General features: G+C 72.0%; 52 protein-coding genes, 1 pseudogene and 1 riboswitch. Of the genes and pseudogenes, 28 read left to right on the top strand and 25 right to left on the bottom strand.

Annotated elements, in window-relative coordinates:
- Window positions 1-72: 72 nt before the first annotated feature.
- The 3 genes from tyrS (at window position 73) to ITI46_RS04045 (ending at window position 2693) form a co-directional block, all read left to right on the top strand.
- Entirely contained in the window at window positions 73-1488 is a 1416-nt protein-coding gene (gene tyrS, locus ITI46_RS04055; RefSeq protein ID WP_209237973.1) for a tyrosine--tRNA ligase, read from the top strand.
- A 367-nt stretch (window positions 1489-1855) separates the two neighbouring features.
- Window positions 1856-2233, top strand: coding sequence for a DUF3099 domain-containing protein (locus ITI46_RS04050; protein WP_209237986.1), 378 nt, complete (start codon window positions 1856-1858; stop codon window positions 2231-2233).
- Between the two features lie 211 nt (window positions 2234-2444).
- Window positions 2445-2693, top strand: coding sequence for a hypothetical protein (locus ITI46_RS04045; RefSeq protein ID WP_209237972.1), 249 nt, complete (start codon window positions 2445-2447; stop codon window positions 2691-2693).
- A gap of 62 nt (window positions 2694-2755) precedes the next feature.
- Here ITI46_RS04045 and moaA read toward each other — a convergent pair whose 3' ends face one another.
- From moaA to ITI46_RS04030, 3 genes and pseudogenes are all read right to left on the bottom strand, one after another.
- Complete coding sequence (gene moaA / locus ITI46_RS04040; RefSeq protein ID WP_209237971.1) at window positions 2756-3745, bottom strand: GTP 3',8-cyclase MoaA; 990 nt, start codon at window positions 3743-3745, stop codon at window positions 2756-2758.
- A gap of 194 nt (window positions 3746-3939) precedes the next feature.
- On the bottom strand, window positions 3940-5586 hold the full coding sequence (locus ITI46_RS04035) for a monocarboxylic acid transporter (RefSeq protein ID WP_209237970.1): 1647 nt from the start codon (window positions 5584-5586) through the stop codon (window positions 3940-3942).
- A gap of 98 nt (window positions 5587-5684) precedes the next feature.
- Window positions 5685-6022 (bottom strand): annotated as a pseudogene (locus ITI46_RS04030) (DUF485 domain-containing protein); the annotation flags it as partial.
- 256 nt (window positions 6023-6278) lie between these two features.
- Between ITI46_RS04030 and ITI46_RS04025 the strand changes: the two are divergent.
- Window positions 6279-7823, top strand: a complete 1545-nt coding sequence (locus ITI46_RS04025; protein ID WP_209237968.1) for a S8 family peptidase — start codon at window positions 6279-6281, stop codon at window positions 7821-7823.
- A 54-nt stretch (window positions 7824-7877) separates the two neighbouring features.
- Here the strand turns inward: ITI46_RS04025 and ITI46_RS04020 are convergent, their stop codons facing one another.
- The 5 genes from ITI46_RS04020 to ITI46_RS04000 all read right to left on the bottom strand — a co-directional run bounded on the left by ITI46_RS04020 (window position 7878) and on the right by ITI46_RS04000 (window position 13114).
- A complete protein-coding gene (locus ITI46_RS04020; protein WP_209237967.1) occupies window positions 7878-8765 on the bottom strand; it encodes a sterol desaturase family protein in 888 nt (295 codons plus the stop codon).
- Window positions 8766-8833: 68 nt separating this feature from the next.
- Entirely contained in the window at window positions 8834-10099 is a 1266-nt protein-coding gene (locus tag ITI46_RS04015) for an amidohydrolase family protein (RefSeq protein ID WP_209237966.1), read from the bottom strand.
- Complete coding sequence (locus ITI46_RS04010) at window positions 10096-11385, bottom strand: amidohydrolase family protein (RefSeq protein ID WP_209237965.1); 1290 nt, start codon at window positions 11383-11385, stop codon at window positions 10096-10098. Before ITI46_RS04010 ends, ITI46_RS04015 begins: the two co-directional genes overlap by 4 nt.
- 14 nt (window positions 11386-11399) lie before the next feature.
- Complete coding sequence (locus tag ITI46_RS04005) at window positions 11400-12284, bottom strand: SDR family NAD(P)-dependent oxidoreductase (RefSeq protein ID WP_209237964.1); 885 nt, start codon at window positions 12282-12284, stop codon at window positions 11400-11402.
- Window positions 12284-13114, bottom strand: a complete 831-nt coding sequence (locus ITI46_RS04000; RefSeq protein WP_209237963.1) for an acetoacetate decarboxylase family protein — start codon at window positions 13112-13114, stop codon at window positions 12284-12286. Before ITI46_RS04000 ends, ITI46_RS04005 begins: the two co-directional genes overlap by 1 nt.
- 128 nt (window positions 13115-13242) lie before the next feature.
- On the opposite strand from ITI46_RS04000, the gene ITI46_RS03995 reads away from it, so the two are divergent.
- From ITI46_RS03995 to ITI46_RS03980, 4 genes are all read left to right on the top strand, one after another.
- Window positions 13243-13881 (top strand): TetR/AcrR family transcriptional regulator, encoded by a 639-nt coding sequence (locus ITI46_RS03995; protein ID WP_209237962.1) that lies wholly within the window; start codon window positions 13243-13245, stop codon window positions 13879-13881.
- Between the two features lie 58 nt (window positions 13882-13939).
- On the top strand, window positions 13940-14989 hold the full coding sequence (locus tag ITI46_RS03990; RefSeq protein WP_209237961.1) for a DEDDh family exonuclease: 1050 nt from the start codon (window positions 13940-13942) through the stop codon (window positions 14987-14989).
- A 25-nt stretch (window positions 14990-15014) separates the two neighbouring features.
- On the top strand, window positions 15015-15797 hold the full coding sequence (locus ITI46_RS03985) for an SURF1 family cytochrome oxidase biogenesis protein (RefSeq protein WP_209237960.1): 783 nt from the start codon (window positions 15015-15017) through the stop codon (window positions 15795-15797).
- Between the two features lie 96 nt (window positions 15798-15893).
- The gene (locus ITI46_RS03980; protein WP_209237959.1) at window positions 15894-16673 is read left to right on the top strand and encodes an SDR family oxidoreductase; all 780 of its coding nucleotides are present in this window, start codon (window positions 15894-15896) and stop codon (window positions 16671-16673) included.
- A 75-nt stretch (window positions 16674-16748) separates the two neighbouring features.
- On the opposite strand, the gene amaP is transcribed toward ITI46_RS03980, so the two are convergent.
- The 5 genes from amaP to ITI46_RS03955 all read right to left on the bottom strand — a co-directional run bounded on the left by amaP (window position 16749) and on the right by ITI46_RS03955 (window position 19364).
- Entirely contained in the window at window positions 16749-17345 is a 597-nt protein-coding gene (amaP, locus tag ITI46_RS03975; protein WP_209237958.1) for an alkaline shock response membrane anchor protein AmaP, read from the bottom strand.
- A gap of 29 nt (window positions 17346-17374) precedes the next feature.
- Window positions 17375-18133, bottom strand: a complete 759-nt coding sequence (locus tag ITI46_RS03970; RefSeq protein ID WP_307808050.1) for a DUF6286 domain-containing protein — start codon at window positions 18131-18133, stop codon at window positions 17375-17377.
- Window positions 18130-18543, bottom strand: a complete 414-nt coding sequence (locus tag ITI46_RS03965; RefSeq protein WP_209237957.1) for an Asp23/Gls24 family envelope stress response protein — start codon at window positions 18541-18543, stop codon at window positions 18130-18132. The genes ITI46_RS03970 and ITI46_RS03965 overlap by 4 nt, the downstream gene beginning before the upstream one ends.
- A gap of 4 nt (window positions 18544-18547) precedes the next feature.
- Window positions 18548-18736 (bottom strand): hypothetical protein, encoded by a 189-nt coding sequence (locus ITI46_RS03960; RefSeq protein WP_209237956.1) that lies wholly within the window; start codon window positions 18734-18736, stop codon window positions 18548-18550.
- Between the two features lie 118 nt (window positions 18737-18854).
- Window positions 18855-19364 carry an Asp23/Gls24 family envelope stress response protein gene (locus ITI46_RS03955; protein WP_209237955.1) on the bottom strand — a complete coding sequence of 170 codons (510 nt, stop codon included), beginning with the start codon at window positions 19362-19364 and terminating at the stop codon, window positions 18855-18857.
- A gap of 220 nt (window positions 19365-19584) precedes the next feature.
- On the opposite strand from ITI46_RS03955, the gene ITI46_RS03950 reads away from it, so the two are divergent.
- The gene (locus ITI46_RS03950; protein ID WP_209237954.1) at window positions 19585-20367 is read left to right on the top strand and encodes a hypothetical protein; all 783 of its coding nucleotides are present in this window, start codon (window positions 19585-19587) and stop codon (window positions 20365-20367) included.
- 241 nt (window positions 20368-20608) lie between these two features.
- Here ITI46_RS03950 and ITI46_RS03945 read toward each other — a convergent pair whose 3' ends face one another.
- From ITI46_RS03945 to ITI46_RS03925, 5 genes are all read right to left on the bottom strand, one after another.
- A complete protein-coding gene (locus ITI46_RS03945) occupies window positions 20609-21388 on the bottom strand; it encodes an enoyl-CoA hydratase/isomerase family protein (RefSeq protein WP_209237953.1) in 780 nt (259 codons plus the stop codon).
- 76 nt (window positions 21389-21464) lie between these two features.
- Complete coding sequence (locus ITI46_RS03940; RefSeq protein WP_019358282.1) at window positions 21465-21686, bottom strand: helix-turn-helix domain-containing protein; 222 nt, start codon at window positions 21684-21686, stop codon at window positions 21465-21467.
- A gap of 348 nt (window positions 21687-22034) precedes the next feature.
- The gene (locus ITI46_RS03935; RefSeq protein ID WP_209237952.1) at window positions 22035-23633 is read right to left on the bottom strand and encodes an ABC-F family ATP-binding cassette domain-containing protein; all 1599 of its coding nucleotides are present in this window, start codon (window positions 23631-23633) and stop codon (window positions 22035-22037) included.
- Window positions 23634-23837: 204 nt separating this feature from the next.
- Window positions 23838-25112, bottom strand: coding sequence for a hypothetical protein (locus tag ITI46_RS03930; protein WP_209237984.1), 1275 nt, complete (start codon window positions 25110-25112; stop codon window positions 23838-23840).
- Between the two features lie 240 nt (window positions 25113-25352).
- Window positions 25353-26510: an alpha/beta hydrolase family protein gene (locus ITI46_RS03925; RefSeq protein WP_209237951.1), complete on the bottom strand. Its 1158-nt coding sequence runs from the start codon at window positions 26508-26510 to the stop codon at window positions 25353-25355.
- 385 nt (window positions 26511-26895) lie between these two features.
- Here ITI46_RS03925 and ITI46_RS03920 point away from each other — a divergent pair, with 385 nt between their 5' ends.
- From ITI46_RS03920 to ITI46_RS03875, 10 genes are all read left to right on the top strand, one after another.
- Complete coding sequence (locus ITI46_RS03920) at window positions 26896-28260, top strand: inorganic phosphate transporter (protein ID WP_209237950.1); 1365 nt, start codon at window positions 26896-26898, stop codon at window positions 28258-28260.
- Window positions 28261-28276: 16 nt separating this feature from the next.
- Window positions 28277-28489 carry a hypothetical protein gene (locus ITI46_RS03915; protein ID WP_209237949.1) on the top strand — a complete coding sequence of 71 codons (213 nt, stop codon included), beginning with the start codon at window positions 28277-28279 and terminating at the stop codon, window positions 28487-28489.
- A gap of 274 nt (window positions 28490-28763) precedes the next feature.
- Window positions 28764-28886: riboswitch (cobalamin riboswitch) on the top strand.
- Window positions 28887-29019: 133 nt separating this feature from the next.
- Window positions 29020-30012, top strand: coding sequence for a cobalamin biosynthesis protein (locus tag ITI46_RS03910; RefSeq protein WP_209237948.1), 993 nt, complete (start codon window positions 29020-29022; stop codon window positions 30010-30012).
- Window positions 30009-31589 (top strand): cobyric acid synthase, encoded by a 1581-nt coding sequence (locus ITI46_RS03905; protein WP_209237947.1) that lies wholly within the window; start codon window positions 30009-30011, stop codon window positions 31587-31589. The genes ITI46_RS03910 and ITI46_RS03905 overlap by 4 nt, the downstream gene beginning before the upstream one ends.
- Window positions 31590-31642: 53 nt before the next feature.
- Complete coding sequence (locus ITI46_RS03900; protein ID WP_209237946.1) at window positions 31643-33787, top strand: putative cobaltochelatase; 2145 nt, start codon at window positions 31643-31645, stop codon at window positions 33785-33787.
- Complete coding sequence (gene cobO / locus ITI46_RS03895) at window positions 33787-34395, top strand: cob(I)yrinic acid a,c-diamide adenosyltransferase (protein WP_209237945.1); 609 nt, start codon at window positions 33787-33789, stop codon at window positions 34393-34395. Before ITI46_RS03900 ends, cobO begins: the two co-directional genes overlap by 1 nt.
- A gap of 97 nt (window positions 34396-34492) precedes the next feature.
- Window positions 34493-35863, top strand: coding sequence for a cobyrinic acid a,c-diamide synthase CobB (locus tag ITI46_RS03890; protein WP_209237944.1), 1371 nt, complete (start codon window positions 34493-34495; stop codon window positions 35861-35863).
- Window positions 35860-36336 (top strand): cobalamin biosynthesis protein, encoded by a 477-nt coding sequence (locus ITI46_RS03885; protein WP_209237943.1) that lies wholly within the window; start codon window positions 35860-35862, stop codon window positions 36334-36336. Before ITI46_RS03890 ends, ITI46_RS03885 begins: the two co-directional genes overlap by 4 nt.
- Window positions 36333-37472 carry an Rv2231c family histidinol phosphate aminotransferase CobC gene (gene cobC / locus ITI46_RS03880; RefSeq protein WP_209237942.1) on the top strand — a complete coding sequence of 380 codons (1140 nt, stop codon included), beginning with the start codon at window positions 36333-36335 and terminating at the stop codon, window positions 37470-37472. Before ITI46_RS03885 ends, cobC begins: the two co-directional genes overlap by 4 nt.
- 48 nt (window positions 37473-37520) lie before the next feature.
- Complete coding sequence (locus ITI46_RS03875) at window positions 37521-38834, top strand: alpha/beta fold hydrolase (protein ID WP_209237941.1); 1314 nt, start codon at window positions 37521-37523, stop codon at window positions 38832-38834.
- A 13-nt stretch (window positions 38835-38847) separates the two neighbouring features.
- Here the strand turns inward: ITI46_RS03875 and ITI46_RS03870 are convergent, their stop codons facing one another.
- The 4 genes from ITI46_RS03870 to ITI46_RS03855 all read right to left on the bottom strand — a co-directional run bounded on the left by ITI46_RS03870 (window position 38848) and on the right by ITI46_RS03855 (window position 42759).
- Complete coding sequence (locus ITI46_RS03870; protein WP_209237940.1) at window positions 38848-39252, bottom strand: DnaJ family domain-containing protein; 405 nt, start codon at window positions 39250-39252, stop codon at window positions 38848-38850.
- Window positions 39249-40007 carry a DsbA family oxidoreductase gene (locus ITI46_RS03865; RefSeq protein WP_209237939.1) on the bottom strand — a complete coding sequence of 253 codons (759 nt, stop codon included), beginning with the start codon at window positions 40005-40007 and terminating at the stop codon, window positions 39249-39251. Before ITI46_RS03865 ends, ITI46_RS03870 begins: the two co-directional genes overlap by 4 nt.
- A gap of 28 nt (window positions 40008-40035) precedes the next feature.
- Window positions 40036-41505 (bottom strand): carboxyl transferase domain-containing protein, encoded by a 1470-nt coding sequence (locus ITI46_RS03860; protein WP_209237938.1) that lies wholly within the window; start codon window positions 41503-41505, stop codon window positions 40036-40038.
- Window positions 41506-41658: 153 nt separating this feature from the next.
- Entirely contained in the window at window positions 41659-42759 is a 1101-nt protein-coding gene (locus tag ITI46_RS03855) for an amidohydrolase family protein (RefSeq protein WP_209237937.1), read from the bottom strand.
- Window positions 42760-43275: 516 nt separating this feature from the next.
- Between ITI46_RS03855 and ectA the strand changes: the two genes are divergently transcribed.
- The 4 genes from ectA (at window position 43276) to thpD (ending at window position 46788) form a co-directional block, all read left to right on the top strand.
- Complete coding sequence (ectA, locus tag ITI46_RS03850) at window positions 43276-43791, top strand: diaminobutyrate acetyltransferase (RefSeq protein WP_209237936.1); 516 nt, start codon at window positions 43276-43278, stop codon at window positions 43789-43791.
- 99 nt (window positions 43792-43890) lie between these two features.
- Complete coding sequence (ectB, locus tag ITI46_RS03845) at window positions 43891-45159, top strand: diaminobutyrate--2-oxoglutarate transaminase (protein WP_209237935.1); 1269 nt, start codon at window positions 43891-43893, stop codon at window positions 45157-45159.
- A 153-nt stretch (window positions 45160-45312) separates the two neighbouring features.
- A complete protein-coding gene (locus tag ITI46_RS03840; protein WP_209237934.1) occupies window positions 45313-45714 on the top strand; it encodes an ectoine synthase in 402 nt (133 codons plus the stop codon).
- A gap of 174 nt (window positions 45715-45888) precedes the next feature.
- Window positions 45889-46788 (top strand): ectoine hydroxylase, encoded by a 900-nt coding sequence (thpD, locus tag ITI46_RS03835; protein ID WP_209237933.1) that lies wholly within the window; start codon window positions 45889-45891, stop codon window positions 46786-46788.
- An 83-nt stretch (window positions 46789-46871) separates the two neighbouring features.
- Here thpD and ITI46_RS03830 read toward each other — a convergent pair whose 3' ends face one another.
- Both ITI46_RS03830 and ITI46_RS03825 read right to left on the bottom strand, forming a co-directional pair.
- On the bottom strand, window positions 46872-47933 hold the full coding sequence (locus ITI46_RS03830) for an aminotransferase class V-fold PLP-dependent enzyme (protein WP_209237932.1): 1062 nt from the start codon (window positions 47931-47933) through the stop codon (window positions 46872-46874).
- Window positions 47934-48005: 72 nt separating this feature from the next.
- Entirely contained in the window at window positions 48006-49514 is a 1509-nt protein-coding gene (locus ITI46_RS03825) for an aldehyde dehydrogenase (NADP(+)) (RefSeq protein ID WP_307808051.1), read from the bottom strand.
- 174 nt (window positions 49515-49688) lie between these two features.
- On the opposite strand from ITI46_RS03825, the gene ITI46_RS03820 reads away from it, so the two are divergent.
- The 5 genes from ITI46_RS03820 to ITI46_RS03800 all read left to right on the top strand — a co-directional run bounded on the left by ITI46_RS03820 (window position 49689) and on the right by ITI46_RS03800 (window position 55136).
- Window positions 49689-50459 (top strand): IclR family transcriptional regulator, encoded by a 771-nt coding sequence (locus tag ITI46_RS03820; protein WP_209237930.1) that lies wholly within the window; start codon window positions 49689-49691, stop codon window positions 50457-50459.
- Between the two features lie 97 nt (window positions 50460-50556).
- Window positions 50557-51528, top strand: a complete 972-nt coding sequence (locus ITI46_RS03815) for a hypothetical protein (RefSeq protein ID WP_209237929.1) — start codon at window positions 50557-50559, stop codon at window positions 51526-51528.
- Window positions 51525-52868 (top strand): sensor histidine kinase, encoded by a 1344-nt coding sequence (locus tag ITI46_RS03810; RefSeq protein WP_209237928.1) that lies wholly within the window; start codon window positions 51525-51527, stop codon window positions 52866-52868. The genes ITI46_RS03815 and ITI46_RS03810 overlap by 4 nt, the downstream gene beginning before the upstream one ends.
- The gene (locus ITI46_RS03805; RefSeq protein WP_209237927.1) at window positions 52865-53524 is read left to right on the top strand and encodes a response regulator; all 660 of its coding nucleotides are present in this window, start codon (window positions 52865-52867) and stop codon (window positions 53522-53524) included. The genes ITI46_RS03810 and ITI46_RS03805 overlap by 4 nt, the downstream gene beginning before the upstream one ends.
- 115 nt (window positions 53525-53639) lie before the next feature.
- Window positions 53640-55136 (top strand): penicillin-binding transpeptidase domain-containing protein, encoded by a 1497-nt coding sequence (locus tag ITI46_RS03800; RefSeq protein ID WP_209237926.1) that lies wholly within the window; start codon window positions 53640-53642, stop codon window positions 55134-55136.
- Window position 55137: 1 nt separating this feature from the next.
- Here the strand turns inward: ITI46_RS03800 and ITI46_RS03795 are convergent.
- Window positions 55138-56163: hypothetical protein (locus tag ITI46_RS03795; RefSeq protein WP_209237925.1), on the bottom strand; the 1026-nt coding region annotated here is incomplete at its 5' end.

The following is a 56163-nucleotide window of genomic DNA, read 5'->3' as shown; positions in this document are numbered from 1 at the left end:
CGATCGGGTGCCGGTGCGGGCGCATAGACTTCGCGTGACCGTATTCAGCAACCACCACACCAGGACAGTGACGTGACACGCCTCGGCGACTCCGTACAGCGCGCCAGTGAACTGCTGGCCCAGGACCTCTCCTCCGACACCAACGTCGAGCGGCTGCTCGCGGAGACCGGGTCGCGGCGTTATCTGGACCTGAGTGATCTGCCGGCCACGGAGCAGGCCGAGCTGATCGGCGCGCGGTCGGTGGAGCTGCTGCCGTCGGTGGAGAAGCTCGCCGAGCGGATCGAGGAGCGCGCGGCACAGGGCAAGGGGCTGCACGTCAAGCTGGGCATCGACCCGACGGCGGCGGATGTGCACCTCGGGCACGCGGTGCCGGTGATCGTGCTCAGCCGCTTCCAGCGGATGGGCCACGACGTCACGCTGATCATCGGTGACTTCACCGCCAAGATCGGCGACCCCTCTGGCCGTACGGCCGAGCGTCCGCCGCTGACCGACGAGGACATCGCGCGGAACCTGTCCGGCTACCAGGAGCAGGTGCGGCCCTTCTTCGACTTCGAGAAGGTGCGGTTCGCGCACAACAGCGAGTGGCTGGCCCCCTTCACGCTGCCGAAGCTGCTGGGGCTGCTGGGGCAGGTGCCGGTCTCCTCGCTGCTCCAGCGCGAGGACTTCCGCAACCGGCTCTCGGAGGGCTCGGGGCTGACGATGTCCGAGCTGCTGTACCCCGTGGCCCAGGCCCTGGACTCGGTGGAGCTGGACTGCGACGTGGAACTGGGCGGCGTCGACCAGTTGCTCAACCTGCAGATGGGCCGCCGGGTGATGGAGGCGTACGGCCAGCAGCCGCAGCTCGTGGTCACCATGCCGCTGGTGGAGGGCACGGACGGCTCGGGCGCCAAGATGTCCAAGTCCAAGGGCAACTACGTGGGCCTGGGCAGCGCGCCCGACGAGGTGTTCGGCAAGATCATGTCGATCCCGGACCGGCTGATGACGCCCTACCTGCGGGCCTGGACCGAGTGGACAGACGCGGAGATCGACCAGGTGCAGGCCCGGATCGAGGCGGGCTCCCTGCACCCGATGGACCTGAAGAAGGTCCTGGCGGGGGAGGTCGTCGCGGCCCTGCACGGAGTGCCGGCGGCGATGGCGGCCCGGGCCCATTTCGTGGCCCAGTTCTCCAAGAAGTCCTTCTCGGACGTCGAGACGCTGCCCTCCGTCGAGCTGGCCGAGCACGGCGAGGAGGGTGTCGCCGCTGTGCTGACGAAGGTCCTGGAGTTCACCCCCAGCGCCTCGGCCGCCCGCCGGATCGCGAAGCAGAACGGGCTACGGCTGATCATCGAGCGGAGCGGCCAGAAGCAGCAGGCGGTGGTGCTCTCCGAGGCGGAGGCGCTGCGCCCACTGGCCGAGGTCGCCCGCGAGGCGGTGCCCACCGAGGGCGGCGCGGCGGACGCGGTGTATCTGAAGGCGGGCCGCAAGGTCGCGGAGCTCCGCGGTCTGTGACGGCCGCGGGGGCGGCGTCCGGGACGGCGCCTGGCGGGTCGGCGGGTCGGCGGTGATGACGCTGCACGCTGGGTCAGTGGCCGTGTCCGGGACGGCGCCTGGCGGGCCGGTGTCCGGGACGTTGCGCGGCGTATCGGCGTCCGGGACGCGGTACGCGGCGGGCGCGGTGGGCCGCGCTGTGGGCGGCTCACCGGTCGGGGTACGCACCCTGCGGGAGCCGCCGTGCCGCCGTTGTACGCAGGGCGGCCGGTCCGCTGGGCCCAGCGCCCCGGTCTCGAAGCGGACGCATCCGAGGCGTACCGTGGGAAACGTCCGGATCTCCGTGCAGGGCCACGGAGAACGGCAGGTGAGCAGGTGGTGGGATCTGATGCGGAAGCAGCACCGGCCGGAGGTTTTCCGGATCACCGGGGCCCGTCAGGGGCTGCAGGAGGATGTGCGGGGGAGGCAGCGTCGCTATGTGATCTCCATGCTGATCCGCACGGTCGCCGTCCTGCTCACCGTGGTGCTGTGGAACGTCGAGCGTCCGCTGGCAGTGGTGACGCTGGTGCTCGGGCTGACTCTCCCGTACATCGCGGTGGTGATCGCCAACGCGGGCCGGGAGAACGCGCCTTCGGCTCCGCCGACGGTCCCGCCAGACCCCGCGCACGAGGCACTGGAAGCCTCACAAGTGACGAAAGCGGACGAGGAAGACGCTCCGGAAGAGGCCGAGTCGCAGTCGAACGAGACGACGAGCGACCGCAGTTGATCTGGCCCTTCGCGCAAAGCTCAAGAAAACCTCAGATCAATCCTGCGGTTCCGGTGCACTGCGACCGCTCCCGCATGCCATACTTCAGGTGCGCTCCGCATCCCCCGTCGGAGCGATGGACCGACGCCGGGCGGCTCCCCCCGTGGCTGCCCGGCGTCGTTTAATGTCCAGGGCGTGAACTCGCCGCCCGGACGTGAGGGAGGATGGAGGGGTGATCCCTTCCGCATCTCCCTCGGCCGAGGGGCCCGACACTCCGATCTGCTCCGCCAAGGGCTGCCGTGAGCCGGCCGTGTGGGTGCTGGCCTGGAACAACCCGAAGCTGCACACCCCCGACCGCCGCAAAACGTGGCTGGCCTGCGAGGAGCACCGCGAATATCTCGCGAAGTTCCTCGGCGTCCGCGGCTTCCTCAAGGACACGGTGCCACTGGCCGAGTGGGAGTCGTCGGCCCCGGAGAGCTAGCCTCCCAGCCTCCCGGAGAGCAGCCGGGCCCCTGAGAGTCGGCCTGCACCCGGCGCGGCCGGTCAGCCGCCGATCGCCGACATCGGGCGCTGTGGCTGGACGAACGAAGGATCGTCGATCCCGGCGCCCGCCTTCTTGCCCCACATCGCCTTGCGCCACAGTGCCGCGATCTCCGCGTCGGAGGCGCCGCCGCGCAGTGCGCCCCGCAGATCGGACTCCTCCGTGGCGAACAGGCAGGTGCGCACCTGTCCGTCGGCCGTCAGCCGGGTGCGGTCGCAGGCGCGGCAGAACGGCCGGGTGACCGAGGCGATGACGCCGACCCGCTGCGGGCCGCCGTCCACCAGCCAGCGCTCGGCGGGCGCAGAGCCGCGCTCCTCCTGCCGCTCCGGGGTGAGGGTGAAGCGCGTACGCAGCGACTCCAGGATGTCACCGGCGGTGATCATGCCGTCCCGCTGCCAGCCGTGCTGGGCGTCCAGCGGCATCTGCTCGATGAAGCGGAGCTCATAGCCCTCCTCCAGGGCCCACTCCAGCAGCTCGGGGGCCTCCTGGTCGTTGAGCCCCGGCATCAGCACCGCGTTGACCTTCACCGGTGTCAGGCCCGCCTCGCGCGCCGCGGCCAGGCCCCGGAGCACGTCGTCGTGGCGCTTGCGGCGGGTCATGCGCTGGAAGGTCTCGGGGTCGAGGGTGTCCAGCGAGACGTTGACCCGGTCCAGGCCCGCCTCGCGGAGCGCTGTCGCGGTGCGCTCCAGGCCGATGCCGTTGGTGGTGAGCGACATTCTGGGCCGGGGCTCCAGCTCGGCGCAGCGCGCGACTATGCCCGTCAGGCCGGGGCGCAGGAGGGGTTCGCCGCCGGTGAAGCGGACCTCGGTGACGCCGAGGTCCGTGGTGGCGATGCGGATCAGCCGGACGATCTCGTCGTCCGTCAGCAGCTCGGGCTTGGCGAGCCACTGCAGCCCTTCTTCCGGCATGCAGTACGTGCAGCGCAGGTTGCAGCGGTCGGTCAGCGAGACGCGCAGGTCGGTGGCGACCCGCCCATAGGTGTCGAGCAGCATGCTGACGGCCCTCCCAGGTGCGTGATCTGCTCCGCAGCGTAGGCCACGCCTGTGACATCCGACAGCGCCGATTGTTGCGTCCTGGCACCTGAGAGGGGTGCGGCTGCCGCTGGGCCGCATACGCGGGGCACGCCGCCCGGGAGGGGTGCCCGTCTGCTGGGCCCCGAGCGCCGGGGCCCAGCAGACGGAGCCGGTCAGTGGGCGCCCACTCCGGTCATGGAGCGCACCTCCAGCTCGGCGTACTTGGCGCCTTGCGCGCCCTCGTCCTTGGAGAGGAGGGAGCCGATCCAGCCGAGCAGGAAGCCCAGCGGGATGGAGATGAGACCCGGATTCTCCAGCGGGAACCAGGCGAAATCGGCGTCGGGGAACATGGAGGTCTCCTTGCCGGTGACGACCGGCGAGAAGAACACCAGGAACACCGAGGAGATCAGTCCGCCGTAGATCGACCACAGTGCGCCGGTGGTGGTGAAGCGCTTCCAGAAGAGGCTGTAGAGCAGGGTGGGGAGGTTGGCGGAGGCGGCGACCGCGAACGCGAGGGCGACGAGCCCCGCGACATTGAGCTTGCCCGCGAAGATGCCGAGCCCGATGGCGACGCCGCCGATGATGACGGCCGAGACCCGGGCCGCCTTGACCTCCTCCTTCTCGGTCGCCTTGCCCCTGCGGATGACGTTTGCGTACAGGTCGTGCGCGAAGGACGACGACGAGGCGAGGGTCAGTCCCGCGACCACGGCGAGGATGGTGGCGAAGGCGACCGCGGAGATCATCGCCAGCAGTACGGCGCCGCCGGTGGAGTCCGCGCCGCCGCCGATCTCCTGGGCGAGCAGCGGTGCCGCGGTGTTGCCCGCCGCGTTGGAGTCGGTGATCGTCTTCGGGCTGAGCAGCGCTGCCGCGCCGAAGCCGAGCGCGATGGTCATCAGGTAGAAGACGCCGATGATGCCGATGGCCCAGTTCACCGACTTCCGCGCCGCCTTGGCGGTGGGCACGGTGTAGAAGCGGATGAGGATGTGCGGCAGCCCGGCGGTGCCGAGGACGAGCGCGATACCGAGGGAGATGAAGTCGATCTTCGAGGTCGTCGTTGCGCCGTACTTCAGCCCGGGTTCCAGGAACGCCGCGCCCTTTCCGCTGTTCTCGGCGGCAGCGCCCAGCAGGGAGGAAAGGTTGTAGTTGAACTTGTGGAAGACCAGGACGGTGATGATGACGGTGCCGCCGATCAGCAGGCACGCCTTGATCATCTGCACCCAGGTGGTGCCCTTCATACCGCCGATCGTCACGTAGAGGATCATGACGATGCCGACGAAGACGACAATCAGGTTCTTGCCCGTGTCGCCGGTGATGCCCAGCAGCAGCGCGACAAGCGCGCCGGCGCCGACCATCTGAGCGAGCAGATAGAAGATCGAGACGACGATGGTGGAGACTCCGGCGGCGGTGCGGACGGGCCGCTGCCGCATCCGGTAGGCCAGTACGTCGCCCATCGTGTAACGGCCGGAGTTGCGCAGCGGTTCGGCGACCAGCAGCAGGGCCACCAGCCAGGCGACGAGGAAGCCGATGGAGTACAGGAATCCGTCGTACCCGGCCAGCGCGATGGCTCCGGCGATGCCCAGGAAGGATGCGGCCGACATGTAGTCGCCGGAGATGGCCAGCCCGTTCTGGAAGCCGCTGAACTGCCGTCCGCCGGCGTAGAAGTCGGTGGCGTCCTTGGTGCGGCGGCCCGCCCAGACGGTGACACCGAGGGTGATGACGACGAAGACCGAGAAGAGCGTGATGATCAGTGGGCGGTGATCGCTCGCGTCCCCGGCGGCCAGCTGGGTGGCGGGTGCGGCGAGCTGCTGGGTGAGACTCATGCGTCGTCCTCCTGACCGGCGAGCTCGCCCTTGTCCTTGCCGAGGCCGTCGGCCTGGTGGCCGATCCCTCCGCCGGCGGCCCGCTGGAGGTTCTCCGCGTCCAGCCGCTTCTTGAGCGCCTCAGCCCTGGGGTCGAGCTTCGCGGCGGCGAACCGCGAGTACCACCAGGCGATCAGGAAGGTCGTCAGGAACTGGGCGAGTCCGAAGACGAAGGCGATGTTGATGTTGCCGACGACCTCGGTGCCCATGAAGCCGCCCGCGTAGTTGGACAGCAGGACATAGAGCAGGTACCAGACGATGAAGCCGACGGTGAGCGGGAAGACGAACGAACGGTAGCCGCGCCGCAGTTCTCCGAACTCGGCGCTGTGCTGCACGTCCGTGTAGTCCCGGGGCCCCGGTGGGCCGGAACTCGCGTGCTCGGGGGCGGTGTCCACAGTGACTCCAGACGGAACGTGAGGAACGTGATGGGGGACGGTACGGACTGAAAGTGTGACCCACGTCTCAATGGACGCACAGTCCGCGCATCGTAGATCGTGCTCCGCCCGCACAACAGGGGTCGGTAGTTGAAACGGAAAAGACCGATCACGGTTGCGCACGGCCTTCGGACTTTCTTCATCAATCCATTGCAGTTACCTGGCCCTCAGGGATAACTTCCGTCGTCTGTAGACAACTTCAGACGACATGGAGACCCCATGGATTCGAGACCATCCAGACGGCGGCGCGCTCTCGCGGTGCCGTTGGGACTGGTACTGACCGCCACCCTCGGCCTGGCCGGAGCGGCTGCCGCCAACGCCCAGACCACCGGGCAAGCCGCTGCCGCCGCGCCCAAGGCGAAGGCCGGCGAGAAGCTGAGCTACATCGTCAACACCGGAACCGACGGCAGAACCGTCGAACGGGTCAAGAACGAAATACGCGAGGCTGACGGCAAGATCGTCGCCACGTACAAGAAAATAGGCGTCATCGTCGCGCACTCCAGCAATCCGGAGTTCGGCGAGACGATGCGCGCGGTGGACGGCGTCGACTCGGCGGGCGCCACCCGTACAGCCCCGCTGAAGGCTGCCACCACCACCGAGGTGGGCAAGCCGCACTTCGTCAAGGAGCCGAAGGCGAAGTCGGCGCTGGCGAAGGCGAAGGCCAAGGAGCAGGAGCCGCTGGAATCGCTCCAGTGGGACAAGCGGGCCATCAAGGCGGACAAGGCCGCCAAGGTCGACGAGGGCAGCAGGAAGGTCACCGTCGGCGTCATCGACACCGGCGTGGACGACACCCATCCGGACCTGAAGGCCAACTTCTCCGCGAAGCAGTCGGCGAACTGTGTCGGCGGCAAGGCGGACACCACGCCCGGCGCCTGGCGGCCGTACAACCCGGACGAGGACTACCACGGCACGCACGTCGCGGGCATCATCGCCGCCCCGCGCAATGGTGTCGGCATCGCGGGCACCGCGCCCGGGGTGAAGGTCGCCTCCCTCAAGGTGAGCGAGCCGGAGACCGCGCTGTTCTACAGCGAGGCCGTCGTCTGCGCGATGGTCTACGCGGCCGACCACGGCATCGAGGTCACCAACAACAGCTACTACGTGGACCCGTGGCTCTACAACTGCGACGACCAGGCCGACCAGAAGGCCATCGCCGAGTCGGTGCAGCGCGCCATCAGGTACGCGCAGGGCAAGGGCGTCACCACCGTCAGCTCGGCGGGCAACTCCTCGCACGACCTGGCGGCCTCGGAGATCGTGGACGACACCAGCCCGGACGACGGCACTCCGGTCGAGCGCACCATCGATCCGGCCACCTGCCCGGACGTGCCGACCATGCTGAAGGGCGCCACCTCCGTCTCAGCGAGCGGCCCGGAGAACCTGAAATCGTACTACTCCAACTACGGCAGGAACCAGATCGACGTCACCGCCCCAGGTGGTGACCGGGCGTTCCAGACGCCGGAGGAGCCCGCCAAGGACGGCGGCGTGCTGTCCACCATGCCGAACGGCGAGTACGCCTACCTCCAGGGCACCTCGATGGCCGGGCCGCAGGTCGCGGGCGTGGCCGCGCTGCTCAAGAGCAAGCACCGCGACTCCAGCGCCCAGGAGATCTCCTGGCTGCTGAAGGCGCAGGCGCAGACGCTGCCGTGCCCGGCGAAGTTCGACCCGGACGGCAAGGGCACCTACGCGGCGAAGTGCACTGGTGTGAAGGGCAACAACAGCTTCTACGGGCACGGGCTCGTGGACGCGCTGGCGGCCGTCACGAAGTGACAGCCGCCCGGCTGTGAGGGCTGCCCCTGCCCGCCGTCCGCGGGCTGCCGGCCCTTAGGGCAGCTGCTGTGAAGGGCTGGGCCGCATTTCGCGGTCCGGCCCTTCCTGCGTCGCCGGCTGCCACCCCGGGCCGCGGAGGACGCGGCCCGCGCGCTCGCGCCAGCTGTGTGCCGCGCGGAGGTCGCGGGCGATGGCCGCGTACTCGTGGGTGGCGACGCGCAGCGGGTTGTAGGTGTGGATGTTCTTCGTCAGCCCGTAGACACAGGCGTCGGTCTCCGGGACGAAGGAGCCGAAGAGCCGGTCCCAGACGATCAGGATGCCGCCGAAGTTACGGTCCAGGTAGCCGCCCTGGGACGCGTGGTGCACCCGGTGGTGGGACGGCGTGTTGAAGACGAACTCGACGGGCCGGGGCAGCTTTCCGATCCGCTCGGTGTGGATCCAGAACTGATAGACGAGGTTCACCGAGGAGCAGAACGCGATGGCCGCCGGGTGGACGCCGCAGGCGATCATCGGGACGTAGAACGGCCACACGGTCCACGTCGTCCACGGCTGGCGCAGCGCGGTGGTGAGGTTGAACTTCTCGCTGGAGTGGTGCACGACGTGGCAGGCCCACAGAATGCGGATCACGTGGTGGCCGCGGTGCGACCAGTAGTAGAAGAAGTCCTGCGCGAGCAGCATCAGGGGCAGGGTCCACCAGAGAATCGGCACGCGCAGCGGGGTGAGTTCGTAGACCGCCGCGTAGATCGCGACGATCGGTATCTTCCACAGCGCGTCGAACACCAGGCTGCCGAGCCCCATGGTGATGCTGGTCGCGGCGTCCTTCACCTCGTATCCGGCGGAATCCTCGTCCGGATGCAGCCGGTAGCTCACCATCTCCAGGACGGTGAGCAGGACGAAGGCGGGGATGGACCACAGGACGACATCGGGCAGACTAGACGGCATGTCAGCAAGGTAAGGCAGCAGCGGGCCCCGGACCAGAGGTGGTTACCGGTCGGTATGAATTTTTCGCCTCACCACACCCGCACGCTCCCTCCCGGGGCGAAGGCCGGGCTGGTGGCGCCGTCCGGGACCCGGGTCAGCGGCTCGGCGATCTCGGCGACCGTGGGGCCGACCCGGGCGGCGATCGGGTCCAGGAGCCCCAGGTCGAACCCGTAGACGCGGGCCGCGTTACCGCCCACCATGGCGGCGATCTCCTGCCGCGGCAGCCCCGCGAAGGCGATCCGCAGCCCCTCCCGCGAATAGGGCTGGGTGCCCTCGTCATGGGGATAGTCGCTGCCCCACATGATCTTGTCGCGGCCGATGCGCTCCCGCAGCGGCACCTCGTGCGGCCGCATGAAGCTGGCCCCGACATAGCAGTTCCCGCGCCATACCGCGCTGGGGCGCTGCCCCATGGCCTCGGCCAGGCCCGCGCCGAACTTGGACTCTGCGGTGACTGCCGACCGGCCGGCAGCGGAGACCAGCCGCTCGTGGTAGTAGTCCAGCATCTCCAGCACGCCGGGGATCCAGCCGGACCCCTGTTCGGTCAGCACCAGCCGCAGTGAGGGATGGCGGCGGAAGGCCCCGCCGAAGATCAGGTGCCACAGGGCACGGTGCGAGAACCAGGTCGTCTCCACCATGAAGACGGCACGTGCCGCGGGCTCGTCGCCCAGCGGCGGAGAGGCGGAGCCACCGTGGTGATTGACCGGAACATCCAGCTCCGCGCAGACGGCCCACAGCGGGTCGTAGACCTCCGAGTACAGCTCGGGGATACCGGAACCGGGCGGTACGCCCGGCAGCAGCACGCCACCCGTCAGTCCGGCCTCGCGGGTCCTGCGTACCTCGCGTACAGCCTCCTCGACATCGTTGAGCAGGATCTGGGCGACGCCGGCGCGCCGTCCCGGCGTCCGGGCGCAGAAGTCGGCGAGCCAGCGGTTGTGGGCCCGCAGGCCCGCCCAGCGCCGGTCCAGCTCCTCCCGCGTGGGGACGGGCGCCATCAGTGAGGCGGAAGGGAAGAACGGCGGGATGGTGTTGGGGAAGACGACCTCGGCGACGATGCCGTCCGCCTCCATCTCTGCCAGCCGCCGCCCGGAGTTCCAGTTGCGGTCCGCGGTGTCGGCGAGCAGATCCTCGTACGGGTTGACGTAATCGGCCGCCCAGGCGTCGAAGTCGTCGTGAAAGCGCCGGGGGAGGTAGGGCTTGTAGTCGAGCAGATCGGCGCCGGCGTGGCAGTCGGCGGAGATGACGGTGTAGCGCTCGGTGGGGCCGGTGTGCTCGGTGGGGTCGGTGGGGTCGGTCATATCTCCCTCCCCACGTACGGGAAGTCGCCCCCGGTCAGCCAGTGGCGGCCCGTCTCGCGGGCGCGGCGCCAGGACTCCTCCACCGGCCGCTGGTCGGCGGGCTGGCCCAGCTCGGCCGGGGTGGGGCCGATCCGGCGGGCGAGCGGCGCGAGGGCCGCGGTGTCGAAGCCGAACACCTCGGCCGCCGCCTGGCCCAGCATCCGGCGGGTCTCGGCCACGGGGATGTCGTGGAAGGTGTCGCGCAGCCACTCCCGGGTGCGGGGCCAGGTGCCCTCGGGGTGCGGGAAGTCGCTGCCCCACAGGATGTTGTCGACGCCGATCTCATAGCGCTGGGCCAGCTCGCGGCGCTTGGTGTTGGTGGCGCAGACGAAGATCTGCCGGTCCAGATACGCGTGCGGCGGGCGCTTGAGCTCGGCGAACGGCGAGAGCTTCTTGCCGCCGTGCGCGCCAAGATAGAGCCGGTCCATGAACCACAGCAGATTGGGCAGCCACCAGCAGCCGGACTCCGCGACGCCGAACCGCAGCCCCGGGTGCCGCTCGAACACGCCCGACCACAGCAGGAACCAGAGCGGGCGCGCGGGCCACCAGGTGACTTCGCTGACGTAGATGCCCAGGTGGTCGCCGTACTCGTGGCGGGGCGCCGCACCCGAATGAGTGACGACCGGCATGGCCGTCTCCGCGGCCGCAGCCCAGACCGGGTCGTAACGGCGGTCGTGATAAGGGGCTTTGCCGGCCCACATGGAGGGGATCATCAGGGCCCCCAGGCCGGATTCTCGCGCGCGGTGGATTTCGGCGACAACGTGATTGACCTCGCCGGTGACCGGTAACAGGGCGACACCGCAGTGCCGTTCCGGGTGGGTGGAGCAGAAGTCGGCCAGCCAGCGGTTGTGCGCCCGGGCTCCGGCCATGCCCAGCTGCGGGTCCTGGTCGCCGCTCAGACCCAGGCCGACACCGAAGGGGGCCGCGGTGCCGCTGTCGACGGCGTCGGCGTCCGGGAAGACCACCTCGCCGGCCACCCCGTCGCCGTCCAGCTCCTTGACGCGCTGCGCCGCGTCCCAGCCGCCGCGCAGCCCTTCCTCGTTGTCCTCGAACCACTTACGGGCGAACGTCTCGTTGCGGATGCCGAGGCGGGTGGACTCCTCGATCCGCGCGTCGCGCTGGGCCAGGAAGTCGTCGAACTCCCGGTGGAACTTGCTCTCCAGATACGGCCGGTACTGCTCGGTGGGCAGCCCGGCGTGGCAGTCGGAGGAGATGATCAGGTACGGGGTGTCTTGGGACGCCTGCACGGCTGGGGCCCTCCCTATTCCAGTACGAAGCTCTCCAGGTAGTCCGGGTCGGCCCGCTCCAGCATGGAACGGGCGCGGGCACGGATCTGGGCGTCGCTGTGCTCGCTGGGAGGGAGCATCCAGAAGCTGTCGTTCCGGATGCCCGTCACGACGAGTTCCGCGACGTCCTCGACGGGGGTGAAGCGCACCTCATGGCCGGATTCACGCATGGCCGCCTCCCACTGGTCGAGCGTGCGGTAGGGGGTCTTGCGCGGCCGGGCCTTGGCGTAGCGCGCCGGGCGGTTACGGTACGACTCCCACAGGCCCGTACGCAGCATGTGCGGGCCGGGAAAGAGCACCGAGGCGCCGACCCGGGCGGACTCGGCGCGCAGGTGGGCGTAGAGCGACTCGGTCATGGTGACCACGGCGGACTTGGTCACCGCGTAGACGGAAGCCGTCGGCAGTGGCGCGATCCCGCCGTCACTCGATGAGGTGTTGACGACGTGACCGGGCTCGCCGGACTCCAGCATGCGGGGGACGAAGGCGCGGATTCCATGGAAGACACCCCAGACATTGACGGCGAACGCCCACTTCCAGTCGTTGAGTTCGTGCTCCCACATCCGGCCCTCGGCCCCGGAGCCGACCCCCGCGTTGTTGCAGAGCACATGGACGGCGCCGAACGCCTCCCAGGCCGCCTCGGCCAGCGCCTCGACGGAGTCCGGCTCGCCGACGTCGGTGACGTGCGCCAGCACCCGCGCCCCGTCCGCGCGCAGTTCACCGGCTGCCTTCTCCAGCGGACCGCGCTCCACGTCGGCGAGCACGACCTGCAGCCCCTCGGCGGCGAACCGGCGGGCCAGTGCGAGGCCGATACCGCCGGCGGCACCGGTGACGACGGCGGTCTGACCCGCGTGCAGCCGCATCAGACGCTCCCTTCCCGGGTGGCGGAGCCGGAGGCCCGGGGCGGCGGCGGTGCGTCGAGCGTCTGCGCGATGTCGTCGTACCGCTGATGTACATACGGCAGCAGGTCCGAGGCCTGCACGCGCGCTGCGACCCGGCCGCGCTGGTCGCTGGTCTTCTCGCCCAGCGTGATCTCCACCAGGCGGTGTACCGGCAGATCGGCCACCGGGTCGTACGGTGACTCGCGCAGGACGACCTGGCCGGTGACGGTCTGCAGGGCACGCACTTTCTCGCGGCGCAGACAGTGCACCAGCACCGGGTCGACGTCGAAACCGGTGCCGTCCACACCCGGCAGGAACTTGAAGTAGAAGTCCAGCTTCTCGGCGGGCTCCGGAACCGGCAGCACCGGGCCGGCCGTGCCGGTGACCTCCACGAAGGTGATGCCGTGCCGTGCCAGCCGGGCCCGGAGCGCGCCGCCGGGACCGCGCTCCACCGACACCTCTCCGAGCTTCTTGGGCTCGCCGAAGACCTCGCGTCCTGCGATCAGGGCGCGCTCATGGGTCATCGGCATCACCAGCGGATACCAGCCCTCCGCGTCCCCGTGGCGTGCTGCCACCGCGACGGAGCCCGCACCCAGCGGACAGCCGGGCAGCTCCACCTGGCTGATGTTGGCCCGCGCCAGGGGGCGTTCGGCGGGTCCGAGGGGCGGGGGGAGAACGGCGGCCACCGCATCAGGGTCGGTCTCCCAGACGGCCAGCACGCCGGTGGACCAGATGTCGGGGAGCTCGGCGCCGGCCTCTCTCGCCCTGTGGAGCTCGTTCTCGTCGCGCGGGCCGTACCGGACACGTGCCATTTGCGACACCTCCAAGGGACACAGCACACCGGGCAGCGCACGGACAGCGCTGCCGCTTGTGTCTGTAACACCGTTACAGCAGACTCCGCGAAGGGTGAAGAGACATGCACGGACCGGAATGGAGGACCATGCCGAGCCTCACACGCGAAGCGGTGCTGGACGCCGCCGCGTCTCTCGTGCAGCAGCACGGTCCGCAGGCGCTCACCATGCGCAGGCTCGCCGCCGAAATCGGCACCGCGGTGACCTCCATCTACTGGCATGTGGGCAACCGCGAGTCGCTCCTGGAGGCCCTTGTGGAGCGCACTGTGCGGGAGTTGGGCGAGATCCGGGCGCGCGGCCGTACGCCGCAGGCCCGCATGGTCTCCATCGCCCGCACCCTGCGGCGTGAACTGCGGGAGCGGCCGCAGCTGATCGCGATGGTCCACGAACGGGGCCTGACGGAACGGATGTTCCTCTCCGCGCAGCGGGCGCTGGCCAAGGAGGCGCACGCCGCAGGGCTGCGCGGGGCGCGCGCGGCGGAGGCGGTGCGCGCCGTGCAGTTCTCGGTCGTCGGTCACGTCCTGGTCGAACGCAACCGGGAGCGGGCTCCTGTGCAGTCCCCCGGCGAACCGGAGCTGTGGAAGGACGACGAGGAGACGGACGACGCGGCGCTGGTGCGCGCGCTCGCCACACCGCCGGACGCCGGGAAAGTGTTCGAAGCGACGATACGGGCACTGGTGGACGGGCTGCTCAAGGCGCCCGATTCGCCCGCGCAGTTGGAGGTTTGAGGCTTCCGCGGCGGCTGCTGCGGAGCGCTGTCAGTACCGACCCGTATTCTCTGTGACCATGCTCGATGACCAGACGGCACGCACGGACGCCTCGTCCACGCGCATCCCCGCGCAGCCCGCCGCCGAAGGCCGGCCGCCGCTCAGCTGGCCGGCCGGATATCCGGACGGCTACGCGGTGGTGGACGTGGAGACCACGGGCCTCGCGCGGGACGACCGGATAGTGTCCGCCGCCGTCTACCGCCTGGACGCACGCGGCGAGGTCCAGGACCACTGGTACACACCCGTCAATCCGCAGCGCGATCCCGGCCCCACGTGGATCCACGGGCTGACGGCTGAAGCGCTGGCCGACGCGCCGCTCTTCGAGGAGATCGCCGAGGAGTTCGCCGCCCGGCTGGCCGGCCGGGTGCTGGTCGCGCACAACGCCATCTTCGACTGGTCGATGATCGCCCGGGAGTACGCGAGAGCCAAGCGCGAGGCTCCGGTGCGCCAGCGGCTGTGCACCATCGCGCTGTCCAAGGAGCTTTCGCTGCCGCTGCCCAACCACAAGCTGGAATCCCTCGCCGCGCACTACGGCGTGGTCCAGCAGCGGGCGCACCACGCGCTGGACGACGCACGGGTGCTGGCCGAGGCGTTCCGGCCCAGCCTCCATCTGGCGGCGCGGCAGCAGGTGCGGCTGCCGCTGCTGGCGTGCCAGCCGCTCACCGAGTGGTCCGACGCCGTGGTGCCGCGCCGTGCCGGGGGCGGTGCCGGTTCCGGATACCCCTCCTACGGCCGCGGGTACGGCACCTGGCGCCCCTCGCGCAAGCGCCCGGCCTGCCCGTATCCGAACCCGGGCCGGTACGAACCGGAGGGGCGGCTGGTGCAGGGGATGCGGGTGGCCATCTCCGGTGACACCTCTGTGGACCGGGAGCTGCTGGAGGACCGCGCCATCGAGGCGGGGCTGCACATCGCGAGCAGCGTCTCACGGCTCACCAGCCTGCTGGTCACCAACGACCCGGACTCCCCCACCTCGAAGGTGGTCAAAGCCCGCAGCTTCGGCACGCCGGTGATCGACGAGGCGGCCTTCACCCAGCTCCTCCAGGACGTGGCCCCCGCGCCGGAGGGCTGACGGGCGCGGGGTACCGTCGGTAGGCGTGTACCGCTTCCTGTTGTCCCGGCAGTGGGTGATCCTCACCCTGCTCGGCCTCGTGCTGATCCCCACCATGATCAAGCTGGGCTTCTGGCAGCTGCACCGCCATGAGAGCCGGGTGGCGCGCAACGAGGAAGTGGCCGCGAGCCTGGCGGCACCCACCGTGCCGGTCACGGAGCTGACCGGCAAGGGCCGCGAGCCCGCCGACGACGACAAGTTCCGTACGGTCACCGCGCGGGGGACGTACGACACCGCGCACGAGGTGGTCGTCCGGCACCGCACCGGCCCGGACCGCGACACCATCGGCTATTTCGTCGTCACCCCGCTCGTCCTCGACAACGGCTCCGCAGTCCTGGTCAACCGCGGCTGGATCCGCGCCGACCGCGATCTGACCGCCTTCCCCAAGGTGCCCGCGCCGCCGAAGGGCCGGGTCAATGTCGCCGGCCGGATGATGCCGGACGAGACGACCGAGGCCAGCGGTATCAAGGACACCAAGGGGCTGCCCGACCGCCAGGTCATGCTGATCAACAGCCACAAGCAGGCCAAGGAGGTGGGCCGCCCGCTGCTGGGCGGCTTCGTCCAGCTGACCAAGACCTCCCCGAAACCCTCGGACAAACAGCCGGCGGTGCTGCCCGAGCCCGACCACAGCGGCATCGGCCCGCACATGGCCTACGCCGTCCAGTGGTGGCTGTTCACCGCCGCGGTGCCGGTCGGCTGGGTCGTCCTCGTACGCCGCGAGGCCGCGGAGCGGCGGCGGTCGCCGGACGTCGTGGCGGAGGCCGCCTGACTCTCCGCTCCCGGCCTCCGGCCAGGGGCGGAGCCAGGGGAGGAAGAAGCGGGCACCCCGGCCACCACACCTGCGGCCGTCAGGCACACTGCTCGCATGGACCTTGGACTATCAGAGCGCGTCTATGTCATCACCGGTGGAACCCGGGGGCTCGGGTTCGCCACGGCTGCTCAACTGCTCGCCGAGGGTGCGCGCGTCGTCGTGACCGGCCGGTCGGAGAAGTCGGCCGAGGAAGCGGCGGCACAGCTCGGGGTGGAGGCGTCGGGGGCCGAAGGCCGGGCGCTGGGGGTGGCAGCCGACAACGCCGACCCGCAGACCCCGGCGCGGGTGATCGCGGCGGCCCGGGAGCGGTTCGGACGGTTCGACGGGATGCTCATCAGCGTCGGCGGCCCGCAGGCAGGTGTGCCGGCGGACCAGCTCACCGACGAGCAGTGGCAGACGGCCTTCGACAGTGTGTTCCTCGGTGCCGTACGGCTGGCGCGCGCGGCGGCGGGCGAGCTGGGCGAGGGCGGGGTGATCGGCTTCGTGCTCTCCGGCTCCGTACGCGAGCCGATCCCCGGGCTGACCCTCTCCAACGGACTGCGCCCCGGCCTGGCGGGGTTCGCCAAGTCCCTCGCCAACGAGCTCGGCCCGCGCGGAATCCGGGTGCTGGGGCTGCTGCCGGGCCGGATCGGCACCGAGCGGCTGCAGTACCTCGACTCCCTCTCCGGTGACGCGGACGCCGTCCGCGAGCGCAACTCGGCCGACATCCCGCTGCGCCGCTACGGCACCCCGGAGGAGTTCGGCCGCACAGCGGCCTTCGCGCTCTCCCCCGCCGCCTCGTATCTGACCGGGCTGATGCTCCCGGTCGACGGCGGAGCGCTGCACAGCCTCTGACCAAGGGGCGCGGACTCTGACCAAGGGGTACGCCACGCGTGACCAAGGCGCCCGCCGCGCGCTGTTCCGCGGCCGTCAGCTCACGCGCTCAGCGCGGTGGCGGGCAGTGCGCATTCTGACCTCGGCCGGGAGGGACTCCAGCCCGGCCGAGGCCATCGCATGGGCGATGGCCTCCCGGCGGAGCTGCTGCACGGCGGGCCCCGGCTTGGCGTGCGCGGCCAGCACCAGCCCGATACGGGCCCGGGGCCGGCGGCGCCGCCCGGTCAGCACCACCCGCGCCCGGTCGACACCGGGCTGGGACTCCGCCTCCGCCCCGATGACGTCCTCCATGGCACGCCCCCGCAGCACCGCACCCTCACCGTCCCGGCTGTCGACCAGCACCTCCTCCAGCCGCTGCCGCCGCAACTGCGCCAGCAGCCACCACACACACAGCAGGAACAGCACAGCCAGTACGGCGATGGCCACCGGCCACCACCAGCCCTCATCGGTCCACCGGGTGCGGTCGGCATCGCTGAGCACCACGTCGCTCGGCCGGTCCCACGGCCAGCCGGACGGCATGCCGACGTCCCAGCGGCGTGGCAGGTCGAGCCCGGCGAAAAGCACGGCGAGGCCGAGCGCGAGCAGCGCCAGCCCGACCAGCGCGGTCAGCACCCGGTTCACGGTCCGCAGCATCGCCCTCGCCCCATCAGGATCGCCTCGCCTCACCGTCGTTTCGCCGGCCGTCGTACGTGTACGGACAGGTCCGGCCGCCTGGCCAGGCCCAGCTCTCCGATGCCTTCCCGGAGCACGCGGTCCAGGTCGCCGCGTACTTCCTCCAGGTCCCGGAAGTGCGCTGCCGCCCGGGCGCGGACCTTGCGGCGGGTGACGGTGACCCGTACCGACTGCACGCCCGAGATCTCCATCGCCCGGTCGCGCAGCACCAGCGCCGCGGCCGACCGTTCCAGTCCGGCGCGCACCTGCGGAATGTCCGGCCGCATCGCCAGCAGTGACCGCTTCCCCGGAGTGAGCGCCAGCACCAGCAGCCACAGCCCGAGAGCGGCGACCACCGCGGCGCCCGCCAGCAGATAGGCATCGTCGAGGCGTCGTCCGGCCAGCTCGTCGGTGAGGGTGCGCCGCCAGGCCATGCCGGAACGGCCGGCGCGTACGGAAGCCACGTCGTAGAGCAGCACGCCGATCCCGGCGAACAGCAGCAGTGCGACGATGCCGGCCGGTGCTCTGCGCACCGACCAGAACCGCCCCGCCTTTCCCTCACCCGCGCCCGGCCCGCCGTCCGCCGCGCCGGGAGGCGCCTCCTCCGAGCCCGGGTGCCCGGGTGCGGGCGGCTCCGGCGGCTCGGAAGCCCCGGGGGGCTCAGGGGCACGGGGAGGCTTCTCCATCGTGGCGCCCGCACCCCGGCCCTGCCCCTGCCCCTGGTTCCGCGCGGCCGGGCGGGGTTCGCCGGTGTCGCCTTCGCGGGTCACTTCACCCTCCCCGAGCCGTCGCCCTTCAGCTGCGCCGAGTGCAGCCGCTCGATCTCGACGGCCACATCCGGTACGTCCATGCCCACCAGTTCGCCCACCCGCGAGATGACGCGCCGGCGCACGGCACCGCACTGCGCGCCGATGTCCGAGGGGTAGCCCAGCTCGAGCCCGAGCCGGACCCGTGCCGTCCGCTCCCGCACGGTGACCGACGTACGGCGCACGGGCCGGCTCACCGGCGGACCGCCCGCCGGCCGGCCGTCCCCTTTTCCGGCTTCCCCGGTCCCTTTCCCGCCCCCTTCCCGGGCCCGGCGCAGCGCCTCCCGTGCCGCCTGCGCCGCGACCTTGGCGACCACGCGGTCGGCGATCCGGGTCGCCCCGCGCTCGCCCGCGGAAACCTGCACGTCCGTCACGGAGTCACCTGCGGCGCTCGCTGTCCCGGCCGCGGAAGAACTCGCCCGCGTCCAGGTCACCGTTCATGAACCTGCCCACCAGGAAGCCGATGGCCCCCAGCGCCGCCACCACCACGAAGGCCCCGAAGCCGCCGAAGTACCCGGCGAAACCCAGCGCCAGGCCGGCGATCAAGCCGACAAAGGCCATGCTCATCGTGCGCTCCTTCGCTCGGCACCGCGGCAGGGCGCCCGGCGCGCGATCATTCCGCCAGGGCCGTCGCCCACGCTCACCGCTCCGCGCTGCTCACTGCACATGCTCATTGCAAGCGGGCTCATTGCAGGCGGGGCCGTTCCTGTTCCTCTTCTTCCTCGTCCTCCTCGTCCGGCAGCTTGACGTCGCTCACCGCGATGTTGACCTCGACCACCTCGAGGCTCGTCATCCGCTCCACGGCCGAGATCACGTTCTCCCGCACGGAGCGGGCCACATCGGAGATCGATACGCCGTAGTCGATGACGATCTCCAGGTCTAGCGCCGTCTGCACCTCGCCGACCTCGGCCTTGACGCCGCGGGTGACGGAGCGCCCGCCGCCGGGCACCCGGTCACGGACGGCACCGAGCGTGCGTGCCATGCCGCCGCCCATCGCATGGACGCCGACCACGTCGCGGGCCGCCATGCCCGCGATCTTCTCGACCACTCCGTCGGCGATGGTGGTGCGGCCGCGGGAGCCCGCCGGTGCCAGCCCGCCCGGCCTGCGCGGCTGCTGGGTCGCGCCACCGGCCGGCTGGTTGGCCGTGCTCGCCGTGGGGGTGCCGGAGCGGGCGGACGTACTGGTGTCGGACATCTCTGCGCCCCTTTCGGAGGTTCGAAGCGGCCTGCCGCTCCGCTGCTCACCGTAAGCACGGCCCGGGGCGCACCGCGCGCGCAGAACCGGCGCGCGCCGCCGATCGGGTGACCGCACTCCCCGTACGCCGTGCGGTGCGCGAGGGGATGCCGCCGACGCGGAAGGTTCTCCTTGCGGCGACTTGCGGCGACGGCAGCGAAAGCGAAGGGAAGTGCACGCCATGACGGCGGAACGGCTGACCCACGCGGTACGTCGGCAGATCGGTCTGGGGCGGCTCCTGCCGCTGGGCGAGGCGTCGGACGGTGCCTGGGTGACGGAGGAGGCGGCCATCGCCGTACTCGACCGGTCGGTGCGGTCGGTGCCCGGCGTACGGCTGAGCGCTGTGCGGGTGGAGCTCGCCAGTCCGCGGACCGCCGCCGAACCCGCCGTCCCGCCACCGCCCAGCGCCATGTCGCCCGGCCCGCTGACGCTGACCGCCGAACTGTCGGCCCCCGCCGACCGGCCGGTGCCCGCCGCCGCGCAGGAGGTACGGGACGCGCTGCTGGCTGCCGCCGAGCGCGAGCTGGGGCTTCCGCTGGAGAACGTGGATCTGCGGGTCACCGAGCTGGTGGACGCGGGTCCTGACGGACCGGCCTCCGAGCCTGCGGCCGGCTCCGAGGAGGTGTCCGAGACGGGGGCTTCCGGATCAGCCGGCGCTGCCCACCACGGCGCGGCCGACCGGGTCTCCCGCGCCGTGCTCGCCGTGGAGGGCGTGGCCCGGCTCGCCCCCTTGCCAGGACCGGCCCTCTCCCGCGTCGCCGCGGGGCCGGCCGTCGCCGCCGTCCGGATCGAGGGTGACCCGGCGACGGACCGCCGCTGTCACGTCCTACTGCAACTGGGGCTCTCCCCCACCCACCGCGCCCTGGACACCGCGCGGGCCGCCGCTGCCGCAGCGCGCTCCGCGCTGGGTGCCTCCGGCACGGTGACGGTCGCCGTCGTGGTGACCGCCATCGACCGGGTGTGATGGCTTCCGTCCCCTACCGCCGCTCCGGCAAGGGGATGCCCCTGTCCGAGGCACGCGGACTGCGGGCACGTCGTGGCTTGTCGCGCAGTTCCCCGCGCCCCTGACGGGGCGCGTCCCTCCACTGCTGTGCTGTGCTTGGGAGGTCTGCTCCTCCAAGCTCTTCGAGCAGGGGGTACCCCCAAAGCGCAGGGCTGGCAAGCGCGACCCTCATTACGGGGCACCCAAAATGCGCGGGCAACCCTCAGTCGGCGAGCCCCGCCAAATCGCGGAGGCGCCGAGCCTGAGCGGCCCGTTCCGCGGCCCGCTGTTCCTCGTACGTACGCGACCCCGCACCGGCGAGCAGCGCCTTCGTCTCGATCACCGCATCACGCGGCGCAGCCAACAGCGCCGCGGTCAAATCGGTGACCGCGGCGTCAAGTTCCTCGGCGGCGACCACCAGATTGGCGAGCCCGACCCGCTCGGCCTCCTCGGCGTGCACGAAGCGGCCGGTGGCGCAGATCTCCAGGGCCCGCGCATAGCCGACCAGGCCCACCAGCGGATGGGTGCCGGTCAGGTCGGGGACCAGTCCGAGGCTGGTCTCCCGCATGGCGAACTGCACGTCCTGCGCGCACACCCGCAGATCGCAGGCGAGTGCGAGCTGGAATCCGGCGCCGATGGCGTGCCCCTGGACCGCGGCGACGCTGATCACGTCCGGGCGGCGCCACCAGGTGAACGCCTGCTGGTACTCCGCGATGGCGGCGTCCAGCTCCTCGTCGGTGTCGCGGGCGAGTTCCAGGAAGGACCGCTCGCCCTCGAAGCCCTCGGGCTCGAACGCCTGCCGGTCGAGGCCCGCGGAGAAGGACTTGCCTTCGCCGCGCAGCACGACGACCCGGACCGACCCCGGCAGCACGCGTCCCGCCTCGGCCAGTGCCCGCCACATGGCGGGCGTCTGCGCATTGCGCCTGGCCGGATTGGTGAGGGTGACCGTGGCCACCTCACCGTCGGCGGCGACGTGCACGCCGTCCTGGTTGAGCAGGGTCATCGAGGTTCCTCCGGTGGTTACTCAGCAGTATGTCCAACCGAAGAGTAACCACCGGAGGGAACGCCCGAAAGCCTCCTCAGGAGGAGCTCGACTTCTTGCCCCGTGTCGCTCCGCCGCGTCCGCGCAGGGTCACACCCGACTCGCTGAGCATCCGGTGCACAAACCCGTAGGAACGGCCCGTCTCTTCGGCCAGCGCCCTGATGCTCGCTCCGGAGTCGTACTTTTTCTTGAGGTCTGCCGCGAGCTTTTCGCGCGCGGCGCCGGTCACCCGGCTGCCCTTCTTCAGAGTCTCGGCCACCCGTGCCTCCTCATGGGAAGTGCGCTCTGTGACTCTCATGATCACCCCTCCCCCCACATCTGGCCACCCATTCGGCAAGGTCTTCATGAGCAGCTTGCGAACTTGTGCACGCCACGGTTGCCGCGCAGCAATCGATTCCGGCCGCATGCAGATGCACGTGCACGACTCGTTCCGAGCCGGAACGGTGGGAAAATCCGCAGGTCAGCGCCGTGTCCATGGAGCGGACAACGACCCGTTGGCGGCTGCTGCCATGCCGACCCGGCGCCGTCGCGTGGCCGCGCCGGGGTACGAGCCGCACTCACTCAGATGAAGGATCAACCGTCGGCCGAATGATCCATCCGAGATGGATCAAGCAAGGGCGACGAGGTCCGCGTACTCCTCGCCCCACAGGTCCTCGACCCCGTCGGGCAGCATGATGATGCGCTCCGGCTGGAGGGCCTCGACGGCGCCCTCATCGTGGGTGACCAGCACGACGGCCCCGGTGAAGGTGTGCAGGGCGCCCAGGATCTCCTCGCGGCTGGCCGGGTCGAGGTTGTTGGTCGGCTCGTCCAGCAGCAGCACATTGGCCGAGGAGACCACGAGGGTGGCCAGCGCCAGCCGGGTCTTCTCACCGCCGGAGAGCACCCCTGCCGGCTTGTCCACGTCGTCGCCGGAGAAGAGGAAGGAGCCCAGCGTCTTGCGGATGTCGACCAGGTCCATGTCGGGCGCCGCCGAGCGCATGTTCTCCAGCACCGTGCGGTCCGCATCCAGCGTCTCGTGCTCCTGCGCGTAATAGCCGAGCTTGAGGCCGTGGCCCGGGACGACCTTGCCGGTGTCGGGCTTCTCGATCCCGGCCAGCAGCCGCAGCAGCGTCGTCTTGCCCGCGCCGTTGAGGCCGAGGATGACGACGCGGGAGCCGCGGTCGATGGCCAGGTCGACGCCAGTGAAGATCTCCAGCGAGCCGTAGGACTTGGACAGGTCCTCGGCCATCAGGGGCGTCTTGCCGCAGGGTGCCGGATCGGGGAAGCGGAGCTTGGCGACCTTGTCGGCCTGGCGCTCCCCCTCCAGCCCGGACAGCAGCTTCTCGGCGCGGCGCGCCATGTTCTTGGCGGCCACCGCCTTGGTGGCCTTGGCGCGCATCTTGTCGGCCTGCGAGTTGAGCGCGGCCGCTTTCTTCTCCGCGTTGGCGCGCTCCCGGCGGCGCCGCTTCTCGTCGTCCTCGCGCTGGGTGAGGTACTGCTTCCAGCCCATGTTGTAGATGTCGATGGCCGACCGGTTGGCGTCCAGACAGAACACCTTGTTGACCACCGTCTCCACGAGATCGACGTCGTGGGAGATGACGATGAGACCGCCGCGGTAGGTCTTGAGGAAGTCGCGCAGCCAGACCACCGAGTCGGCGTCCAGGTGGTTGGTCGGCTCGTCGAGCAGCAGGATGTCGGCGTCCGAGAAGAGGATGCGGGCCAGCTCGACGCGGCGCCGCTGGCCGCCGGAGAGGGTGTGCAGCGGCTGGCCGAGCACCCGGTCGGGCAGGCCCAGGCTGGCGGCGATGGTGGCGGCCTCCGCCTCGGCCGCGTAGCCGCCCTTGGTGAGGAACTCCGTCTCCAGGCGCTCGTACTTCTTCATCGCCTTCTCGCGCGTGGCGCCCTTGCCGTTGGCGATGCGCTCCTCGTTCTCCTGCATCTTGCGCAGCACCACGTCCAGCTCGCGGGCGGAGAGGATGCGGTCGCGGGCGAGCACGTCGAGGTCGCCGGTGCGCGGGTCCTGTGGGAGGTAGCCGACCTCACCGCTGCTGGTGATGGTGCCGGCGGTGGGCGTGCCCTCGCCCGCGAGGCACTTGGTGAGCGTGGTCTTGCCGGCGCCGTTGCGGCCCACCAGGCCGATGCGGTCGCCCTTGGCGACGCGGAAGGTGGCCGACTCGATGAGGACACGGGCTCCGGCGCGCAGCTCGAGACCGGTTGCGGTGATCACTGGAGAACTCCAAGGCAGGACTGTGGACGTGCGTACGGCAGAGGTGCGGAAGCGGCGTACGCACGCCTAATGCACGAGGAGATGAGGCATGAGGGCCAGTCTACCGGCGGCGTGCAAACGCTTTTCCGGCATGCGGCCGGACGCTCGACCCGGCCCGCGCCCGCGGCCGCGGGGACACCCCGGCCCCTGCCGCGGAGGTGCAGCTCACTGCCCGCCGGTGTGCACCTGGAAGGCGGCCCGGCGTACGGCCTTGGCCAGCGCGGGGTCCGGATGGGCTGCGGCGAGCGCGACGAGCACCTGGACGGTACGCGGGTGGCCGGTGGCGCGGATGTCCTCCAGCAGCTTGGGCACCGAGCCCTGTACGGCGGTGCCCAGGTGGTCGACCAGCAGCCGCTCCTCGCCGTGGTCGGTGACGGCGGCGGCGGTGTCCACCCACAGCCAGGTCGCCTCCTGCCGGGTGAGCACGCCGGGGGCGCCGCCCGCCAGGTCCTCCGGGTCCGTGCCCGCCTGCTCGGCCAGCCACAGCAGTGCGTACGGCCGCAGCGTGGGCTCCTCGGCGGCCTGCTGTACGGCGTCCTCGGCGGGCGCTCCCACCACCCGCAGCGCCTCGAAGGCCAGCCCCCGGATCAGCGCGTCCTCACCCCGGGCCGCCTCCAGCAGCTCGGTGACCGCAGGCCCGGTGGGGCGCGCGGCGAGCCAGGCGCGGTACTCGTCGCGGGCCGGGCCCGGGGTCATCCGGGCACAGCCGCGCAGCATCTCCTCGGCTGACTGCTCGATGTTCCCGGCCGGGCTCTGCGCGGCAACACAGATCTGCTCCAGCTTGGTCCACACCGCCCAGTTGCCCAGCGGGGTGAGGACGGCGGAGCCCTGCCGCACGCCGGTCTCCCCGGCGGGCTCCTCGTCCGGGCAGCGGGTGAGCGCCCCTACGGCGGAGAGCCCGTCCAGCGCCCAGTCCAGCAGCCCGGCCAGGGCGACGCCGACCATCGCGCGGCTGGTCGCACCCTGGCCGGCGTCCCGTTCGGCCCGCAGCTCGGCGATGCGCTGCTCGAGCAGGTCGTGCAGCAGGGAGAAGGTGACGGGCCCGCCGGAGAGGTGCATCACGGACAGGAACTGCGGCACCGCCTCGACGATCTCCGCTACCAGGCTCTGCTCGTGTGCCAGCGGCGCGGGGTGTGCCAGCGACCAGGCGTCGAAGAGGGCCACCCAGCCGCGCAGCACGGCGCTGTCGTCGCGGTCCCAGGCGCGCAGCCGCCAGCCGGCGCGGGCGGTGTCCCCGTGGAGTTCGATCAGACCGGCCAGCTTGGCGCGGTCCCAGTGCGTACGCACCAGCGGGACGGTCATCCGCAGCGCTTCGGCCGCCCGTTCCGCCTCGGGCCCCGGCTGCGGGGAGCGGCCGGTCCCGTCCGCCCAGCGGGCCACGCGCACGGCGTCTGCGAGGCAGGCACGCGCATGCCGGGCGAGCTGGTCGCGGGGCAGCACACCGTCCGGGGGCGGTGGCGTCCTGGCGGAGCGCCTGGTCGTCACAGTGCGCCGGGCGGCGGCGACGGGCTGTCGGGGAACGAGGCGGAGCCGGTTGTCCCCCGGGGTACGGGACGTCGTCACAGGAGCAGTCTTCATGCTGTGCCGTTGAAACCCAAACCTGGGGTGCCGTTTCCGGTCGTTCACCTTCTCCCGCCGGGCGTACGCGGGCGCTTGAAGGGGGCTCAGCGTGACATGGCCTCACATGAAAGGGGTGAGGAAGCGGCGCAGCTTCTCCTCGTAGCCGTGCGGGTCGGCGTTCCACATGGCGGCGTGCGGGGCGTGCGGGATCTCGTGCAGGGAGATGAGCTTCGGGCGGTGCGCGGCCAGCGCCCGGGAGCTCTCCCAGGGGGCGATGGTGTCCGCAGGCCCGTGCAGCAGCAGTGCGGGCACGGTCAGCTTCGCGGGGTCGACCAGCGCGGCGTCCCGCCCCTCCGGCAGCCCGGCCCGGCCCTGGACGGCGCGGACCACCAGCGGCAGCAGCGCACGCGGAGTGCCCCGCGAGAGGGCCAGCGCCCGCACCGTGCGCCACCAGTCGAGCACCGGCGAGTCCAGCACCAGCCCGGCCACCCGGTCCCGCAGCGGGGAGTTGGCGGCGGCGTGCAGGGCCATGGTGGCGCCGCTGGACCAGCCGTGCAGAATCACCCGCTGGGCGCCGTGCTGGACGGCGTAGCGGATGGCGGCGTCCAGGTCGCGCCATTCGGAGTTGCCCAGGTGGCCGATGCCGTCGAGCGGCGGGGGCGCGCCGGCGTCGCCCCGGTAGGCGATGTCGAGCACCGGGATGCTGTGGCGCCGGTAGAACGGGAGCAGCGTCAGCGGATGCTCGCGGGTGGCGCCGAGGCCGTGCACGGTGATGACCCAGGCATTGCGGTCGCCTGGCACGAACCAGGCGGGCAGCGGGCCGAGTTCACCGGGGATCTCCACGTCGGCGTACTCGGCGCCGAGGGCTTCGCCGGGGTTGCCGACGTACACCTGCGGGGTGAGGCGGACGGTGGCGCCCGCGCTGAGCCGGCCCCTGTCGATACGGCGCAGCTCCCGTACGACGGCGTACGGTCGCGGCTGGGCGGCCGTCTCCTCCTCCAGCACCTGCCCTACGACGGCGTGCGTACCGCGGCCGGTCAGCCCGTAGACGCCGGGCAGCCGGGCGGCCAGCGAGCGGGTGACGGCGATCCGGCCCTCGTCGTGCGAGTGCACGGTCAGCCGGGTGCCCTCGAACCCGGCTGTGGTCCTGCTGCCGCCGTCGTTCCGTGGGCGCGGCGGGCGCAGCGCGGCGTCGGCGGCGTACCGTCCGGCCGCCAGGGTGGCCACGCCGGTGCCGAGCACGGAGGTGGCGGCCAGTGCCGCGAATCGCAGACGCATCCTTGTCAGGTTGACGCGATCGGAGGGGCGAAACCAGCGGGGCGGGCCGGGAGGGTGACACCCGCCCGGCGGAGCCGTGACCGGCGGACGGGCGATGCGGCAGCCGGGCCCGGGCGGTAACCGCGCGGTGACCGGCCCGGCAATCGGCCGGCCGCAGTGGCGTTGGCGCTGCGGTTGCGTCGGACCGGCCGCGGGGACACCTCGTGTTGGTGCGTTGGCCGCGTCCTGTTTGGCTGCGCCGAGCCCTCGGACCTACGGTGTGATCTGGCCCACACAACAGGTGTGAGGGGGCGACACTTCGATGCCCGCCCCAGTTCACCTTCCGTTCACTCGCCGTCCTTACGTTCACGACGTCACTGCCCCTCGAACTGATTGTGCCTGGTGAATGGAACACATCACGCTTCTCATCGGGATCGTGATCGTCACGGCCTTGGTGTTCGACTTCACGAACGGCTTCCACGACACGGCCAACGCCATGGCCACAACCATCTCCACCGGGGCACTGGCTCCTCGGGCGGCGGTGGCCATGTCCGCGGTCCTCAACCTCCTCGGGGCTTTCCTGTCCATAGAGGTGGCCAAGACCATCTCCTCGGGGATCATCGATGAAGGTTCCGGTATCCAGCCCGAAGTGATCTTCGCCGGGCTGGTGGGCGCGATCATCTGGAACCTGCTGACCTGGCTCGCCGGACTCCCCTCCAGCTCCTCCCACGCGCTGATGGGCGGACTGATCGGCGCGACCCTCGCCGCCGTCGGCACGGGCGCGGTCAACGGCGACGTCGTCGTCATGAAGGTGCTCATCCCGGCGCTCGCCGCGCCCCTGGTCGCCGGTATCGCCGCCATGTGCGCCACGCGGCTGACCTACCGGGTCACCCGGAACGCCGACGAGGAGCGGACCGCCAAGGGCTACCGCGCCGGGCAGATCACCTCCGCCGCGCTCGTCTCCCTGGCGCACGGCACCAACGACGCGCAGAAGACCATGGGTGTCATCACGCTCGCCCTGGTCACCGGTGGCGCCCTGGCGCCCGGCTCCGACCCGCCAGTGTGGGTGATCGCCTCGGCCGGACTCGCCATCGCACTCGGCACCTACCTCGGCGGCTGGCGCATCATCCGCACGATGGGCAAGGGCATCACCGACATCCAGCCCCCGCAGGGCTTCGCGGCCCAGACCAGCGCGGCGGCCACCATCCTGGCCTCCTCGCACATCGGCTTCTCCCTCTCCACGACGCATGTGTGCTCCGGCTCCGTGATGGGCTCGGGGCTGGGCCGCAAGGGCGGCGTCGTGCGGTGGGGTACGGCGGGCCGAATGGTCGCCGGCTGGGCGCTGACCCTCCCCGCGGCCGGCGGGGTCGCGGCCGGTGCCGCGCTGCTGGCCCAGCAGGGCAACTGGGGCGTGACCACGGTCGCCGTGCTCACCCTCGCCCTCTGCGGCGCCATCTGGCTCCGCTCGCGGCGGGCGCCGGTGGACCACACCAACGTCAACGAGGTCGAGCCCGCCGCGGCTCCGGAGGCGGCGGGTATCCCGAGCCCCGCAGCGGAGCCGGCTCCCGGGCGGGAGCCGGAGTCCGAGCCCGCAGGGGTGGTCACCACCGCGATCCGGGCCGTCTCCCCGCCTCCGCCGCCGGCCGGGGTGAGCGCCGGGGCCGGGGGCTCCGCCGAGGAGACGGCAGGGGCGGAGGCGGCTTCGCATTCGGCTTCGCATCCGACCGCCCATTCGACCGGCCGCGCCGCTTCGGCGAGCAGCCTCAGCTAGGCAGAAGGGAAACCGCATGGACATCGACTGGGCCGCGCTCGGCCAGGTCTTCGGCGTCAGCCTGGTGGCGACGGTGGGACTCGTCGGCGTCTTCACCCTGGGCATCGTCGCCGGCTCACCCCGTGCGGCGGGCTCCGCGCCTTCGGCGCTCGCCCGAACTGGTGCGTATGCGTGTTACGCGGTGTGTCTGGCCGCGGTGGCGTACGGGATCTATTTGATCGCGGCGTAGTTGCTTGCGGTGGGCGTTTTACGCCGCCGCCTGGGCCCGGGGGCTTGCGCCCCCGGGCCTTCGGTTTGTTTGCGGTGCCGCGCTGCGTTGCTGTTGCTGTTGCTGTTGCGGATAGAGGGTGCCCCTGGCTGCTGTTCGCGGGCCGCGGGTCGGTTGTGGCTCGGCGCGCAGTTCCCCGCGCCCCTTCGGGGCACGGCCCGCGTCCCTTTGGGGGCGAGTTGCTCTGTGCAGGTGGGACGTGGTGGACTGCCAGGTGCCAAACGGCGGCATGGGGAGGAAGCCGGTGCGAATCCGGCGCGGTCCCGCCACTGTCACCGGGGAGCGCCTCCCCCAACGAAGCCACGGCCCGGGCGGGCTGGAAGGCGGGGGGCGGTGTGGATCCGGGAGCCAGGAGACTCCCGCCGCCGGTCGAGTCGAGCCAGGGCGAGGACCCTGAGTGAGGACACCGCCATGCGTGGCCCTGCCGCCATACCTGTACCTGCTGCCGCTGCCGCTGCCGCTCTGCGTGTTGCCGTCGGACCCCTGATCTGATGCGGGCCCGGGACGTCCATGTCCGCGGCACTCTGCTGGGGTTCGCCGCCGACGCGCTGCTCGGTGATCCGCGACGGGGCCACCCGGTCGCCGCCTTCGGGCGGGCCGCCGCAGCACTGGAGCGCCGGATGTGGCGCGACCACCGGGGCGCGGGGGCGCTCTACGTTGTCCTCTGCGCCGGAGGTGCCGTTGCCGCCGCCTGCGCGCTGCAGATGGCGAGCGCCGGGCGCAACCCCTCGCGCGCCGAGGGGCGTTCACCGGTATCCGGCATCGCGCTGACCGCCGTCGCCGCGTGGGCCGTGCTCGGCGGTACGTCGCTGACCCGCGAGGCGCGGGCCGTGGGTGCCGCGCTGGAGGCGGGGGACCTGGAGCTGGCGCGCGAACGGCTGCCCGCGCTGTGCGGGCGGGACCCGCAGCGGCTGGACGCCCCGGCGGTGGCCCGCGCGGTGGTCGAGTCGGTGGCGGAGAACACCTCGGACGCCGTGGTGGGGGCGCTGGTTTGGGGCGCACTGGCGGGCGTTCCCGGGCTGGTGGGCTTCCGTGCGGTCAACACGCTGGACGCGATGGTCGGCCACACCTCCCCGCGCCACCTCAGGTTCGGCTGGGCCGCAGCGCGGCTGGACGATGTGGCGGGCTGGCCGGGTGCCCGGCTGACCGCCGTACTGGCCGCGCTCGCCGGTCCTGACCCGCGCGGTGCCGTGGGGGCCTGGCGGGCCGACGCACACCGCCATCCCAGCCCCAACGCGGGCCCTGTGGAGGCGTCGTTCGCCGGCGCGCTCGGGGTGCGGCTGGGCGGGACGCTCTCGTACGGCGGGCGGGTGGAGCACCGGCCCGTCCTCAACGCGGACGGACGGGCGGTCCGCACGGCGGACATCCAGCGTGCTGTGCGGCTGTCGCGCCGGGTAGGACTTCTGGCGCTGGCCACAAGCTGTCTGGTGGGTACGGCAGTACGCCGTTTCGGGCGGGGCCGCGGTGAGGGAGGGGTGCGGTGAGCTCGCGTACTGGAGGCGGACTGCTGGTCGCGGGGACGACCTCGGACGCCGGGAAGAGCGTGGTGACAGCGGGCATCTGCCGCTGGCTGGCCCGCAAGGGGCTGCGGGTGGCGCCGTTCAAGGCGCAGAACATGTCGCTGAACTCGTTCGTCACGCTCGACGGCGCGGAGATCGGCCGCGCACAGGCCATGCAGGCGGCTGCCGCGCGGGTCGAGCCGAGCGCGCTGATGAATCCGGTGCTGCTGAAGCCGGGCAGCGACCGCACCAGCCAGGTCGTACTGCTGGGCAAGGCGGTCGGCGAGATGTCGGCACGGGGCTACTTCGGCCGCCACACGGACGACTCCGAGGGGGGCGTGCGGTACGGGCGGCGTGAGGAGTTGCTGGAGACCGTCGCGGGCTGTCTGGAGGAGCTGCGGCGCACCCATGACGCGGTGATCTGCGAGGGCGCGGGCAGCCCCGCCGAGATCAACCTGCGGCGCAGCGACATCGTCAACATGGGGCTGGCGCGCGCCTGCCGGCTGCCGGTGCTGGTGGTCGGCGACATCGACAGGGGCGGGGTTTTCGCCTCGCTCTTCGGTACGACGGCGCTGCTGGCGCCCGAGGACCAGGCGCTGCTCGCGGGCTACATGGTGAACAAGTTCCGCGGCGACGTCACGCTGCTGGAGCCGGGGCTGGAGATGCTGCGCGACCTGACCGGGCGGCCCACGCTCGGCGTACTGCCGTACCGGCACGGGCTGGGCATCGACGAGGAGGACGGGCTCCGGGTCTCGCTGCGCGGCACGGTGCGGGAGTCCGCCGTCGCGCCGCCGCACGGTGCCGACGTGCTGCGCGTCGCGGTGCTGCCGGTGCCGCTGATGTCCAACTTCACCGATGTGGACGCGCTGGCCGCCGAGCCCGGTGTGGTGGTGCGGTTCTGCGACCGCCCGGAGGAGCTGGCCGACGCCGACCTGGTGGTGGTGCCCGGCACCCGCGGGACGGTCAAGGCCCTGGAGTGGATACGCGCACGGGGCCTGGACGGTGCGCTGGAGCGGCGGGCGGCCGAGGGGCGGCCCGTGCTGGGTGTCTGCGGCGGCTATCAGCTGCTGGGCGAGCGCATCGAGGACGAGGTGGAGTCGCGTGCGGGCGTGGTGGACGGACTCGGACTGCTGCCGGTGCGGGTGCGGTTCGCCCGGGACAAGACGCTGGCACGCCCGCATGGGCTCGCGCTGGGCGAGCCGGTCGAGGGCTACGAGATCCACCACGGGGTGGCCGATGTGGCCGGCGGCGAGCCGTTCCTGACCGGCCCCGAGGGCGCCGCGCTGGACGGCTGCCGGGTCGGCACCGTCTGGGGCACCCACTGGCACGGCTCGCTGGAGTCGGACGGCTTCCGCCGCGCCTTCCTGCGCCGGGTCGCCGCCGACGCGGGCCGCGCCTTCGTGCCGGCGCCCGACACCCGGTTCGCCGCACTGCGCGAGGAACAGCTCGACCGGCTGGGCGACCTGATCGAGGAGCACGCGGACACGGCGGCCCTGCTGCGGCTCATCGAGGACGGGGTGCCCGAGGGGCTGCCGTTCGTACCACCGGGGGCGCCGCTGTGACCGGCTCACAGTTCGCAGCCCTCACTGATCCAAGCCACTCGAAGGAGTGACGCGTGACCACCCCCTATCCCTTCACCGCTCTCGTCGGCCAGGCGGACCTCCAGCTCTCCCTGCTGCTCAACGCGGTCTCCCCCGCCATCGGCGGCGTCCTGGTGCGGGGCGAGAAAGGCACGGCGAAGAGCACTGCGGTCAGGGCGCTCACCGCGCTGCTGCCCGGCGTGAACGTGGTGCCCGGCTGCCGTTTCTCCTGTGACCCCGCAGCGCCCGACCCCGCGTGCCCGGACGGCCCGCACGAGGACACCGGCGCTGCCGAGTCCCGCCCGGCGCGCATGGTGGAGCTGCCCGTCGGCGCCTCCGAAGACCGGCTTGTCGGAGCGCTCGACATCGAACGGGCGCTGTCGGAGGGCGTGAAAGCGTTCGAGCCCGGACTGCTGGCGGACGCGCATCGCGGAATCCTGTACGTGGACGAAGTCAATCTCCTCCATGACCATCTGATCGACCTGTTGCTGGACGCCGCCGCCATGGGCGCCTCCTATGTGGAGCGCGAAGGCGTCTCCGTACGGCACGCCTCGCGATTCCTGCTGGTCGGCACGATGAACCCGGAAGAGGGCGAGCTGCGCCCGCAGTTGCTCGACCGGTTCGGGCTGACGGTCGAGGTGGCGGCCTCCCGCGAGACGGACGAGCGGGTGGAGGTCGTACGGCGGCGGCTGGCGTACGACGACGACCCGGAGGGCTTCGCGGCACGCTGGGCGGCGGACGAGCGGGAGTTGCGCGAGCAGATCGCGGCGGCGCGCGAACTGCTGCCCCGGGTGCGGCTCGGTGACGCGGCACTGAGGCAGATCGCCGCCACCTGCGCGGCGTTCGAGGTGGACGGCATGCGCGCCGATCTGGTGATGGCCCGCACGGCGACGGCGATGGCCGCCTGGGCGGGACGTACGGAGGTGGAGTCGGCGGACGTGCGGCAGGCCGCGCTGCTGGCCCTCCCGCACCGGCGGCGCCGCAATCCCTTCGACGCCCCGGGCCTCGACGAGGACAAGCTGGACCGGACGCTGGAGGAGAACGCCGGGCAGGACGAGGGCGGCCCGGAGCCTGAGGGTCCGGACGACGACGGGCCCGACGACGGCGGTCCGGGCGGTGGCCCCGAGGGAGGCGGCGGGCTGCCTCCGCAGGGCGCTCCGCAGGACGAAGCGCGGCCCGAGCAGGCCGAGCCGTCCGTGCCCGAGCAGGCCGGGCCCGAGCGCTCGGAGCAGGCCGCACAGCCGCCGTCCGCCCAGGACACCACCGGCGGCGAGCCCGACCCCGGCGCCCCCGCTCCCCCTCAGCAGGCCGCAGCGCCCGCCGGTGAGCCGTTCAAGGCGCGCACGCTGACCGTTCCCGGGCTCGGCGAGGGCGCGGCCGGGCGGCGCTCGCGGGCCCGGACGGCGCACGGCCGCACCACGGGGGCGCGCCGCCCGCAGGGGGCGCTGGACAAGCTGCATCTGGCGGCCACCGTGCAGGCGGCGGCTCCGCACCAGCACGCGCGCGGCCGCCGTGGCAGCGGGCTGGTGGTGCGCAGGGACGATCTGCGGGAGGCCGTGCGGGAGGGCCGCGAGGGCAATCTGGTGCTGTTCGTGGTGGACGCCTCGGGATCGATGGCGGCGCGGCAGCGGATGGGCGCGGTCAAGGGTGCGGTGCTGTCGCTGCTGCTGGACGCGTATCAGCGGCGGGACAAGGTGGGCATGGTGACGTTCCGGCGCGGCGACGCCGAGGTGGCGCTGCCGCCCACGTCTTCGGTGGACGCGGCGGCGGCGCGGCTGGAGTCGCTGCCCACCGGTGGGCGTACTCCGCTGGCGGCGGGGCTGTTGCGGGCCCGTGAGGTGCTGCGGGTCGAGCGGCTGCGGGACCCGGCGCGGCGGCCGCTGCTGGTCACCGTGACGGACGGGCGCGCGACGGGCGGCCCGGAGCCGCTGGTGCGGGCCCGGCAGGCGGCGCGGCTGCTGGCCGCCGACGGTACCGCTTCGGTGGTCGTGGACTGCGAGGCGGGGCACGTGCGGCTCGGGCTGGCCCGGGAGCTGGCGGCCGAACTGGGCGGCAGCGCCGTCACGCTGGACGAGCTGCGCGCTGACGCGGTGACCGAACTCGTCCGCACGACAACCGACTCACGTAACCGCAGGACAACCGGCTCACGCAGCGCAGGGCGCGCAGGGAGGGCGGCGTAATGCCGAAGGGACAGCCGAGCGTCGTACCACAGGACGGCCTCACCACGCGCCAGCGGCGCAACAGGCCGCTGGTCGCGGTCCATACGGGCATCGGCAAGGGCAAGTCGACGGCCGCGTTCGGGCTGGCGCTGCGCGCATGGAACCAGGGGTGGCCGATCGGGGTGTTCCAGTTCGTCAAGTCCGCCAAGTGGAAGGTCGGCGAGGAGCGGGCGCTCAAGGTGCTCGGCGACTCCGGCGAGGGCGGCAGTGTGACCTGGCACAAGATGGGCGAGGGCTGGTCGTGGATCCAGCGCAACGTCCAGGACGGCGAGATGAGCAGCGAGGCGGCGGCCCGGGAGGGCTGGGAGCAGGTCAAGCGCGATCTGGCCGCCGAGACGTACCGGCTGCTGGTGCTGGACGAGTTCGCCTACCCGATGCACTGGGGCTGGGTGGACGTCGAGGAGGTGGTGGCCGTGCTGCGCGAGAGGCCAGGTACCCAGCATGTGGTGATCACCGGCCGGAACGCACCACAGCAGCTGCTCGACGCGGCGGACCTGGTGACCGAGATGTCCAAGGTCAAGCACCCGATGGACGCGGGCCAGAAGGGGCAGAAGGGGATCGAGTGGTGACAACCGCGAGCTGGGAGCACGCAGCGGGGATTGCCGCGCGCTGGGGGCACGCAGCGAGCATTACCGCGCGCCGGGCGCACGCAGCGGGAACCGCTGCATGATCCGCGTACCGCGGCTGGTGGTCGCCGCGCCGTCCTCCGGGGCCGGCAAGACGACGGTGGCGACCGGGCTGATGGCCGCGTTCGCAGCCCGCGGGCTGGCCGTCTCCCCGCACAAGGTGGGCCCGGACTACATCGATCCGGGCTACCACGCGCTGGCCACCGGCCGTCCCGGCCGCAATCTGGACGCGTATCTGTGCGGCCCGGAGCGGATCGCGCCGCTGCTGGGGCACGCCGCGCAGGGCGCGGATCTCGCGGTGATCGAGGGCGTGATGGGGCTGTACGACGGCGCTGCGGGACAGGGCGAGCTGGCGTCGACGGCGCACGTCGCCAAGCTGTTGCGGGCCCCTGTGGTGCTGGTGGTGGACGCCTCGGCGCAGTCGCGCTCGGTGGCCGCGCTGGTGCACGGTTTCGCTTCCTGGGACCCGCAGGTGCGGGTCGCGGGCGTGATCCTCAACAAGGTGGGCTCCGACCGGCACGAGGAGCTGCTGCGCGAGGCGCTGGACGGCTCGGGGGTGCCGGTGCTGGGTGTGCTGCGGCGTACGAAGGTGGTGCGGGCGCCCTCCCGGCATCTGGGTCTGGTGCCGGTGGCCGAGCGGCGCGCCGAGGCCGTGGAGTCGGTGGCGGCGCTGGCGGAGCGGGTGCGCGAGGGGTGTGACCTGGAGGCGCTGCTGGCGCTGGCGCGGCAGGCTCCGCCGCTGGCGGAGGAGGTGTGGGACCCGGCAGCCGAGGTGGGTGCGGAGCCGGTGGCCCGGACGCCGCGGGTGGCGCTGGCCGGCGGGGAGGCGTTCACCTTCAGCTACGCCGAGCACGCCGAGCTGTTGCGGGCCGCGGGTGCGGAGGTGGTCGGCTTCGATCCGCTGCGGGACGAGGCGCTGCCGCACGGTACGGCGGGGCTGGTGATCGGCGGCGGCTTTCCGGAGGTATACGCTCCGGAGTTGGCCGAAAATCACCCCCTGCGGCAGCAGATCGCGGCCTTCGACGGGCCGGTGGCGGCCGAGTGCGCCGGGCTGCTGTATCTGGCGCGGGAGTTGGACGGTAAGCCGATGTGCGGAGTGCTCGACGCGCGGGCGCGGATGGCGGAGCGGCTGACACTGGGCTACCGCGAGGCGGTCGCCGTCGCGGACAGCGCCCTCGCCGAGGCGGGCACCCGGGTGCGGGGGCACGAGTTCCACCGCACCGAACTGCTGCCCGGCGCAGGACAGTTGCCCGCCTGGGGGCTGGTGCGGCCCGAGCGGCGGCCCGATGGGTTCGTCCAGGGCAATGTGCACGCCTCCTATCTGCATGTGCACTGGGCGGCGGCACCGCGGATGGCGGCGCGGTTCGTGGCGCGCTGCGCGGCGCAGTGGGAAGCGGGGAGAGCGGCATGACCCCGTTCGGCGCCGGCAGGGGCGGCCCCCGTCTCGTCACCGTCGGCGTGGGTACCTGCGCGGGTGTGGCGGCCGACGAGGTGCTGGAGCTGGTGCGGAGGGTGCTCGGCACCGCGCGGCTCGCGGAGGGCGGGGCAGCGGCGCTGGCGACCGTCCAGGCGCGCGCCGAGGAGCCGGGGCTGCTGACCGCCGCCCGCAAGCTGGGCCTGCCGCTGATCGCCTACGACGCGCGGACGCTGGCCCGCGTCCATGTGCCGCACCCTTCGGACTTCTCCCGTACGGCCGTGGGCACGCCCTCGGTCGCCGAGGCAGCCGCGCTGCTGGCCAGCGGCGGGGGCGGCGGATCGACCGTGCAGGGCGGGGCTCCGGTGCTGCTGGTGCCCAAGACCAGATCGCGGCCGGCGACGCCCGGGGATCCAGTACGCGCCACCGCCGCCGTGGCCGCCATCGCCGTACCGGGGAGGGAGCCGTGAGCGCGCAGGGCGCCGCACCGGGCGACGCGCTGCGGCACCACGGGGACGCCGAAGTGCGGGGTGCCGGAAGCGGGTTGACCGACCTGGCCGTCAACGTCCGTACCGGCACTCCCCCGGCGTGGCTGCGGAAGCGGCTGGCGGCCTCACTGACGACGCTGGCCGCCTACCCGGACGGTACGGCGGCGCGCCGTGCGGTGGCCGGGCGGCACGGGCTGCGGGCGGACCAGGTGCTGCTGACGGCGGGCGCGGCAGAGGCGTTCGTCCTGCTCGCGCGGGCGGTGCCAGCGCGCCGCCCGGTCGTGGTGCACCCGCAGTTCACCGAACCGGAGGCCGCGCTGCGGGATGCCGGGCACCAGGTGGAGCGGGTGCTGCTGCGGCCGGAAGCCGGCTTCCGGCTGGAGACGGACGCCGTACCGCCCGACGCCGACCTGGTGGTGGTGGGCAACCCGACCAACCCGACGTCCGTACTGCACCCCGCCACCGCTCTGGCCGGGCTCGCCCGTGCGGGGCGCACGCTGGTCGTCGACGAGGCGTTCGTGGACGCGGTGCCGGGCGAGCGGGAGTCGCTGGTGCCACTGCTGGGACAGCTGCCAGGCCGGACGGTGGTGCTGCGCAGCCTCACCAAGACCTGGGGGCTGGCCGGACTGCGCGTCGGCTATGTGCTGAGCGACCCGGAGACAGTGCGCGCGCTGGCGCACCAGCAGCCGCTGTGGCCCGTCTCGGCCCCGGCACTGGTGGCGGCCCAGGCGTGCAGTACGCCGGAGGCGCTGGCCGAGGCGCAGCAGGCGGCCCGGCAGTTCGCGGCGGACCGCGGCTATCTGCGTGAGCAGCTGTCGCAGTTGCGCGCGTCAGGCGTGCGCGAGGCGACGCCGCAGCCGGAGGGCCCCTTTCTGCTGGTGGAGCACCCGCGCGCGGCAGCGCTGCGCGAGCGGCTGCGTGAACTGGGCTTCGCCGTCCGGCGCGGGGACACCTTCCCCGGGCTCGGCCAGAAGTGGTTCCGGATGGCCGTACGGGACCGGGAGACGACCGACCGGTTCATGGCGGCGCTGCACAAGGCGCTGGAGATACTGGAGACGCCACAGACACCACAGACACCACAGACGCCGGAAACGCCGGATGTCACGGGCGAGCGCTGAGCGGAGCTGCGGAGCCGCAGAGGCGCCGCTCCAGGAGGACTGGACTGGATGACTGCCACTGTGCGACACCCCGGGACCACGCTGACGGAGCACGTTTTCGCCGTACCACTGGACCACTCCCGTCCGGACGGCGAACAGATCGAGGTGTTCGCCCGCGAGGTGGTCGCCGCCGGGCGGGAGCGCGAGGAGCTGCCGTGGCTGCTGTTCCTGCAAGGCGGACCGGGCAACACAGCGCCCCGTCCGGTCGGCCAGGCCGACTGGCTGCGCGTCGCACTGCGGCACTACCGGGTGCTGCTCCTGGACTCCCGCGGCACCGGCCGCTCCACACCCGCCAACCGGCAGTCCCTCACCGCACGCGGCACGGAAGCACAACAGGCCGCGTATCTGGCGCACTTCCGCGCGGACTCCATCGTGCGCGACGCGGAACTGGTGCGCAGGCGGCTGCTGGGCGAGGACGCGCAGTGGTCGACCCTGGGGCAGAGCTTCGGCGGCTTCTGCACGCTGACGTACCTCTCACTCGCCCCCGAGGGCATCAGGGATGCCTTTGTGACAGGCGGCCTGCCGGGACTGCGCACCAGTGCGGAGGAGATCTACCGCACGGCCTACCCCCGGGTCGCGGGCAAGAACGCCGCACACTACGCACGCTTCCCGCAGGACGTGGCGAGGGTGCAGCAGATCACCGAACACCTCGCGGACCGCATCGTGCTGCTGCCGGACGGGAGCCCGCTCACGGTGGAGCGGTTCCAGTTCCTCGGCATGCTGCTGGGCGAGGGATCGGGCTCCCCCAGGCTGCACTATCTGCTGGAGAGCGCCTGGATACGGTCGGCTGCCGGGCCGGAGCTCTCGGACACCTTCCTGGAGGGCGTAAGGGCGCAGATCTCGCTGGCCGCCAACCCGCTCTTCGCCGTACTGCAGGAACCGATCTACGCACAGCGCTCGGTCAGCAGCGGGGGCACCAGTTGGGCGGCGCAACGGGTGCGCGGCGCGTTCCCCCAGTTCGACGCGGAGCGTGCGCTGGAGGCCGGTGAACCTGTGCTGTTCACCGGCGAGATGATCTACCCCTGGATGTTCGACCTCGACCCGGCCCTGGTGCCGCTCCGCGAGACAGCCCATCTGCTGGCCGAACGGGGCGACTGGCCGGACCTGTACGACACGGAGCGGCTGGCCCGCAACGAGGTGCCGGTGTATGCGGCCGTCTACGCCGACGACATGTACGTCGACCGGGGCCACTCACTGGCCACCGCCCGCACCGTGCCCCACCTCCGCACCTGGCTCACCGACGAGTGGGAGCACGACGGCCTGCGGGTCAGCGACGGCCGGGTGCTGGAGCGGCTGTTGGCGATGGCACGCGGCGAGCAGTGACTTGTCACCGGCGTCACCGGCCGGAACGACCGGAGCGCCACTCCCGCACGGCGCTTTCCACGTCGAACGGGACCAGGCGGTGCGGCGGGCCCTCCGGTGGGTGGCGGATCGCTTCCTCGATCCTGGTGTTGATCTCGCTCAGGACCGAGCGCACTTCGGCCTCCGACCGCGCCGCTGCGGCCCGCTCCCGGGCTTCCTGCGCCTCCTTGCGCAGCGCGAGGGAGGGCGGCAGCCAGGACAGGTTCTCATCGCGCATCTTGCGCTCGACCCACCACTGCTCGGTGTACGGCTTGTCCAGGCTGGGCAGCGGTTCGCCGGTGCCGGGGAGGTCCGCGAACTCGCCGCGCTCCTCGGCCTCCCGGATCTGCCGGTCCGCCCAGCTCTCGAAGCTGACTCCTGGGGGCTTGCGTTCGGTCATGACGCGTCCTCCCTGCGGTGTGCGGGCACCTCGCAGGCCCCATCTTCACACGCGTCTGAAGAGTGCTGCTGCCCGGATACTCCGGAATCCGCCCCCACCTGCACCAGCCCGCCGGCCGCCGCGTACGCCTGCTCCAGCGCCTGGGTGAACACCTCGGCAGGCTGGCCGCCGGAGACACCGAAACGGCGGTCCAGCACGAAGAACGGCACTCCCGTGGCGCCCAGGGCCGCCGCCTCGCGCTCGTCGGTGCGTACGTCCTCGGCGTAGGCGTCCTGGTCGGCGAGAACGCGGCGCACCTCGGTCTCGTCCAGCCCGGCCCCGGTGGCGACGGAGACGACGGTCTCCGGGTCGCCGAGGGGCAGCAGTTCGGCGAAATTGGCGCTGTAGAGAGCGTCCAGCAGCGCGGCGTGGGCGGCCGGACCCTGCCGTTTCGCGTGGTGCAGCAGGCGGTGCAGGGCGAAGGTGGAGCCGTTCATCAGGCGGCCGGACGCATAGCCGAGGCCCTCGCCGTGCGCGGTCTCGGCAACCCGTGCCTCGGCAGCCTCGGCCTGCGCGGGCGTGAGACCGTACTTGTCCGCCAGGTGCCGGACGACCGGCAGCCCACTCGGCCCGCCCGCGTTCGGGTCGAGCTCGAAGGAGCGGTGCACCACCTCCACCTCGTCCCGGTGGGCGAAGGCGGCCAGGCCCTTCTCGAAGCGGGCCTTGCCGATGTAGCACCAGGGGCAGGCGATGTCCGACCAGATCTCTACGCGCATGTCCTCTCGAACCGCTGCCGGGGACCGGCTATTCCCCTGCGGCCTCCGGGCCCGCGACGCCGGACACCGCTCCCTCGGCGCCGGACACCGCTCCCCTTACGCCGGGGGTCCTCGGCGCCCCGTGCGCGGTGTCCACCACCCCTTGTGCCACGCCGAGTTCGACGGCGTCCTGAGGGCGCAGCCGCAGCTCCTCGGCGGTCCGGGGCACCTGGTCGGCGTCGCGCTTGAGGATGGCGGCGGCCGACTCGGGGGCGATAACGGAGAAGTAGCTGTCCGGGGTGACCCACAGCCTGCCGGGCGCCGCCAGGGCCAGGGCACCGCCCGAGCCGCCCTCGCCGATCAGCAGCGAGGTGACCGGCACGGGGGCCTCCGCCACGGCGGCGAACACCTCGGCGATCGCGGGCCCGGCACCGGCCCGCTCGTCCTCGGGGCCGTTGGCCGCACCAGGCGTGTCGATCAGTGTCAGTACGGGGATGCGCAGCCGCCCGGCCATCCGGATCAGCCGCGCGATGGTGCGGTAGCCGGCCGGGCGTGTCGGGGTGCCGCACTGCGCGGCGTAGCCGACCGTACGCCCCTCGTGCAGCCCGAACCCGCACAGCACGCCCGCGTCGGTGCCCGAGCAGCGGTCGCCGCTGATGTCCTCGCGGTCCGTGAAGTAAGCGTCCAAGTAGGCGGCGGCGCGGGGGCGGCCTGCGGCTCGAGAGCGCGCCACGGCCTCCGTACCGCTGTCGGGCAGCCGGCCGCAGGCGGTCGGCCCGGGCAGCGCGTACGGCACCGGCGCGGCCTCGGGCGCTGCCGCTGCTTCTGCCCCTGCTGCCCCGCCGGTGCCCGGTGCCGCCAGCAGGGTGAGCCAGCGGGCGAGTGCGGTGTGCAGGCCCGCTTCGTCCACGAGCTGGTCGATGTACCCCGCCGCGTGCTGGGCCTCCACCGTGTACGCGGTGGGGTCGGCGGCGCGGGGGCGTACGCGTGAGCCGGCGAACGCGGCCTGCGCGCCGGGCAGCCCCAGCACCACGTCGGCGCCCGCTGCGAGGGTGGCCCAGCCACCGCCCGTCGTCGGGTCGCGGACGACCGTGAGCTGCGGCAGCCCGGCCGCGCGGGTCAGCGCGGTCTGCCGGGCCACGCGCTGGAGCTGTACGAGGGCGCGCATGCCCTCCTGCATCCGGCTGCCCCCGGTGGCCACCAGCGTGACCACCGGCAGCCGCTCTTCCCGGGCCCGGACGTGAGCCGCCTCGATGAGGTCGCCCGTGCGTTCGCCGAGGGAGCCGCCGAGGTAGCCGAACTCGAAGCAGAGCAGTACGGCGTCGGTCCCGCCGATGCGGCCTGTGCCGCACACCACGGACTCGGTTTCCCCGGTGCGCGCCTGCGCTTGCGCGCGCATCCCGTCGTATCCGGGCCACCCAAGCGGACCGTCCGCCTTCGGGGGCCGGTCCTCGGGTGAGGCGAGCTCCGTGAAGTCGCTCGCCAACTGAGCGAGCAGCGTCCGCGCCGTGGGCTTCATACCTCCAGGCTGCCGTATCAGTGCCCCGACGTGGGGGCTGCGCAGAGGAGGCGCGCCCCGAAGGGGCGCGGGGAACTGCGCGCGCAACCACAAACCCACCCGCAGCCCGCAACGAACCCCAAGGGGCACCCCCTCCCCGTCAGCGCACGATCGTCAGTGCACGATGCGGCCCCGCAACACCACCCGACTCGGCGCCTCCAGCACCCGCACATCGACCCGTGGATCAGCCTCAAGAACAACAAGGTCCGCAGGGTCGCCCTCGGCCAGGGCCGGGCGCCCCAGCCAGGCGCGGGCGCCCCAGGTGGCCGCGGAGAGCGCGTCCCGCACCGGTATCCCCGCCTTGACCAGTTCGCCGACCTCCTGGCCGACCAGCCCATGGGCGAGGGAGCCACCCGCGTCGGTGCCGGTGAAGACGGGGATGCCCGCCTCCCAGGCGGCCCGCACGGTGTCATAGCGGCGGGCGTGCAGCTCGCGCATATGGGCTGCCCAGCGGGGGAACTTGGCCTCACCGCCGGCCGCGAGACCGGGGAAGGTGGCGATGTTGACCAGCGTGGGCACGATGGCGACGCCACGCTCGGCGAAGAGCGGGATGGTCTCCTCGGTCAGCCCGGTGGCGTGCTCGATGCAGTCGATGCCCGCCTCCACCAGGTCCTGCAGCGAGTCCTCGGCGAAGCAGTGCGCGGTGACGCGGGCACCCTCCTCGTGGGCCGCCGCGATGGCCTCCTCGACCGCCCAGCGCGGCCAGCAGGCGCTCAGATCGCCCTCTTCCCGGTCGATCCAGTCGCCGACGATCTTGACCCAGCCGTCTCCTCGGCGCGCCTCACGGCGTACGTACGCGGTCAGGTCGCCGGGCTCGATCTCGTGTGCGTAGTTGCGGATGTAGCGCCGCGTACGGGCGATATGGCGGCCGGCGCGGATGATGCGGGGCAGATCGTCCCGGTGGTCGATCCAGCGCGTGTCGGAGGGCGACCCGGCGTCGCGCAGCAGCAGGGCACCCGCTTCCCGGTCGGTGAGCGCCTGCTTCTCGCTGGTCGAGTCGTCGACGGGGCCGTGCGCATCCAGTCCGACATGGCAGTGCGCGTCGACCAGGCCGGGCAGCACCCAGCCGGTCAGCACGGTGGGCTCGGCGGCGCCGCTGGGCCGGTGCGGGCGCTCGTAGGTGATGCGTCCGTCCACCACCCACAGTTCGTCCCTTACGTCCTCGGGCCCGGCCAGCACCCGCCCCTTGATATGCAGACTCGCGCACTCGCTCATGTCCGCACTGTACGAGGGCCCGGCACGGCGGCGTCCAGAGCACCTCCCGGCGGCGGGGGACCTGCGGATGGCCGAGGAGTGGACACCGGCGGGACCGAAAGCGAAGAAAGAGATCCACGAAAACGCGGACATGCCCTAAGATCCGGCTTTAGGATGCAATTCAGCTCGCATTTCCGCGTACAGGTGCCCGTATTCTTCTGCCCGCTTTCCGCAAGCGTAAACGCTAAGATTTCGTTAGCTTCATCGCACCTTCGCGGGGCTTATCTCCAGCGGATCTCGCGGACGTTATCGGACTGTGACAGAACCAACAGTCCGCCCGCCATACCCGGACATTTCCGCTTAAGTGAGGGCCGATACAGCGGCTCAGCGCGCCCGCCCGCCCGCGCGCAATAACACAGGCCCCCCGCTGCACGTAACCCCTCACCCCCGTGCAGTTTCGGATTCTGCTGGGTAAGTTGAATTCACATGACCGCCGCACAAGCAGACCATGCACGTGCCCATAGAGGATTTCTCGAAATGCCGGAGGGACTGAAGCTCGACACACCCCGTGTGGACGACGGAGCCGCGATCTGGCGCATCGCCCGCGACTCGAAGACCCTCGACCTGAACTCCTCGTACAGCTACCTGCTGTGGTGCCGCGACTTCGCCGCGACCTCGGTCGTCGCCCGCGACGGCGCGGGCGAGCCGGTCGGCTTCATCACCGGCTACGTACGGCCCGAGCAGCCGCGCACCCTCCTCGTCTGGCAGGTCGCCGTCGACCAGGCGGCCCGCGGACGCGGACTCGCAGCGGCGATGCTGGACGGGCTGACGCTCCGCGTCGCCGAGGAGTACGGCACCGACACCGTCGAGACCACGGTCACCCCGGACAACACCCCTTCCAACCGGCTGTTCACCTCCTACGCGGAGCGCCACTCGGCTGCGCTCACCAAGGACGTGCTGTTCGACGCCGCGCTCTTCCCGGAGGACGGCCACCTGCCGGAAGTGCTGTACCGGATCGGTCCGGTCGTGTTTCCCGGCGCATCGAAGCGCTGACGTATACGGCCCCTGACCCGCGGGTAGGCACCGTCGCCGACCGCCCATCCGCCCATAACCAGACTTTCTTCCCACGCGACTCACTCCCTGGAGCAAGCTGTGACCATCACCCAGCCGGACCTCAGCGTCTTCGAAACCGTGGAGTCGGAGGTGCGCAGCTACTGCCGTGGCTGGCCGACCGTCTTCGACCGGGCGCAGGGTGCGCACATGTACGACGAGGACGGGCACACCTACCTCGACTTCTTCGCCGGAGCGGGCACGCTCAACTACGGCCACAACAACCCGGTGCTCAAACGCGCCCTCCTGGACTATCTGGAACGCGACGGTGTGGTGCACGGGCTGGACATGTCCACCAGCGCCAAACGCTCGTTCCTGGAGACGTTCCAGGAGCTGGTCCTCAAGCCGCGCGGCATGGACCACAAGGTGATGTTCCCCGGGCCGACCGGCACCAACGCGGTGGAGGCGGCGCTGAAGCTGGCCCGTAAGGTCAAGGGCCGCGAGTCCATCGTCTCGTTCACCAACGCCTTCCACGGCATGTCGCTGGGCTCGCTCGCCGTGACCGGCAACGCCTTCAAGCGCGCCGGCGCCGGCATCCCGCTGGTGCACGGCACCCCGATGCCGTTCGACGACTACCTCAACGGCACCACCGAGGACTTCGTCTGGTTCGAGCGGCTGCTGGAGGACCAGGGTTCGGGGCTCAACAAGCCCGCAGCCGTCATCGTCGAGACGGTGCAGGGCGAGGGCGGCATCAACGTCGCCCGCGCCGAGTGGCTGCGTGCCCTCTCCGAGCTGTGCCGGCGGCACGACATGCTGCTGATCGTGGACGACATCCAGATGGGCTGCGGCCGTACCGGCGCCTTCTTCTCCTTCGAGGAGGCGGGCATCAAGCCGGACATCATCACGCTGTCGAAGTCCATCGGCGGCTACGGAATGCCGCTGGCACTGACCCTGTTCAAGCCGGAGCTGGACATCTGGGAGCCGGGCGAGCACAACGGCACCTTCCGGGGCAACAATCCGGCCTTCGTCACCGCGACCGCCGCGCTGCAGACCTACTGGGCCGACGGCCAGATGGAGAAGCAGACGCTCTCCCGCGGTGAGCAGGTCGAGGCGGTGCTCAAGGCGATCGCCGAGGAGCACTCCGACGAGATTGCCGACTACCGCGGCCGTGGTCTGGTGTGGGGCCTGGAGTTCCACAACAAGAGCCGTGCGGGCGCCGTCGCCAAGCGCGCCTTCGAACTGGGGCTGCTCATCGAGACCTCGGGCCCGGAGAGCGAGGTCGTCAAACTGCTGCCCTCGCTGACCATCACCCCCGAGGAGCTGGACGAGGGGCTGCGGATCCTGGCGCGGGCCGTCCGCGAGACCGTCTGACCCGCTCGATGTGGCCCGTCCCGGCTGTCGCCGGGACGGGCCACATCCGTAATGAGCAAGAGCCGGAATGGCTACTGATGCAAGGGGCTGCGTCCGTAATGGACAACAAATAGCCCCTTCCATAAGGAACACAGAGAAAGGCACCATCAGACCGTGATCGTTCGTTCCTTCAAGGACATCGAGAACACCGACCGACACGTCAAGGCGGCGTCGGGCACCTGGGAGAGCAAGCGCATCGTTCTCGCGAAGGAGAAGGTGGGCTTCTCCCTGCACGAGACGGTCCTCTACGCGGGCACCGAGACCTCGATGTGGTACGCCAACCACATAGAGGCCGTGCTCTGCGTCGAGGGCGAGGCGGAACTGACCAACGACGAGACCGGCGAGAAGCACTGGATCACTCCCGGCACGATGTATCTGCTCGACGGGCACGAGAAGCACACGATGCGCCCGAAGACCGACTTCCGGTGCGTGTGCGTCTTCAACCCGCCGGTCACCGGCCGTGAGGACCACGACGAGAACGGCGTCTACCCGCTGCTCACCGAGCCCGACGACTGAGCCGGTAAGGCTGAGCGGCGACGCGCCGCAGCACCGCCGCGCCGAAGCGGTGCGGTGCTGACACGCTGAGGCAGCAGCCCTTCGTGACTGGGGACCGTGCGCCGGTCCACTTCGGCCGTCCCGGCCGTTTCGCCAAGTGAACAGGGCCGTACGAGAGGAGAGGAAGGCACTTCCATGACCACCGCACCCGAGCGCACCGCCGACCTGTACCCGACTCGCGGAACCACCGAGGTGGCCATCCCGCGGATGGACCCCGTCGTGTGGTCCGAACCGGGTACGCCGGGGCCGATCGAGGCCACGGACCTGGCGGGCTTCGAGCGGGACGGGTTCCTCGCCATCGACCAGCTCATCGGACCCGACGAGGTCGATGTGCTGCGCGCGGAACTGGAACGGCTCACCTCGGATCCGGAGATGCGTGCCGACGAACGCTCGATCGTCGAGCCGAAGTCGCAGGAGATCCGGTCCGTGTTCGAGGTGCACAAGATCAGCGAGGTCTTCGCACGGCTGGTGCGTGACCCGCGCATCGTGGGCAGGGCACGGCAGATCCTGGGCTCGGACGTCTACGTCCACCAGTCCCGGATCAACGTCAAGCCGGGCTTCGGCGCCACGGGGTTCTACTGGCACTCCGACTTCGAGACCTGGCACGCAGAGGACGGTCTGCCCCGGATGCGGACCGTGTCGGTTTCGATCGCACTGACGGAGAACTACGACACCAACGGCGGCCTGATGATCATGCCGGGGTCACACAAGACCTTCCTCGGCTGCGCGGGCGAGACGCCGAAGGACAACTACAAGAAGTCGCTGCAGATGCAGGACGCGGGGACACCGAGCGACGAGTCCCTGACCAAGTTCGCCGAAGCACACGGGATCAAGCTGTTCACGGGAAAGCCCGGCTCGGCGACCTGGTTCGACTGCAACTGCATGCATGGAAGCGGTGACAACATCACTCCGTTCCCGCGGAGCAACGTGTTCATCGTCTTCAACAGCGTCGAGAACCAGGCGGTGGAACCCTTCGCAGCGCCGGTCCGCCGTCCCGAGTTCATCGGGGCGCGGGACTTCACGCCCGTGGAGTGACCAGGACGGTGTCCTGCTGAGGCGGGGGCGGGACCGTACGCGGTCCCGCCCCCGCTTCGTACGCGCTCGGTCCGCCGGGAGGCTCAGTCCAGGAGGCCGAGCAGCCGCTCCACGTCCTCCGCGGTGTTGTAGAGGTGGAAGGCCGCACGCAGATTGCCTTCCCGGTTCGAGACCGACACCCCGGCGGCAGCCAGCTTCTCCGCTGCGTGCCCGAGGCCGGGCACCGCGACGATCGCCGAGTCCCCCGGCACCGGTTCGTATCCGCGGCCCAGCCCCGCGACCTCCTTGCGGAACCGCGCGGCCAGCGCCCTGTCGTGCGCACCGATCGCCTCGGGCCCGCCCAGTTCCTCGACCAGTTCGAGGGAGCGCGCAGCACCCAGATACGGCAGGAAGGGCACCGATTCCTCGTACGCCCGGGCGTCCGGTGCGAGCCGGGCGATCGGGCCGTAGCAGTCGTCCCAGGGCGAGGCCCCCGCCGCCCACCCCGCATGCAGCGGCAGCAGTGCCCGCTCCTGCTGCGCCTCGGGCGAGACAGCCAGGAACGAGGCGCCGCGCGGGCACAGCAGCCACTTGTACGCGCCGCAGACCACGAAGTCGTAGTCCTCGGCGCTGAACGGCAGCCAGCCGGCCGCCTGCGTCACATCCAGCAGCACCCGCGCCCCGGCGGCGCGGGCTGCTGCCCGGGCGGCAGGCAGATCGGCGATGCGGCCGTCCGCCGACTGCACCGCGCTGAGGGCCACCAGCGTGGTGGAGGAGTCCACCGCCTCCGGAAGGGCGGAGAGGGGCACGGTGCGCAGGGTGATGTCGTCGCGCACCGTGAACGGGTTGACGACGGAACTGAAGTCGCCCTCCGGCACCAGGACTTCGGCACCGGAGGGGAGGGAGGCGGCGATCAGTCCGACGTGCGTGGACACCGCGGTGCCCGCCGCCACGCGGGCCGGCGTCGTGCCGGCGATCCGCGCGAACGCCGCGCGCGCTTTGTCGACTTCCGCGAAGTAGGCCACGAAGTCGGTGCGGCCCGCGGACATTCCGGTGACGGCCTCGGTGACCGCCGCTGCCGCGCGGGCGGGGAGCAGGCCGTGGGAGGCGGTGTTGAAGTAGGTGACCTCGGGCTGGAACTCGGCGGCGAGCAGATGTTGATCCATTCCGCCAGTTTCGCGAAACGGGCGCCGCCGGTCCACGGAGTTTGAGCTCCTCGAAACTCTGCGGGGCGCGTCCTACTCCCGCACGCCGTCGACCCTGCGCGGCAGCCCCAGCGGGTTACCGTCCCGCAGTTCGGGTGGGAGCAGGGCCTCGGGCGTGTTCTGGAAGGCGACCGGCCGCAGCCAGCGCTCGATGGCGGTGGCCCCGACGGACGTGGACGTCGACGTGGTGGCCGGGTACGGCCCCCCGTGGTGCTGAGCCGGCGCGACGGCGACCCCGGTGGGCCATCCGTTCACCAGCACCCGCCCCGCGACAGCCGTGAGCCGTGCGACCAGCGAGGTGGCACCCGCACCGCCCGCGGCCTCACCCGTCCCCAGGTGCACCGTGGCGGTGAGGCTGCCGGCCACCTGGTCCAGCACCGTCTCGACCTCCGCCTCGTCCGCGTACCGGACGACGACGGTCACCGGACCGAAGCACTCCTCCAGCAACAGCTCGTGCTCCTCGCCCAGTTCACCGGCGGTGACGGTGAACAGCCCGGGCCGCACGGTCCGCTCGTCGTCCCCCGCCCCGGCGACGACCGGCGTCTCGACCCGGGCGAGGGCCGCCCGTTCGGCGACACCGGCGAGGAACGCGTCCCGCATCCGGTCGTCCAGCAGATGGCCGGGGGCGGTGGCGCGCAGGGCCGCGGAGAGCTTGTCGAGCATCCGGTCGCCGTCCGCGCCCTCAGGGACGAGGACGAGGCCGGGCTTCACACAGAACTGACCGGTGCCCAGGGTCATGGAGCCGCCGAGCCCCTCGCCGATCTGCTCGGCGCGCTCGGCGACGGCCTCGCGGGTGACCACCACGGGGTTGAGGGAGCCCAGCTCGCCGTGGAACGGGATGGGCCGGGGCCGGGCGGCAGCCGCGTCGAAGAGGGCACGGCCGCCCTTGACCGAGCCGGTGAACCCGGCAGCCGACACCAGCGGGTGCCGCACCAGTTCGACGCCCGCCTCGAAGCCGTACACCACCGAGACGACGTCCTCGGGCAGCCCCGAGTCCACTGCCGCGGCCCGCAGCGCTGCCGCACACAGTGCCGAGGTGGCGGGGTGGTCGGGGTGTGCCTTGACGACAACGGGACAGCCGGCGGCGAGCGCGCTGGCGGTGTCGCCGCCGGGAACGGAGAAGGCCAGCGGGAAGTTGGAGGCGGCGTAGACGGCGACGACGCCGATCGGCAGCTTGTAGCGGCGCAGGTCGGGGCGGGGCGGGGTGAGCGTGGAGTCGGCGTGGTCGATGATGACGTCGAGGTAGCCGCCGTCCTCGACCTCGTCGGCGAAGGCCCGCAGCTGCCCTGTCGTACGGGCGAGTTCGCCGGTCAGCCGGGGCTCGCCCAGCGCGCTCTCGGCGTCAGCCGTCGCGACGACCCGCTCGCCGTCGGCCTCCAGCCGCTTCGCGGCGGCGCGCAGGAAGGCCGCGCGGACCACGCGGTCGGCGAGCGCGGGGAGCGCTGCGTGCGCGGCCCGTACGGCGGCGTCCACATCGGCCGCCGTGGCCTCGTCGGCAACCCGCTCCCGCTGCTTTCCGGTACGGGGGTCGACGCTCCACACTGGTACTGCTGCTGCCACCGGGGTCCTCCTGGTCCTGCGGATCCGCTCTCCTGCAGGCGTCCCGCGCGGCCTCATCGGCCCTGCGGGGCCATCTTGTTCGGTATGCTGAACAATATCCCTGTAGGTGAATTCCTTTGGGACTGTAGGTCTGCGCGAACAGAGGGGTCAAGGTCGATGTCGGGTACCGAGGCGGGGGGTTCGCAGGTCAAGTCGGCCGTGCGGACGGTGGAGCTGCTGGAGTTCTTCGCGGGGCGGCCCGGGATGCACACGCTGGCCGCCGTCCAGGAGGCGGTCGGCTACCCCAAGTCGAGCCTCTACATGCTGCTGCGCACGCTGGTCGACCTCGGCTGGGTGGAGACGGACGCCACCGGCACCCGGTACGGAATCGGGGTGCGGGCACTGCTGGTCGGAACGTCGTACATCGACGGCGACGAGGTGGTGGCAGCGGCCAGGCCCACCTTGGACCGGCTCTCGGACGACACCACGGAGACCATCCACCTGGCGCGGCTGGACGGCACCAACGTGGTCTACCTCGCCACCCGCCAGTCCCAGCACTATCTGCGCCCGTTCACCCGCGTCGGGCGCCGGCTGCCCGCGCACTCGACCTCGCTGGGCAAGGCGCTGCTCGCCACGTACCCGGACGAGCAGGTGCGCAAGATGCTGCCCGAGGCGCTGGCCCAGCTCACCGAGCACACCCTCACCGACCGGGAGCGGCTGATCGAGGAGTTGCACCTGGTGCGCGAGCAGGGGTACGCCGTGGACCGCGAGGAGAACACGCTGGGCCTGCGCTGCTTCGGCGTCGCCATCCCCTACCGCACCCCGGCCAGGGATGCCATCAGCTGCTCGGTGCCGGTGGCCCGGCTGACGCCCGCACACGAACAGACGATCAAGGACGCGCTCTTCGACGCGCGGGACCGGCTGATGCACGCCACGCGCACGCTCTGACCCTCGACTCTGTGACGAGCGGTCTCCGCCGCGCGGCGGAGGCGGTTCGTCGCCGGGCAGGAGGTGCCGCTTCCGCCGGGCCGGGAGCGTGGTGGCCATGGAGAGAGCAAGGAATGTCCTCGCCGCCGTCACGGTGGCCGCCTGTCTGCCGTATCTGACGCTGAAGCTCGTCTGGCTGTCCGGCGGGCGACTCGGCATCCCCCGGGGCAGCCCACTGCTCGACAGCGGCGCCACGATGTGGGCCCTCAACGCACTGACGGTCGCCATGGACGGCACTGTCGTGCTGCTGGTGCTCGCCCTCACCCGCCCCTGGGGGCGGCGGCTCCCCGGCGCCGTGGTCGCTCTTCCCCTGTGGATCGCCTGCGGGCTGCTGGGACCGATCGTGGTCGCCTTTCCCGTGCAGCTGCTGCACGGGGTGCTCGGCGGCAGCGGCGGGGACGGCAGCGACAAGGGCGCCGACGGACTGCTGGAGAGCTGGGTGTGGACTCTCGTCTACACCGGATTCTCCGTGCAGGCCATCGCCCTGGGTGCGCTGTTCGTCCTGTACGTACGCGACCGCTGGGGCGCACTGTTGCGCTCCCCGCTGTATCCGCCGTATCCGGGCACTGCTGCACCGGACGGCCCGGGCGGAGTGCACCACAGGCGGCGCGGGCTGTTCGCCGCGGCGGTGCTCGTGGCGCTTCCCTGGGCGGTGGGACAGGCGGTGTGGATGACCGAAGGGAGTGCCGACAGCCGGATCGTCGATGCGACGTTCCTGCTGTACGCGGTTCTCGCCGTCGCAGCAGTCGCGAAGTTGCTGCGTACGGGCGGTACCGAGCGCGGCGCCACGGCGCGGCTGTGGCCGACGCTGGCCGCCGCGTGGAGCGGCACTGGTGTGCTGGCGTGCTGGGGCGGCTGGCTGCTGCTGGGGGCGCTCTCCGGCGGTGGCCGGACGCTGGGCCAGGAGACGAGCGGGACCGCGCTGCTGGCCTACTCTTGCCAGGCGCTCGCCGGGCTGCTGCTCGCGGCGCTGGGTGCCCGGCAGCTGCGCCACCGGGCGCGCACGCACAGCAGGGGGGCGACGGTATGACGGAACGGCCGGCGGGGCGGCGCGGCAGGGTGCGCGTCCTGGCGCTGCGCTGGGTGCATCTGCTCCAGGGCGGTGCGCTGCTGATGCCGTTCTACCTGCTGGCCAATGTCGGAATCGGCATTGTACGTCCCGGTATGGTCAAGTTTCTGAACTCCGAAGTCGGCCCGCAGTTCCTGGCGTTCGGACTCTCCCTCCCGCTCGTGGCGGTGGCCGGGCTGCTGCCGGTGCTCCGGTCGCTGGAGTCCGCCTCGGCGCGCGCACTGTGCGAGCTGCCCGGCGGCACGCTCGCCCTGGGGCCCGCCGACCCGTGGGCGGCGCGGCGCCGCACCGCGGTCTGGTTCACGCTGCACGTGGGGCTCGGCGGGATGCTGAGCGGGGCTTCGCTGGCAGTGCCGCCGATGGCCGTCGTCCTGCTGGTCCTCCCGCTCTTCCCCGCCCTGCGCGAGATGAACTGGTCCTGGCCGTGGGACCACGCGGGCAGCGCGCTGTGGACGGCACCGGTCGCCGGGCTCGCGCTGCTGGTGGCGCTGGTGGCCGCCGTACACGGGGCCGGGGCGCTGCTGGCGCGCTGTGCGCCCGTGCTGCTGGGGCCCACGCCGGCCGACCGGCTCGCCGCGGCCGAGCGCCGCGCGGCCGACCTGGCGGCCCGCAACCGGCTGGCGCGCGAGCTGCACGACTCGGTCGGGCACGCGCTCAGCGCGGTCTCGCTCCAGGCGGGCGCCGCTCGCCGGGTGCTGGACGGCGACCCGGAGTTCGTACGGGAGGCGCTGGCGGCGATCGAGGAGACCAGCCGGGGCGCCGTGGCGGAGCTGGACGCGGTGCTCGGAGTGCTGCGGGCCGGGGAGAGCGCCCCGGCGACCGGACCGGGTCTGGCGGCCGGCCTCGACACCCTGGTCGCCCGCACCCGCGCCACCGGCACCGAGGTCCGGCTGCGGGTCGACGACGCTCTCGGCCCCCTCGCGCTGCTGGAGGCCCAGGTCTCGGCCGAGTCCTTCCGCGTGGTGCAGGAGGGGCTGAGCAACGCGCTGCGGCACGCGCCCGGCGCCGCCGTGGACGTCCGGCTGGAGCGGCAACGCTCCCCGGACGGCGATCTGCTGGCGGTCACGGTCGAGAACCGCGAGGCAGCCGCGGGCCAGGCGACCCCCACCCGCGCCTCGGGCGGCCGGGGCCTGGCGGGGATCGCCGAACGGGCGGCGCTGCTGGGCGGCACCGCACGGGCGGGCGGCGAGGGCGGGATCTGGCGGCTGACGGCCCGCCTGCCGCTGGCCCCGCAGGTACGCGAGGAGATCAAGCCGCCGAGAGCGGCGCGGGAAAGCACCGAAGAGGAGAGCACTCGATGACAGCGGCGCCCCTGCGAGTCCTGCTCGCGGACGACGAGCGCATGGTCCGTACGGCGCTGCGCGCGATCCTGGCGAGCGAGCCGGGGATCGAGCTGGTCGGCGAGGCGGCGGACGGCGACGAGGCGGTCTCAGCCATACGCGAGCTGCGCCCGGACGTGGTGCTGATGGATGTGCGCATGCCGCGCGTCGACGGCATCCGCGCCACGGAGCACCTGGTGCGGTCCATGGGCGAGCAGGCACCGCGCATCCTGATCCTGACCACCTTCGAGAACGACAGCTACGTCTACGACGCGCTGCGCGCGGGTGCTCACGGCTTCCTGCTGAAGCGGGCGACGGCAGAGGACCTGGTCGCAGGGGTGCGGCTGGTGGCGCGCGGCGAATCGCTGCTGTTCCCTGCCGCCGTCCGGAACCTGGCCGCCCACCACGCCAGGGAACGCCGCGCCGAGGAGCTCACCACGCGGCTCACCGACCGCGAGGTGTCGGTCCTGCGGCTGATGGCCCAGGGGCTGACCAATGCGGAGATCGCCAGGCAGCTGACGGTCAGCACGGCGACGGTGAAGACGCACGTCGCCGGAGTGCTGGCCAAGCTGGGCGCCCGGGACCGCACCCAGGCGGTCATCCTCGCGTACGAGAACGGTGTCGTCACCCCGGGCTGACCAGCTGAGCGAGGTGACCAGCTGAGCGAGGTGACCGGCTGAGGGAGATGAGAATGCCCTGAGAAGTCCCTGCCGGCAGGAACCCGCGCCGCCGTCGGACGCGTTCTCGTAGGGGATGAACAGGACGATCAGGCGTGCGGGCACCGTCACGCTGCTGCTGGTGATGGCGCTGCTGCTGCGGCTCACCTGGATGCAGCTGGCGCACGGCGAAGCCCTCGCGGACAGCGAAAAAAACCGGCGCAACACCATCGAGCAGTACGCGCAGCCGTTCGGGGACATCTATGTGGGCGGCGAGCCGGTCACCGGCTCCGCGCGCTCCAAGGGCGGCGGGGATCTGCGCTATCAGCGCGCCTACACCGACGGCGCGCTCTACGCACCCGTCACCGGCTTCGCCTCACAGGTGCGGGGTGCCACCCAGCTGGAGGGCATCTACCAGGACGTGCTGGACGGCACCGACGACCGGCTCAAGAGTCCGCTGGGCCTGCTGACCGGCGAGCAGGCCAACCCCGGCAACGTCCTGACCACCATCGATCCGCACGTCCAGCGCACCGGATACGAGGCGCTGGGCGGCAAGAAGGGCGCCGCCGTGGCGATCGACCCGGACAGCGGTGAGATCCTCGGCGCCGTCAGCACCCCGTCGTTCGACCCCTCGGCCATCAGCGGCAGCGGCGCGGAGGACACCGCGGCCTGGAAGAAGCTGACCGCGCGCAGCGGCAACGACAAGACCGACGACAAGCCCACGCTGAACCGGGCGCTGCGCCAGGCCGTACCGCCGGGCTCGACGTTCAAGCTGGTGGTGGCCGCGGCGGCGCTGGAGGACGGGCGGTACTCCTCGGTTGACGAGCCGACCGACAGCCCCGACCCGTACACCCTCAAGGGCACCTCCAAGGTGCTGGAGAACGAGAACAAGTCGGCGCCGTGCGAGAACGCCTCGCTGCGGACCGCGCTGCGCTACTCGTGCAACAACGTCTTCGCCAAGCTGGCGACCGACCTGGGCGCCGAGAAGCTCCGCGAGCAGGCCGAGAAGTTCGGCTTCAACGACGAGAAACAGGACGTACCCGTGCGCGCCGCCAAGAGCACCTTCCCCACCTCGATGGACGAGGCGCAGACCGGGCTGTCCGGCATCGGGCAGTTCGAGGTCACCGCGACCCCGCTCCAGATGGCGATGGTCTCGCAGGCCATCGCACACGGCGGCGAACTCGTGGACCCGCACATGGTCTCCCGGGTGCAGGACGCGAGCGGCAACACGCTCCAGTCGTACGAGGACCCGGACTCGCACCGCGTGATGAGCGAGCGCACCGCCGCACAGCTGCGCTCGGCCATGGGCACGGTGGTGGACAAGGGCACCGGCTCCAACGCGAAGATCGACGGCGTCAAGGTCGGCGGCAAGACCGGCACGGCCCAGCACGGCGTCGACAACAGCGGTACGCCGTACGCCTGGTTCACCTCCTACGGCGAGACCGAATCCGGCGAAAACTCGGGCAAAAACTCCGGCAAAAAGGTCGCCGTCGCCGTCGTGGTGGAGGACTCGGACGCGGCCCGTGCCGAGGTCAGCGGCAACGGGCTGGCGGCCCCCATCGCCAAGCAGATGATGGAGGCAGCGCTGCGGTGACTCAGCCCCCGGGCAGCTGCCCCGCGAGGGCTCCGGCCACCGCGGCGAGGTCCTGGTCCGAGGCGAGCCCGGCGTGGTAGAGCCGCAGTTCACTCGCGCCGAGCGCGCGGGCGTGCGCCGCGTCGTCGGCGAGCGTGTGCGGGCTGCCGCCCATGCCGGAGACGACGGTGAAGTTGGCGGCGAGCGTTGCACCGGGCCCGCCGTGTGCGGCGAACGGGCTCAGCGCTTCCTCGCGTTCGGCGCCGCTCTCGGGCCCGCCGGGGCACGGGACGACGACCCCGTCGGCATGGCCGAGCACATCGGCGGGGCTGGTGCCCGCGTTGGCGCCCGTACGGTGCGGGGCCGGGTCGGCGTGCAGGAGCACCCGGAAGGCGCCGGGCGCCGCCTCGCGCCGTACCGCCGCGACCGCTTCGCGCTGGAGACGGCTCGCCGCGGCGTCCCGCCACCGGGCGACGAGGGCCGCGGACTCTGCGCCGAGCAGCGACTCGATCGTGGCCCACTCCCCCGCCCGCCCGCTCCGTTGGGACGGAGCCGCGGCACTCCCGCCCCGCCAGGCCGGTTCCAGGGCGCGCAGTACGCGCTCGCGCAGCCGTTCCGGGTCGCCGCCCAGGGTGGCGTACCCCTCCTCGCACACGTCGCAGAAGCACAGCGACATCAGGGCGGTCGCCGCGGCGCCCAGCGGGACGCCGCCGGTCTTGTCGTGGGCGTGCAGATGGGCGAGCCCGTACCAGCCGCAGGACTCCAGTTCCGTGCCACGCGTTCCGGTGCCGGGCCGCACCGCCGCCTCGGCCGCCAGCGCGACGGCGTAGTCCCGCACCTCGGGGCGCGCGATGCACGGGGCCCATGGGTAGCGGTCGCCGTAGGCGTTGCGGACGCTGGTGTGCGGAAAGTCCTCGCCCAGCCGGGAGTTGTGGGCCAGCACCACCCAGGAGTGCACCTCCAGCCCGGCCCCGGCCAGCGCGCCGGCGGCCTCGGCGTACGGGCCGCCCGGATCGTCGCTCTCCACCCACTTCTGCGGGTAAGGACG

This window comes from Streptomyces oryzae (assembly GCF_017676365.1).
Taxonomy (GTDB): Bacteria; Actinomycetota; Actinomycetes; order Streptomycetales; family Streptomycetaceae; genus Streptomyces; species Streptomyces oryzae.
Note: the sequence above shows the minus strand (reverse complement) of the source record. Positions and strands in the feature narration are given on the sequence as shown.

What these genes read in the sequence shown, in the direction of transcription:
- ITI46_RS03995 (WP_209237962.1), top strand. Translation starts at nt 13,243, where the DNA reads ATGCCGAGCCTCACACGCGAAGCGGTGCTGGACGCCGCCGCGTCTCTC.
- ITI46_RS03890 (WP_209237944.1), top strand. Translation starts at nt 34,493, where the DNA reads ATGATCCGCGTACCGCGGCTGGTGGTCGCCGCGCCGTCCTCCGGGGCC.
- ITI46_RS03885 (WP_209237943.1), top strand. Translation starts at nt 35,860, where the DNA reads ATGACCCCGTTCGGCGCCGGCAGGGGCGGCCCCCGTCTCGTCACCGTC.
- ITI46_RS03945 (WP_209237953.1), bottom strand. Translation starts at nt 21,388, where the DNA reads ATGACCCTGCTCAACCAGGACGGCGTGCACGTCGCCGCCGACGGTGAG.
- ectA (WP_209237936.1), top strand. Translation starts at nt 43,276, where the DNA reads ATGCCGGAGGGACTGAAGCTCGACACACCCCGTGTGGACGACGGAGCC.
- ITI46_RS03815 (WP_209237929.1), top strand. Translation starts at nt 50,557, where the DNA reads ATGGAGAGAGCAAGGAATGTCCTCGCCGCCGTCACGGTGGCCGCCTGT.
- moaA (WP_209237971.1), bottom strand. Translation starts at nt 3,745, where the DNA reads ATGCTGCTCGACACCTATGGGCGGGTCGCCACCGACCTGCGCGTCTCG.
- ITI46_RS03810 (WP_209237928.1), top strand. Translation starts at nt 51,525, where the DNA reads ATGACGGAACGGCCGGCGGGGCGGCGCGGCAGGGTGCGCGTCCTGGCG.
- ITI46_RS03910 (WP_209237948.1), top strand. Translation starts at nt 29,020, where the DNA reads ATGCGGGCCCGGGACGTCCATGTCCGCGGCACTCTGCTGGGGTTCGCC.
- ITI46_RS03860 (WP_209237938.1), bottom strand. Translation starts at nt 41,505, where the DNA reads ATGAAGCCCACGGCGCGGACGCTGCTCGCTCAGTTGGCGAGCGACTTC.
- ITI46_RS03990 (WP_209237961.1), top strand. Translation starts at nt 13,940, where the DNA reads ATGCTCGATGACCAGACGGCACGCACGGACGCCTCGTCCACGCGCATC.
- ITI46_RS03915 (WP_209237949.1), top strand. Translation starts at nt 28,277, where the DNA reads ATGGACATCGACTGGGCCGCGCTCGGCCAGGTCTTCGGCGTCAGCCTG.
- ITI46_RS03865 (WP_209237939.1), bottom strand. Translation starts at nt 40,007, where the DNA reads ATGCGCGTAGAGATCTGGTCGGACATCGCCTGCCCCTGGTGCTACATC.
- ITI46_RS03960 (WP_209237956.1), bottom strand. Translation starts at nt 18,736, where the DNA reads ATGAGCATGGCCTTTGTCGGCTTGATCGCCGGCCTGGCGCTGGGTTTC.
- amaP (WP_209237958.1), bottom strand. Translation starts at nt 17,345, where the DNA reads ATGCTGCGGACCGTGAACCGGGTGCTGACCGCGCTGGTCGGGCTGGCG.
- ITI46_RS03855 (WP_209237937.1), bottom strand. Translation starts at nt 42,759, where the DNA reads ATGAGCGAGTGCGCGAGTCTGCATATCAAGGGGCGGGTGCTGGCCGGG.
- ITI46_RS03955 (WP_209237955.1), bottom strand. Translation starts at nt 19,364, where the DNA reads ATGTCCGACACCAGTACGTCCGCCCGCTCCGGCACCCCCACGGCGAGC.
- cobO (WP_209237945.1), top strand. Translation starts at nt 33,787, where the DNA reads ATGCCGAAGGGACAGCCGAGCGTCGTACCACAGGACGGCCTCACCACG.
- ITI46_RS03820 (WP_209237930.1), top strand. Translation starts at nt 49,689, where the DNA reads ATGTCGGGTACCGAGGCGGGGGGTTCGCAGGTCAAGTCGGCCGTGCGG.
- ITI46_RS03980 (WP_209237959.1), top strand. Translation starts at nt 15,894, where the DNA reads ATGGACCTTGGACTATCAGAGCGCGTCTATGTCATCACCGGTGGAACC.
- ITI46_RS04015 (WP_209237966.1), bottom strand. Translation starts at nt 10,099, where the DNA reads ATGACCGACCCCACCGACCCCACCGAGCACACCGGCCCCACCGAGCGC.
- ITI46_RS04035 (WP_209237970.1), bottom strand. Translation starts at nt 5,586, where the DNA reads ATGAGTCTCACCCAGCAGCTCGCCGCACCCGCCACCCAGCTGGCCGCC.
- ITI46_RS04020 (WP_209237967.1), bottom strand. Translation starts at nt 8,765, where the DNA reads ATGCCGTCTAGTCTGCCCGATGTCGTCCTGTGGTCCATCCCCGCCTTC.
- ITI46_RS04050 (WP_209237986.1), top strand. Translation starts at nt 1,856, where the DNA reads ATGCGGAAGCAGCACCGGCCGGAGGTTTTCCGGATCACCGGGGCCCGT.
- ITI46_RS03805 (WP_209237927.1), top strand. Translation starts at nt 52,865, where the DNA reads ATGACAGCGGCGCCCCTGCGAGTCCTGCTCGCGGACGACGAGCGCATG.
- ITI46_RS03925 (WP_209237951.1), bottom strand. Translation starts at nt 26,510, where the DNA reads ATGCGTCTGCGATTCGCGGCACTGGCCGCCACCTCCGTGCTCGGCACC.
- ITI46_RS03950 (WP_209237954.1), top strand. Translation starts at nt 19,585, where the DNA reads ATGACGGCGGAACGGCTGACCCACGCGGTACGTCGGCAGATCGGTCTG.
- ITI46_RS04000 (WP_209237963.1), bottom strand. Translation starts at nt 13,114, where the DNA reads ATGGCACGTGTCCGGTACGGCCCGCGCGACGAGAACGAGCTCCACAGG.
- thpD (WP_209237933.1), top strand. Translation starts at nt 45,889, where the DNA reads ATGACCACCGCACCCGAGCGCACCGCCGACCTGTACCCGACTCGCGGA.
- ITI46_RS03920 (WP_209237950.1), top strand. Translation starts at nt 26,896, where the DNA reads ATGGAACACATCACGCTTCTCATCGGGATCGTGATCGTCACGGCCTTG.
- ITI46_RS03830 (WP_209237932.1), bottom strand. Translation starts at nt 47,933, where the DNA reads ATGGATCAACATCTGCTCGCCGCCGAGTTCCAGCCCGAGGTCACCTAC.
- ITI46_RS03800 (WP_209237926.1), top strand. Translation starts at nt 53,640, where the DNA reads ATGAACAGGACGATCAGGCGTGCGGGCACCGTCACGCTGCTGCTGGTG.
- ITI46_RS03875 (WP_209237941.1), top strand. Translation starts at nt 37,521, where the DNA reads ATGACTGCCACTGTGCGACACCCCGGGACCACGCTGACGGAGCACGTT.
- ITI46_RS04025 (WP_209237968.1), top strand. Translation starts at nt 6,279, where the DNA reads ATGGATTCGAGACCATCCAGACGGCGGCGCGCTCTCGCGGTGCCGTTG.
- ITI46_RS04005 (WP_209237964.1), bottom strand. Translation starts at nt 12,284, where the DNA reads ATGCGGCTGCACGCGGGTCAGACCGCCGTCGTCACCGGTGCCGCCGGC.
- ITI46_RS03870 (WP_209237940.1), bottom strand. Translation starts at nt 39,252, where the DNA reads ATGACCGAACGCAAGCCCCCAGGAGTCAGCTTCGAGAGCTGGGCGGAC.